General features: G+C 60.9%; 44 protein-coding genes (1 of these 44 running past the window's edge). 9 read left to right on the top strand and 35 right to left on the bottom strand.

Going from position 1 to position 47,151, the window contains the following annotated elements:
* Positions 1–168: 168 nt before the first annotated feature.
* The 5 genes from hemG to ACSBQV_RS20310 form a co-directional block, all read right to left on the bottom strand.
* Positions 169–702: a menaquinone-dependent protoporphyrinogen IX dehydrogenase gene (gene hemG, locus ACSBQV_RS20330; RefSeq protein ID WP_033652659.1), complete on the bottom strand. Its 534-nt coding sequence runs from the start codon at positions 700–702 to the stop codon at positions 169–171.
* 21 nt (positions 703–723) lie between these two features.
* A complete protein-coding gene (trkH, locus tag ACSBQV_RS20325) occupies positions 724–2,175 on the bottom strand; it encodes a Trk system potassium transporter TrkH (RefSeq protein ID WP_004934492.1) in 1,452 nt (483 codons plus the stop codon).
* A gap of 34 nt (positions 2,176–2,209) precedes the next feature.
* Complete coding sequence (locus tag ACSBQV_RS20320; protein ID WP_033644956.1) at positions 2,210–2,824, bottom strand: IMPACT family protein; 615 nt, start codon at positions 2,822–2,824, stop codon at positions 2,210–2,212.
* Entirely contained in the window at positions 2,824–4,155 is a 1,332-nt protein-coding gene (pepQ, locus tag ACSBQV_RS20315) for a Xaa-Pro dipeptidase (RefSeq protein WP_033644957.1), read from the bottom strand. The genes ACSBQV_RS20320 and pepQ overlap by 1 nt, the downstream gene beginning before the upstream one ends.
* A 112-nt stretch (positions 4,156–4,267) precedes the next feature.
* Positions 4,268–5,464 carry an MFS transporter gene (locus ACSBQV_RS20310; protein ID WP_168177236.1) on the bottom strand — a complete coding sequence of 399 codons (1,197 nt, stop codon included), beginning with the start codon at positions 5,462–5,464 and terminating at the stop codon, positions 4,268–4,270.
* A gap of 233 nt (positions 5,465–5,697) precedes the next feature.
* On the opposite strand from ACSBQV_RS20310, the gene fadB reads away from it, so the two are divergent.
* Positions 5,698–7,887 (top strand): fatty acid oxidation complex subunit alpha FadB, encoded by a 2,190-nt coding sequence (gene fadB, locus ACSBQV_RS20305; protein WP_033644960.1) that lies wholly within the window; start codon positions 5,698–5,700, stop codon positions 7,885–7,887.
* A 10-nt stretch (positions 7,888–7,897) separates the two neighbouring features.
* A complete protein-coding gene (gene fadA / locus ACSBQV_RS20300; RefSeq protein ID WP_099782443.1) occupies positions 7,898–9,061 on the top strand; it encodes an acetyl-CoA C-acyltransferase FadA in 1,164 nt (387 codons plus the stop codon).
* A gap of 172 nt (positions 9,062–9,233) precedes the next feature.
* Here the strand turns inward: fadA and fre are convergent, their stop codons facing one another.
* From fre to pepE, 3 genes are all read right to left on the bottom strand, one after another.
* On the bottom strand, positions 9,234–9,935 hold the full coding sequence (gene fre, locus ACSBQV_RS20295; RefSeq protein ID WP_069100519.1) for an NAD(P)H-flavin reductase: 702 nt from the start codon (positions 9,933–9,935) through the stop codon (positions 9,234–9,236).
* A 50-nt stretch (positions 9,936–9,985) separates the two neighbouring features.
* A complete protein-coding gene (gene ubiD / locus ACSBQV_RS20290; protein ID WP_099782444.1) occupies positions 9,986–11,506 on the bottom strand; it encodes a 4-hydroxy-3-polyprenylbenzoate decarboxylase in 1,521 nt (506 codons plus the stop codon).
* 62 nt (positions 11,507–11,568) lie between these two features.
* Positions 11,569–12,294 (bottom strand): dipeptidase PepE, encoded by a 726-nt coding sequence (gene pepE / locus ACSBQV_RS20285; RefSeq protein ID WP_099782445.1) that lies wholly within the window; start codon positions 12,292–12,294, stop codon positions 11,569–11,571.
* Positions 12,295–12,539: 245 nt separating this feature from the next.
* On the opposite strand from pepE, the gene rfaH reads away from it, so the two are divergent.
* On the top strand, positions 12,540–13,028 hold the full coding sequence (rfaH, locus tag ACSBQV_RS20280) for a transcription/translation regulatory transformer protein RfaH (protein ID WP_033644965.1): 489 nt from the start codon (positions 12,540–12,542) through the stop codon (positions 13,026–13,028).
* Positions 13,029–13,070: 42 nt separating this feature from the next.
* Here rfaH and hemB read toward each other — a convergent pair whose 3' ends face one another.
* The 12 genes from hemB to udp all read right to left on the bottom strand — a co-directional run bounded on the left by hemB (position 13,071) and on the right by udp (position 23,840).
* Positions 13,071–14,093 (bottom strand): porphobilinogen synthase, encoded by a 1,023-nt coding sequence (gene hemB / locus ACSBQV_RS20275; RefSeq protein WP_042783470.1) that lies wholly within the window; start codon positions 14,091–14,093, stop codon positions 13,071–13,073.
* Between the two features lie 14 nt (positions 14,094–14,107).
* Positions 14,108–14,890: a 3'-5' ssDNA/RNA exonuclease TatD gene (tatD, locus tag ACSBQV_RS20270; protein WP_099782446.1), complete on the bottom strand. Its 783-nt coding sequence runs from the start codon at positions 14,888–14,890 to the stop codon at positions 14,108–14,110.
* 53 nt (positions 14,891–14,943) lie between these two features.
* Positions 14,944–15,714, bottom strand: a complete 771-nt coding sequence (gene tatC, locus ACSBQV_RS20265) for a Sec-independent protein translocase subunit TatC (protein ID WP_033644968.1) — start codon at positions 15,712–15,714, stop codon at positions 14,944–14,946.
* A 3-nt stretch (positions 15,715–15,717) separates the two neighbouring features.
* Positions 15,718–16,275: a Sec-independent protein translocase protein TatB gene (tatB, locus tag ACSBQV_RS20260; RefSeq protein ID WP_033644970.1), complete on the bottom strand. Its 558-nt coding sequence runs from the start codon at positions 16,273–16,275 to the stop codon at positions 15,718–15,720.
* Between the two features lie 3 nt (positions 16,276–16,278).
* Entirely contained in the window at positions 16,279–16,542 is a 264-nt protein-coding gene (gene tatA, locus ACSBQV_RS20255; protein WP_004934452.1) for a Sec-independent protein translocase subunit TatA, read from the bottom strand.
* A gap of 80 nt (positions 16,543–16,622) precedes the next feature.
* Positions 16,623–18,254, bottom strand: coding sequence for a ubiquinone biosynthesis regulatory protein kinase UbiB (gene ubiB, locus ACSBQV_RS20250; RefSeq protein ID WP_033644971.1), 1,632 nt, complete (start codon positions 18,252–18,254; stop codon positions 16,623–16,625).
* Positions 18,251–18,856, bottom strand: a complete 606-nt coding sequence (gene ubiJ / locus ACSBQV_RS20245) for a ubiquinone biosynthesis protein UbiJ (RefSeq protein ID WP_434991497.1) — start codon at positions 18,854–18,856, stop codon at positions 18,251–18,253. The genes ubiB and ubiJ overlap by 4 nt, the downstream gene beginning before the upstream one ends.
* A 13-nt stretch (positions 18,857–18,869) precedes the next feature.
* A complete protein-coding gene (ubiE, locus tag ACSBQV_RS20240) occupies positions 18,870–19,625 on the bottom strand; it encodes a bifunctional demethylmenaquinone methyltransferase/2-methoxy-6-polyprenyl-1,4-benzoquinol methylase UbiE (protein WP_004934443.1) in 756 nt (251 codons plus the stop codon).
* Positions 19,626–19,703: 78 nt separating this feature from the next.
* On the bottom strand, positions 19,704–21,251 hold the full coding sequence (gene rmuC / locus ACSBQV_RS20235) for a DNA recombination protein RmuC (RefSeq protein ID WP_033652654.1): 1,548 nt from the start codon (positions 21,249–21,251) through the stop codon (positions 19,704–19,706).
* Positions 21,252–21,391: 140 nt separating this feature from the next.
* Complete coding sequence (locus tag ACSBQV_RS20230) at positions 21,392–21,922, bottom strand: DedA family protein (RefSeq protein ID WP_004934438.1); 531 nt, start codon at positions 21,920–21,922, stop codon at positions 21,392–21,394.
* Positions 21,923–22,001: 79 nt separating this feature from the next.
* A complete protein-coding gene (locus ACSBQV_RS20225; protein ID WP_047573105.1) occupies positions 22,002–22,784 on the bottom strand; it encodes a tyrosine-protein phosphatase in 783 nt (260 codons plus the stop codon).
* A gap of 294 nt (positions 22,785–23,078) precedes the next feature.
* Positions 23,079–23,840, bottom strand: a complete 762-nt coding sequence (gene udp, locus ACSBQV_RS20220) for a uridine phosphorylase (RefSeq protein WP_004934432.1) — start codon at positions 23,838–23,840, stop codon at positions 23,079–23,081.
* Between the two features lie 487 nt (positions 23,841–24,327).
* Here udp and ACSBQV_RS20215 point away from each other — a divergent pair, with 487 nt between their 5' ends.
* Positions 24,328–25,155, top strand: a complete 828-nt coding sequence (locus tag ACSBQV_RS20215) for a dienelactone hydrolase family protein (protein WP_033652652.1) — start codon at positions 24,328–24,330, stop codon at positions 25,153–25,155.
* An 84-nt stretch (positions 25,156–25,239) separates the two neighbouring features.
* Here the strand turns inward: ACSBQV_RS20215 and metE are convergent, their stop codons facing one another.
* Positions 25,240–27,528 carry a 5-methyltetrahydropteroyltriglutamate--homocysteine S-methyltransferase gene (gene metE, locus ACSBQV_RS20210; RefSeq protein ID WP_083223815.1) on the bottom strand — a complete coding sequence of 763 codons (2,289 nt, stop codon included), beginning with the start codon at positions 27,526–27,528 and terminating at the stop codon, positions 25,240–25,242.
* A 90-nt stretch (positions 27,529–27,618) separates the two neighbouring features.
* On the opposite strand from metE, the gene metR reads away from it, so the two are divergent.
* Positions 27,619–28,563: an HTH-type transcriptional regulator MetR gene (gene metR, locus ACSBQV_RS20205; protein ID WP_016929455.1), complete on the top strand. Its 945-nt coding sequence runs from the start codon at positions 27,619–27,621 to the stop codon at positions 28,561–28,563.
* 15 nt (positions 28,564–28,578) lie between these two features.
* On the opposite strand, the gene ACSBQV_RS20200 is transcribed toward metR, so the two are convergent.
* The gene (locus ACSBQV_RS20200; RefSeq protein ID WP_033652651.1) at positions 28,579–29,439 is read right to left on the bottom strand and encodes a carboxylate/amino acid/amine transporter; all 861 of its coding nucleotides are present in this window, start codon (positions 29,437–29,439) and stop codon (positions 28,579–28,581) included.
* Positions 29,440–29,590: 151 nt separating this feature from the next.
* Between ACSBQV_RS20200 and ACSBQV_RS20195 the strand changes: the two genes are divergently transcribed.
* Positions 29,591–29,920 (top strand): hypothetical protein, encoded by a 330-nt coding sequence (locus ACSBQV_RS20195; RefSeq protein ID WP_033652650.1) that lies wholly within the window; start codon positions 29,591–29,593, stop codon positions 29,918–29,920.
* Here ACSBQV_RS20195 and ACSBQV_RS20190 read toward each other — a convergent pair.
* The 12 genes from ACSBQV_RS20190 to ACSBQV_RS20135 all read right to left on the bottom strand — a co-directional run bounded on the left by ACSBQV_RS20190 (position 29,901) and on the right by ACSBQV_RS20135 (position 42,187).
* Positions 29,901–30,857 carry an AEC family transporter gene (locus tag ACSBQV_RS20190; protein WP_047573112.1) on the bottom strand — a complete coding sequence of 319 codons (957 nt, stop codon included), beginning with the start codon at positions 30,855–30,857 and terminating at the stop codon, positions 29,901–29,903. The genes ACSBQV_RS20195 and ACSBQV_RS20190 overlap by 20 nt on opposite strands.
* A 60-nt stretch (positions 30,858–30,917) precedes the next feature.
* Positions 30,918–31,655, bottom strand: coding sequence for a glycerophosphodiester phosphodiesterase (gene ugpQ / locus ACSBQV_RS20185; protein WP_033644980.1), 738 nt, complete (start codon positions 31,653–31,655; stop codon positions 30,918–30,920).
* Entirely contained in the window at positions 31,655–32,725 is a 1,071-nt protein-coding gene (locus ACSBQV_RS20180) for a sn-glycerol-3-phosphate import ATP-binding protein UgpC (protein ID WP_021504802.1), read from the bottom strand. The genes ugpQ and ACSBQV_RS20180 overlap by 1 nt, the downstream gene beginning before the upstream one ends.
* Before the next feature lie 5 nt (positions 32,726–32,730).
* Positions 32,731–33,576, bottom strand: a complete 846-nt coding sequence (gene ugpE, locus ACSBQV_RS20175) for a sn-glycerol-3-phosphate ABC transporter permease UgpE (protein WP_033638989.1) — start codon at positions 33,574–33,576, stop codon at positions 32,731–32,733.
* Positions 33,573–34,460 carry a sn-glycerol-3-phosphate ABC transporter permease UgpA gene (ugpA, locus tag ACSBQV_RS20170; protein WP_015376293.1) on the bottom strand — a complete coding sequence of 296 codons (888 nt, stop codon included), beginning with the start codon at positions 34,458–34,460 and terminating at the stop codon, positions 33,573–33,575. Before ugpA ends, ugpE begins: the two co-directional genes overlap by 4 nt.
* 78 nt (positions 34,461–34,538) lie before the next feature.
* The gene (gene ugpB / locus ACSBQV_RS20165) at positions 34,539–35,858 is read right to left on the bottom strand and encodes a sn-glycerol-3-phosphate ABC transporter substrate-binding protein UgpB (RefSeq protein WP_099782448.1); all 1,320 of its coding nucleotides are present in this window, start codon (positions 35,856–35,858) and stop codon (positions 34,539–34,541) included.
* Positions 35,859–36,045: 187 nt separating this feature from the next.
* Positions 36,046–37,233, bottom strand: a complete 1,188-nt coding sequence (locus ACSBQV_RS20160) for a PLP-dependent aminotransferase family protein (protein ID WP_033652643.1) — start codon at positions 37,231–37,233, stop codon at positions 36,046–36,048.
* Positions 37,234–37,277: 44 nt separating this feature from the next.
* The gene (gene livF / locus ACSBQV_RS20155) at positions 37,278–37,979 is read right to left on the bottom strand and encodes a high-affinity branched-chain amino acid ABC transporter ATP-binding protein LivF (RefSeq protein WP_015376292.1); all 702 of its coding nucleotides are present in this window, start codon (positions 37,977–37,979) and stop codon (positions 37,278–37,280) included.
* 4 nt (positions 37,980–37,983) lie between these two features.
* Positions 37,984–38,751, bottom strand: coding sequence for a high-affinity branched-chain amino acid ABC transporter ATP-binding protein LivG (gene livG / locus ACSBQV_RS20150; RefSeq protein WP_033652642.1), 768 nt, complete (start codon positions 38,749–38,751; stop codon positions 37,984–37,986).
* The gene (locus ACSBQV_RS20145; RefSeq protein ID WP_060441197.1) at positions 38,748–40,031 is read right to left on the bottom strand and encodes a high-affinity branched-chain amino acid ABC transporter permease LivM; all 1,284 of its coding nucleotides are present in this window, start codon (positions 40,029–40,031) and stop codon (positions 38,748–38,750) included. The genes livG and ACSBQV_RS20145 overlap by 4 nt, the downstream gene beginning before the upstream one ends.
* Complete coding sequence (gene livH / locus ACSBQV_RS20140; RefSeq protein ID WP_015376290.1) at positions 40,028–40,954, bottom strand: high-affinity branched-chain amino acid ABC transporter permease LivH; 927 nt, start codon at positions 40,952–40,954, stop codon at positions 40,028–40,030. The genes ACSBQV_RS20145 and livH overlap by 4 nt, the downstream gene beginning before the upstream one ends.
* 117 nt (positions 40,955–41,071) lie before the next feature.
* Positions 41,072–42,187, bottom strand: coding sequence for a branched-chain amino acid ABC transporter substrate-binding protein (locus ACSBQV_RS20135; RefSeq protein ID WP_004934358.1), 1,116 nt, complete (start codon positions 42,185–42,187; stop codon positions 41,072–41,074).
* A 405-nt stretch (positions 42,188–42,592) separates the two neighbouring features.
* On the opposite strand from ACSBQV_RS20135, the gene panM reads away from it, so the two are divergent.
* From panM to ACSBQV_RS20120, 3 genes are read left to right on the top strand one after another with little or no spacing between them, the layout of a single operon-like run.
* On the top strand, positions 42,593–42,985 hold the full coding sequence (panM, locus tag ACSBQV_RS20130; protein WP_004934355.1) for an aspartate 1-decarboxylase autocleavage activator PanM: 393 nt from the start codon (positions 42,593–42,595) through the stop codon (positions 42,983–42,985).
* Positions 42,982–44,199, top strand: coding sequence for a DUF3142 domain-containing protein (locus ACSBQV_RS20125; protein WP_099782450.1), 1,218 nt, complete (start codon positions 42,982–42,984; stop codon positions 44,197–44,199). The genes panM and ACSBQV_RS20125 overlap by 4 nt, the downstream gene beginning before the upstream one ends.
* 43 nt (positions 44,200–44,242) lie before the next feature.
* Positions 44,243–46,255, top strand: coding sequence for a hypothetical protein (locus ACSBQV_RS20120; RefSeq protein WP_434991503.1), 2,013 nt, complete (start codon positions 44,243–44,245; stop codon positions 46,253–46,255).
* Between the two features lie 62 nt (positions 46,256–46,317).
* Here ACSBQV_RS20120 and rpoH read toward each other — a convergent pair whose 3' ends face one another.
* Positions 46,318–47,151 carry the 3' portion of an RNA polymerase sigma factor RpoH gene (gene rpoH, locus ACSBQV_RS20115; protein ID WP_004934345.1) on the bottom strand. The gene runs 24 nt beyond the window's last position, so the window shows 834 of its 858 coding nt (coding positions 25–858); the start codon falls outside the window, past its right edge; it ends in the stop codon at positions 46,318–46,320.

Below are 47,151 nucleotides of genomic sequence, written 5' to 3'. Positions count from 1 at the left end.
AAGCGTTTATTTCGCTTTCTTCTCGCTGACCCGGCGGCTTGTCAGTCGTTGTTCCCGGTCAGTGGAGGCGCATTATAGGGAGTTCTCGGCAGGCCGCAACCCCTAAATGCAAAAAACTTTTCAAGCGCGGATTTTTTCGGCAAAACGCTGGCCAAACCCGCATTTTTGTCACTTTTCGTACTGAATCTGGCTAAATTCCTGGGCGAAACGATCGACTTGCTGCCAATCTGTGTACTCAACTTCCTTACTGGTATCCGTTTCTCCACCGGTCATACGCATAATAAATTGAATCATGATGCGATCGAACCAGCGATAACGTGGATAACGCAATGCCCCGGCAAACACCGCACACTGTTTTGGCTGCCACGGCGACGCCAACAGGAACTTGCGGGTATAGGCGTTGGTTTGCGGCGAACGCTTTTCCGGTTTGCGCGCGGTCAGATTGACGGCAAAGAATGCGCTCGGCATCCGATTCAACTGCTCGGCATGACGTTTAACGAATTTATCCAGCACCGGGTTAAAGTGCCCGTAGCGAATAGAAGCGCCGATCATCACCTGCTGATACTGGCTAAGGTCGATCTGTTCCGCCTGCAACAGATCGATAACCTCACAGCGCAGCGTATCCTGCAATTTGCTTGCTATATAAGAAGCGATAGCACGTGTTTGCCCGTCACGGCTCGAATAAAGTATCAATGCCTTCATGGCGTACTCCTTATAACAGGCTCACTCACGCCAGAAGGTTGGCGTGAACAGCACCAGCAATGTAAACACTTCCAGGCGCCCGAACAGCATCGTCACCACCAGGATCCACTTGGCCGCCGCTGGCATCGTGGTGAAGTTGTCCGCCACCACGCCCAGACCAGGACCAAGGTTATTCAGCGTTGCCGTCACTGCGGCAAACGCGGAGAAATCATCAACGCCGGTCGCAATGATCGCCAGCATGCTGACGATAAACACCAGCGCATAGGCGGAGAAGAATCCCCACACTGCTTCCAGAATACGTTCCGGCAGTGCGCGATTGCCCAATTTGATGGTATAGACCGCGTTGGGGTGCACCAGCCTTTTCAACTCGCGCGAGCCCTGCAGGTACAACAGCAGAATACGGATCACCTTCAGGCCGCCGCCGGTCGAACCGGCGCAACCGCCGATGAATGCCGAACACAGCAACAGCATCGGCAGGAACAGCGGCCACTTGGCGATGCTGTCGGTCGTAAAACCGGCCGTGGTCGCCATCGATACCACCTGGAAGAACGCCTGATTGAGCGTTTCCATACCGCTCTTATAGACGCCATGTCCCCAGAGCACCAACGTGCACACCACCACCAGCGTCAGTTGAACGAAGATAAACATGCGGAATTCAGGATCGCGCCCATAGACCTTCAGACTGCGGCCGCTTAGCAAAGCGAAGTGCAGACCGTAGTTACAGCCGGAAATCAGCAGGAACACGGCAATGATGGTGTTGATGGTCGGGCTGGCGTAATAACCGATACTGGCATCGTGGGTAGAAAACCCGCCAATGGCGATGGTCGAGAAACTGTGGCCGATGGCGTCGAACACCGACATCCCGGCCCCCCAGAGCGCCAGCGCACAGGCGACGGTCAGCAACACATAGATTAGCCACAGGGTTTTGGCGGTTTCGGCAATACGCGGACGCATCTTGTTATCTTTCAGCGGCCCGGGCATTTCCGCCCGATACAGCTGCATGCCCCCGACGCCGAGTATCGGCAGTATCGCCACCGCCAACACGATGATCCCCATCCCGCCCATCCATTGCAGCATTTGGCGATAGAACAGGATGGCCTTAGGCAACGAGTCCAGCCCCACCAGCGTCGTTGCGCCGGTAGTCGTCAATCCCGAGAAGGATTCAAAGAAGGCGTCGGTCAGCGACAAATTAGGACGTTCCGAAAACAGGAACGGCAATGCCCCCACGCTGCCCAGCACGGTCCAGAACAGCACGACGATCAGGAAACCTTCACGCGGCTTCAGCTCGTGTTTCTGCTTACGGTTCGGCCACCACAGCATCAGCCCGATGGTCAACGCCACGAAGAACGTTTGGCTGAACGCTCGCCCCGCCCCATCGCGATAAATCAATGCCACCAGGCCGGGAATAAACATCGTCCCGGAGAACAGGATGACCAGCAGACCAACGATACGGGTTATGGCGCGAAAATGCATTTCAGCACGATCCTTAGCAATTCAATTGGGAGGATTATTGCGAAATGGGGGTTAATTGCAAATTACCGCGACTGAGATCACGCAATTTATTCCCAAACAGCTCAACCTCAGTCGCCGGCAGCGCCAAATGCAGCACGACGGCGGCGCCGTATTCACCCTGCAGGATCCGACCTGCGATTTGCTGCAACAAGTTCTCCACCAGCGCCAACTGCGCATAGTCGCACTGCAAGATATATTCGGCTTCGGGCACCTTTTGCGCCAGCGCCAGCTGCTTCAATGCCTGTTGAACACCGTTGCCATAAGCTTTCACCAGCCCGCCGGTGCCCAGCTTGACACCGCCGTAGTACCGAACGACTACGGCGGTCACTTCACCGATACCGCTGCCCATCAGCTGCGCGAGGATAGGTTTGCCGGCGGTGCCCGACGGTTCTCCATCGTCGGAGAACCCCAGCTGCTGCGAATCATCGGGGCTACCGGCGACGAAAGCCCAACAGTGGTGCCGCGCCGCCGGGTGCTCATCCCGCACCTGCTGAATAAACGCCTTTGCCGCCTCCACCCCGCCGGTCGGCGCCAGCAGGGTGATGAAACGGCTCTTCTTTATCTCTTCGGTAAAGCAGGTTGCTTCCGCCGGTATCGGGTACGGCCGCATCAAGCCAGGTTCAGATCGCGCGTCATGTTCTCGATGCGCTTTTCATGGATCACGATGTTGTCTTCGATGCGAATACCGCCATACGGTTTCAGCGCATCGATACGATCCCAGGCGAAGTGCTGCTTGAACTCGCCGCTGCGCCACGGCGCCAACAGAGACTCGATGAAGTACAGACCCGGTTCGATGGTCAACACCATGCCCGGCTGCAACACGCGGGTGCAACGCAGGAATGGGTACTTGGACGGCGCCGCCAGATGGGTGCCTTGCTCATCCTGCATAAAACCGGCGGCGTCGTGCACCTGCAGGCCCAACGGATGGCCCAACCCGTGCGGCAGGAACGGCGTGGTGATACCCGTTTCGACCATCGCCTCTTCGCTGAGGCCATTCACCAGTTTGTGATTCTTGAGCAGCTTGGCGATGCGCTGATGCATCTGCACATGATAGTCGGTGTAACGCACACCGGTTTTAATGGTGTCGATCAGCGCCAGCTGTTCACTATTGAGATCTTTCACCAGATGAGCGAACTCGCTGCCGCTTTGCGCCGCATAGGTACGCGTCAGATCGGCGGCGTAGCCGTTATATTCCGCCCCGGCGTCGATCAGAAAACTCAGGGACTCGGCCGGCGGCTGATGATCCAGCTTGGTGTAGTGCAGCACCGAAGCGTGCTCGTTCAACGCCACGATGTTGTCGTAAGGCACATCGGTATCGCGGTGGCCGGTAGCCGTCAGGTAGGCCAGATTGATGTCGAACTCGCTCATGCCGGAGAGGAAGGCCTCATGCGCGGCACGATGGCCGGTTACCGCCGTCTTCTGCGCTTCGCGCATGCAGGCCAGCTCATAGCCGGTTTTAATCGAACGGTGGAAATCCAGGTAGTTCAGCACCGCTTTCGGGTTGATGTTTTCCGAAGGGATGCCGAGATCGCGGGCGCGCTGTTGGGCATAACCGATATAGCCGACGCGCTCACGCTGCGGCGGCAGCTGCTGCGCGATCGCATCGGCGTTGGCCAGCGGCATCAATTCGAGGGACTTGGTCCAGAAACTGTTCGGCAGCGGCTCTACGCTGTGCCAGTAGTCAACCGGGGAGTAGAACCACAGCTTCGGCTTGTTGACGCCATCTATCCACAACCAGCAGTTCGGCACCGACGTCACCGGCACCCAGGCTTTGAAATGCGCGTTCACTTTGAACGGGTAGCTATGGTCGTCCAAAAATACCTTTTGCAGTTCCCCGGAGTGAATCAGCAGCGCATCCAACTTGTTGCGCTCCAGCACTTCACGCGCGCGTTTTTGCAGTTCTGCCAGGTGGTCGTTATACAAAGAAGCCAGCGTTTCCATCACAGTACCCTTATGCCTTAGCACGAAAGAAGCCATCTTAACACAGCGCTCCGACGCACCAACCTCATCGCGTTGGGCATGCGGAGCAGCTCGCAATTCCCTGCAAATGCCGTTACATCCGCAGCTTAACCATTAACCAGCCGCCCAAACCGAGCAGCGCTATCGCCAGCGCCCACAGGCCATGGTGTTCCAACAACACCGCGCCGGCCGCGGCGACGCCCGCCAGACACTGCTGCAGAAAGCCACACAGCGCCATCGCATAAGCGCCGTACTCTTTGGCATCGCTGACCGCCATCGCCATGCTGTTGGGAAACAGCACCGCCTGGCCAAAAATGGTCAGGCAATACAGCGCGATGAACAGCGCCATGCCGGGAAGGCCGGCCAGGACGCCGCTCCACCACAGCAGCAGGATCGCCGCCGTCGCCAGCGCCACGATGCCGCTGCCGGCCTGCATCAGTTTTTTCCCGCCGAGACGCGCCACCGTACGGTTCACCGTCAGCGCTCCGCTGAAGTAGGCGACGCCGATCACCAGCCCCAGGGCGCCGAACGCCGTGACGTTGAGACCAAACTCCTGCTGCATGACGAACGGACTCACTTCCTGCAGTGTCACCGTGGTGGCAAACCCCAGCCCGCCGACGCAGGCCGGCCAAAAGAACCCAGGCCGCCGCAGGATGGCAAAGTAGGTTGCCGCCATCGCCGGGCGCACGCCCCCTGCCCGTCCCGCCTCCAGCGGCAGCGTCGCCATCAGCGCCAGAATGATCAAACCGGTGGCACCCATCAGGACGAAGCCCATCTGCCAGTGCGCATATTGGCTCAGCAGGCCACCGATAAACTGACCGCCGCCCAGCGCGGTGATAAAGGCGATGGAGAGCACCGACAGACGCCGCGCCAGTTCGTCCCCGCTCCAGTTATCCCGCACGATGATGCGCGCGATGATCGCCGCACCGCCGGCACCCACGCCCTGCAGCGCACGCAGCGTCAGCAATTGGGCGCCGTTGCTGCACAGCGCCAACAGCCCGCTGCAGCCAATGAAAAGAAATAAAGACAGCGTCAGGGGCGCGCGGCGGCCAAAGCGATCGGCAGCCGCGCCCCAGAACAGCACCGGCAAGGCGGCGCCGATGACGAAGATTGAAATGGACAACTCGGTAGCGCGCCGGCTCATCGCCAGCTCCCGCATCACCGTCGGCAGCGAAGGCAAGTACACGGTCGTCGCCATTTGCGCCATAAACACCAACAGACACGCCAGCGTCATGGTTCTGGCGGGAATGCTCCATAAGCCGCTGCGTTTAACACAAGCCGCCTTAGTCATGTGTAACCTCGTCTGAATGTTCATTCGCTGCGAGCAAGTGTATGAGGGCCGACAAGCTCCGGCAAATGCCGATAGCACATAAAATATAACTTCGTTTCAAATCAAAAAACTAACTTGGCGACATGTGATCAGACCAGCAAAAATGCAATCTCTCATTTGCATATTGTTAACATAAAAACCACACTCCTCTTCATCTGGTCATACCAGATCATACGCTGATTCAGGAGATAGACATGCTCTACCAAGGCGAAACATTACAACTGCACTGGCTCGATAACGGCATCGCCGAGCTGGTGTTCAACGCACCGGGCTCGGTCAACAAGCTGGACACCCGCACCGTCGCCAGCCTGGGCGAGGCGCTCACCGTGCTGGAAAACCAGCCAGAGCTCAAGGGGCTGCTGCTGCGCTCCACCAAAGCCGCATTTATCGTCGGCGCCGATATCACCGAATTCCTTTCTCTGTTCGCCGCGCCGGCTGAAAAGCTGCAAGAGTGGCTGGTATTCGCCAACAACGTCTTTAACCGGCTGGAAGATTTGCCGGTGCCGACCATTTCTGCCATTAACGGCTATGCGCTCGGCGGCGGTTGCGAATGCATTTTGGCGACCGATTTCCGCGTCGCCTCACCGGACGCGCGCATCGGCCTGCCTGAAACCAAATTGGGCATCATGCCGGGCTTCGGCGGCTCCGTCCGCCTGCCGCGCCTGCTGGGTAACGACAGCGCGCTGGAAATCATCGCCGCCGGCAAAGACGTCAGCGCCAAAGACGCGTTGAAAGTCGGCCTGGTCGATGCGGTAGTGGCGCCGGAAAAACTGGCCGAAGCCGCGCTCAACATGCTGCAACAGGCGATCGACGGCAAGCTGAACTGGCGCGCCGCGCGTCAACCGAAGCTGGAGCCGCTGAAGCTCAGCCCGATCGAGGCGGCAATGAGCTTCACCACCGCCAAAGGCATGGTGCTGCAGACCGCCGGCAAACATTACCCGGCGCCGATGACCGCGGTGAAAACCATTGAAGCCGCCGCCAAGCTGGGCCGCGATGAAGCGCTGAAACTGGAAACCGCCAGCTTCGTGCCGTTGGCGCGCTCCAACGAAGCGCGTGCGCTGGTCGGCATCTTCCTTAACGATCAGTTCGTGAAAGGTCAGGCGAAAAAGCTGGCCAAGAATGTGGACGCGCCGAAACAGGCGGCGGTGTTGGGCGCCGGCATCATGGGCGGCGGCATCGCTTACCAATCGGCGTTGAAAGGCGTGCCGGTGATCATGAAGGACATCAGCGACAAATCGCTGACGTTGGGCATGAACGAAGCGGCCAAGCTGCTCAATAAGCAGTTGGAACGCGGCAAGCTGGATGGCCTGAAAATGGCGCAGGTGCTGTCGACCATTCAGCCGACGCTGGACTACGCCGGCATCGAGCGCGCGCAGGTGATCGTCGAAGCGGTCGTGGAGAACCCGAAGGTCAAAGCCGCCGTGCTGTCGGAAGTGGAAAACCTGATCGGCGAAGACACCGTTCTGGCGTCGAACACCTCGACCATTCCGATTAATCATCTGGCAAAATCGTTGAAGCGTCCGCAAAACTTCTGCGGCATGCACTTCTTTAACCCGGTACACCGTATGCCGCTGGTCGAAATCATCCGCGGCGAACAAACCAGCGACGAGACCATTGCCAAAGTGGTGGCCTACGCCAGCCGCATGGGCAAAACGCCGATCGTGGTGAACGACTGCCCGGGCTTCTTCGTCAACCGCGTGCTGTTCCCATACTTCGCCGGCTTCAGCCTGCTGCTGCGCGACGGCGCCGACTTCCGTCAGATCGATAAAGTGATGGAAAAACAGTTCGGTTGGCCGATGGGCCCGGCCTACCTGCTCGACGTGGTGGGCATCGACACCGCACACCACGCGCAAGCGGTAATGGCGGCCGGCTTCCCGGAGCGCATGAGCAAAGACTATCGCGACGCCATTGACGTGATGTTCGACAACCAGCGCTTCGGTCAGAAAAACCAGCTGGGCTTCTACCGCTACAGCCAGGACAACAAAGGTAAGCCGCGCAAGGACAACGACGAGCAGACCGATGCGCTGCTGGCCGAAGTGAGCCAACCGCGCCAGACCATCAGCGACGAAGAGATCGTTGCGCGCATGATGATCCCGATGATCAACGAAGTGGTGCGTTGCCTGGAAGAGAAGATCGTCGCCAGCCCGGCCGAAGCCGATATGGCGTTGGTCTACGGCATCGGTTTCCCTCCGTTCCACGGCGGCGCGTTCCGCTACCTGGATACGCTCGGCACCGCCAACTACGTTGAGCTGGCCCAGCGTTACGCACACCTCGGCGCCCTGTATCAGGTGCCGGCCGGTCTGCGCGCCAAGGCCGAACGCAATGAAAGCTACTACCCGGTGGCGACACCGCTGTCCGACGTCGCAACCCGCCAACCGGCATGAGGTCATAAAGATGGAAAACGTAGTTATTGTTGATGCCGTACGCACGCCGATGGGCCGCTCCAAGGGCGGCGCCTTCCGCCAGGTGCGCGCCGAAGATCTCTCCGCTCATCTGATGCGTGAAGTGCTGAACCGCAACCCGGCGCTGAACGCCGACGAGATCGATGACATTTACTGGGGCTGCGTGCAGCAGACGCTGGAACAAGGCTTCAACATCGCCCGCAACGCCGCGCTGCTGGCCGAGATCCCGCACCGTGTGCCGGCGGTGACCGTCAACCGCCTGTGCGGCTCTTCGATGCAGGCGCTGCACGACGCGGCGCGCGCCATCATGGTTGGCGACGCGCACATCAGCCTGATCGGCGGCGTGGAACACATGGGCCATGTGCCGATGAACCACGGCGTGGATTTCCATCCGGGCCTGAGCCGCAGCGTAGCCAAGGCCGCCGGGATGATGGGGCTGACCGCTGAAATGCTGGCCAAGATGCACAACATCAGCCGCCAGATGCAGGATGAGTTCGCCGCGCGCTCCCACCAACGCGCACATGCGGCGACGCTGGCGGGTTACTTCAAAAACGAGATCATTCCGACCAACGGCCACGACGCCGATGGCGTGCTGACCCGTTACGATTTTGATGAAGTCATCCGCCCGGAAACCACCGTCGAAAGCCTGTCGGCCCTGCGTCCGGCGTTCGATCCGGTCAACGGCACCGTCACCGCCGGCAGTTCTTCCGCCCTGTCGGACGGCGCTTCCGCCATGCTGCTGATGAGCGAATCACGCGCCAAAGCGCTCGGTTTGAAAGCCCGCGCCCGCATCCGCTCGATGGCGGTCGTCGGCTGCGATCCTTCCATCATGGGCTACGGCCCGGTGCCGGCCAGCAAGCTGGCGCTGAAACGCGCCGGCCTGAGCGTGCAGGACATCGATCTGTTCGAGCTGAACGAAGCGTTCGCCGCCCAGTCGCTGCCGTGCATCAAGGATCTGGGACTGATGGACAGCATCGACGACAAGATTAACCTGAACGGCGGCGCCATCGCGCTCGGCCACCCGCTGGGCTGTTCCGGCTCCCGCATCTCGACCACCTTGTTGAACAACATGGAACGTCGCGACGCGCAGTTCGGCCTGGCAACCATGTGCATCGGCCTGGGCCAGGGTATCGCCACCGTGTTTGAACGCGTTTAGCTGTGTCTATCTTGGGATGACCGCGTCACCACTTCAAATCGCGGCATCCCGCCAAGTTTAGTTGCCGTTCTTCCCGCCTGTCAGGGGCGGGTTTTTTATGCCTGAAATTTGCCGACGCCCAAATAAAAACGGGGCGACCCTCGGCCACCCCGTTCACTGCGCATCGCCTCTGTCAGATAAACGAAAACGCGTCGCCAAACATATGCGCTTCCTGCGCGCCGCGCTCGGCGCAGAAACGCTCGCGGGCGATTTTCGCCATCTCGAAACGCCCGGCGATGTAGATGTCATGCTCCGCCAACGTGCCGAAATCCTGCAACACCGCGCTGAGCACGGTGCCGCTGCGGCCACGCCATTCCGCCTCCGGCTGCTCGACCACCGGGATCACCTTCAGGTTCGGGTGTTGCACCGACAGCGCTTCCAGCTCGCTCAGATCGTACAGGTGCTTCAGCTCACGCCCGCCCCAGTAGATGGAAATATCGCGATCGGGCTGCTGCTCCAACGCGGTCAACAGGATTGAGCGCGCATAGGAGAAGCCGGTGCCGCCGGCGATCAGCACCAGCGGACGGCAGCCCTCTTCCCGCAGCCAGGCGTCGCCATGCGGCATATCGACGGTGATCGCCTGCTCTTTCAGGATGCGATCCATCACCGCCATGGCGTACAGATTCAGCTCCGAAGCACCGATATGCAGCTCGATGTAATCTTGCTGCGTCGGGGTTGATGCCAGCGAGAACGGACGTTTGTCGCGCTCGTCCATCACCACCATCAGATATTGCCCTGCCTTGAAAGAAAACGGCTGCTCGGGCACCAGACGTACCCGATAAACCGTATCGGTAATGGCCTCTACCGAGGTCACTTTACAGCTCAATATTGTCATGCGTTCCCTCTGTCGGGTCATCAATGCAAAGCTGAGAACAGGGCCTGACGCTATAACGTCGGTTCCCTGTCACTGAAAATTGCGAGCTCATCCCAGATTTCGTCGACGCGCGCACGTACCTTTTCATCCATCTGAATCGGACGGCCCCATTCGCGATCGGTTTCACCCGGCCATTTGTTGGTGGCGTCCAGCCCCATCTTCGAACCCAGTCCGGAAACCGGCGAGGCGAAGTCCAGATAGTCGATCGGCGTATTCTCCACCAGAACCGTATCCCTTGCCGGATCCATTCGTGTGGTGATCGCCCAAATCACGTCATTCCAGTCGCGCGCATTGACGTCATCGTCACAGACGATAACAAATTTGGTGTACATAAACTGCCGCAGGAACGACCAGACGCCCATCATCACGCGTTTCGCGTGGCCGGCGTACTGTTTTTTCATGGTCACCACCGCCAGGCGATACGAGCACCCTTCCGGCGGCAGATAAAAATCAACGATTTCCGGGAACTGTTTTTGCAGGATCGGCACGAACACTTCATTCAGCGCCACGCCCAGGATCGCCGGCTCATCCGGCGGCCGACCGGTGTAGGTCGAGTGGTAAATCGCGTTGCGACGCTGGGTGATGTGCGTGACGGTGAATACCGGGAACTGGTCGACTTCATTGTAATAACCGGTGTGGTCACCGTAGGGGCCTTCCGGCGCCATTTCACCCGGCTCGATATAGCCTTCCAGCACGATTTCGGCACTGGCGGGCACTTCCAGATCGTTGGAAAGGCACTTGACCACTTCGGTTTTATTGCCGCGCAGCAGCCCGGCAAAGGCATATTCAGACAGAGTATCCGGCACCGGCGTCACCGCGCCGAGGATAGTGGCGGGATCGGCGCCCAGCGCCACCGCAACCGGGAAACGCTCGCCGGGGTACGCCTGGCACCACTCCTGGTAATCCAGCGCGCCGCCGCGGTGCGACAGCCAACGCATGATCACTTTATTCTTGCCCAGCACCTGCTGACGATAGATACCGAGGTTTTGCCGTTCCTTATGCGGACCGCGGGTCACCGTCAGCCCCCAGGTGATCAGCGGCGCGGCGTCTTCCGGCCAGCAGTGCATCACCGGAATGCGGCCCAGATCGACATCATCGCCCTGCCATACCTGCTCCTGACAAGGCGCGGATCCCAGCACCTTGGTCGGCATGTTCAGCACCTGCTTGAACTTCGGTATTTTGTCGAACAGATCGCGGAAACCTTTCGGCGGCTCCGGCTCTTTGAGGAAAGCCAGCAGTTTGCCGACTTCGCGCAGCGCGCTGATGTCTTCCTGCCCCATGCCCATCGCCACGCGATTGGCGGTGCCGAACAGATTGCACAGCACCGGCATGTCGTACCCTTTCGGGTTTTCAAACAGCAGTGCCGGGCCGCCCGCCCGCAGGGTGCGATCGGCAATTTCCGTCATTTCCAGGTAAGGATCGATCGGCTGGCTGATGCGTTTTAGTTCCCCTCTCTTCTCCAGCAACGAGAGGAAATCGCGTAAGTCACGGTATTTCATGCTGATCATTATAGCGGCCAGTGGGGAGGGCATTATAAGCCCTCTTCAAGGTTGTTGCTGCAATTTTGTTAACGCCGCCCGCTGTCGGGTGGCTCTCAGCCGCAGTTGAACGGCACCAGCGCAGCCAGTGCGTGCGTATCCTGATATTCGCGCGTCTCTTCGCCGTGGCGGAACACCTTAAAGCCCTGCCCGTTGGCGCTGAAATAACGCAGCGCATTGCCTTCAACGTGCAACAGACTGCCTTCACGCAACGCCACTACCGATTCGCTCGGGTTGATCGCGCAGAACTCCGCGAGACGCTCGTCACGGGTTTCGCCCATGTGGCCGCTGATGTGCGCATCGATGTAATGCGGGTTAATCTGCACCGGGAACAACCCCAGCGCCGGCAATACCACGCTGCAGCGCACCGGCATGTCATTGGTGGTGCGAATGCTCGGCGTCGCCACGTTGCAACCTGCGCTCCAGCCGACGTAAGGCACTTCACGCTCGCGCACCGCACGCTGGATAGGCACGATCAGGCTTTGTTCGTGCAACATCTGGTTCAGCAACCAGGTGTTGCCGCCGCTGACCAAAATGCATTCGGCCTGCGCAATCGCCGCCGCCGGTGAAGCGGCGTGGTGAATGCTGGTGACTTCAATGCCCAATGTTTGCGCCAGCTCCTGCGCGCGCCGATCGTAGTCGTAACGGATCAGCGCGTAAGGGATAAAGACGGCAGATTTGATGCCGCGGCGCGCAATCATCGCCAGCAGTTGGCTTTTGGCGTACCCCAGCAGCTCGGCTTCGCCAGACAGCTTGCCGTTGCTCAACAGAAACAGCTCCATTTTTCTCCCCTCGGTCAAAAACGATGAATAGCGTCACAGCCGGCGGCGCAACGCCTTGCCATACTGTGACGGTAACAAATTTTTAGCCCTCTGTTATACCAGCGCCGTATCGATAAGTGTGTGACCCCTCGCTAATAGCCGTGGATTCAGAAAGATAGGCGATGTTACATGCTGAAACTTGCATCACTATGTATCCGGAATAGCTTTTGATATGCTTACCGGCTGGCAGAAAGGCATGTGAAATTATGGAATCCTGGTATCTACTTTATTGCAAACGCGGTCAGCTGTTGCGAGCGCAGGAACATCTGGAGCGGCAGCAGGTAAACTGCCTCAGCCCGATCATCACGCTGGAAAAAATCGTGCGTGGCAAGCGCATCGCGGTCAGCGAACCCCTGTTTCCCAATTATCTGTTTGTGGAATTCGACCCGGAGCGCATTCACACCACCACCATCAGCGCCACCCGCGGCGTCAGCCACTTCGTGCGTTTCGGCGCGCTGCCGAGCGTCATCCCGAGCAAGGTGATCGATGAGCTGCGCACGCACACCAGCGAGACCTACGTCGATCCGGAAACCCCGCAGCCGGGCGATACCGTTCTGATCGTCGACGGCGTATTCGAAGGGCTGCAGGCGATCTACACCGAGCCGGACGGCGAGGCCCGCTCGATGCTGTTGCTCAACCTGATCAACAAACAGGTCAGTCAAAGCATCGACAATCGGCAATTCCAGAAAATGTAATGCAAAAAGGCGCCCTCAGGCGCCTTTTTTACGGTATCGCGCTTAGCGGCGCAGCGCTTCTTCATGCAGCCATTGGGCGACACGTTTGGCGAAGTAGGTCAGCACGCCGTCGGCGCCGGCGCGTTTAAAGCACATCAACGACTCCATCACCGCAGGCTGCTCCTGCAGCCAGCCGTTCTGAATCGCCGCCATGTGCATGGCGTACTCGCCGGACACCTGATAAGCGAAAGTCGGCACGCCGAAGGTATCCTTCACCCGGCGCACCACATCCAGGTAAGGCATGCCCGGTTTCACCATCACCATGTCCGCGCCTTCCTGCAGATCCTGCGCAATCTCTTGCAGCGCTTCATCGCTGTTGGCCGGATCCATCTGATAGGTCTTTTTGTTGCCGCCTTTCAGGTTGCCGCTGGAACCCAGCGCATCGCGGAACGGACCGTAATAGCAGGAAGCGTACTTGGCGGAGTAGGCCATGATCTGGGTGTTCACCAGGCCCTGCAGTTCCAGACGATCGCGGATCGCCCCGATACGGCCGTCCATCATGTCGCTCGGCGCCACGATTTCCGCGCCCGCTTCGGCATGAGACAGCGCCTGACGCACCAGAATGTCTTTGGTCACGTCGTTAATCACGTAGCCCTGCTCATCGATCACCCCGTCCTGACCGTGGGTCGTGTAGGGATCGAGCGCTACGTCGGTCAGAATGCCCAACTCAGGCACCGCGTCTTTCAGCGCGCGCACCGTGCGCTGCACCAGCCCTTCCGGGTTGTAGGCTTCTTCCGCATGCAGCGACTTCAAGCCCGGTTCAATCACCGGGAACAGGGAGATCACCGGCACGCCGAGTTTGGCGATGGTTTCCGCTTCCTTGACCAGCAGATCGATCGTCATGCGCGATACGCCCGGCATCGAGGCCACTTCTTCCTGGCGGTTGCTGCCTTCCATGACGAACACCGGATAAATCAGGTCATTGACCGTCAGTTGGTTTTCGGCGACCAGACGGCGGCTGAAGTCATGACGGCGCACGCGGCGCATACGGCGACCAGGAAAGGTGCCCGGAAATGCATAGCTCATAGTTTTCTCCTAGCTCAAACCAGCCGGAATAGCCGGCGGGCGTTCTCATCGGTTTTTTGCCCCAGCCATTGCGGCTCTTCCTGCCGCCAGACGGCGACCTGATGCACGAGGTGGGGCAGGAAACAGGGTTCGTTGCGGCGAGATGCGGGTTTAGGCTGTAAATCCCGGGGCAACAGATAAGGGGCGTCAGTTTCCAGCAGCAGACGCTCGGCCGGGATCTGCGGCAGCAGGGCGCGCAATTCCAGACCGCGCCGCTCGTCGCATACCCAACCGGTAATCCCGATCGACAGGCCCAGCGACAGGCAGCTTGCTAATTCTTCGGCGGTGCCGGTGAAGCAGTGCACCACGGCCGCGGGCAGTTTATCCAACCACGGCGTCAGTAGCTCGGCAAAACGTGCGTGTGCGTCGCGACAATGAAGAAACACCGGCAGCGCCAACTCCGCCGCCAGCGCCAGTTGCGCGCTGAACGCCGCCTCCTGCTGCTCCGGCGTCGAGAAGTTGCGGTTGAAATCCAGACCGCATTCACCGATCGCCACCACTTCTGGGCCGGCGGCCAGGGCATAAATCTGCTCGGCGCTGCGTTCATCCCAGCTGCCGGCGTTATGCGGATGCACACCGGCGGTGGACCAGCAATAGCCCGCATGCTGCTGCGCCAGTATGGCGGCCTCGCGGCTCTCAGGCAGATCGGTGCCGGTAATCAACATCCCGGTAACGCCCGCCGCGCGGGCGCGCTCCACCACGGTCTCGCGGTCTTTGGCGAATTGGCTGCTGGTGAGGTTAACGCCGATATCAAACATGGTTTTTTCCAAAGCAAAAGCCGCCCTATGGGCGGCTTCGCAATCAATGTGGATCAGGGCGCTGGGGGTTCGTCACCCTCGTCGTCGTCTTCCGCCTGCGGACGGCGTTTGCCGGTATAGAAGCGAGCGAAGAATACCCCCACTTCAAACAGCAGATACATCGGTATCGCCAGCAGGGTTTGCGAGAACACGTCCGGCGGCGTCAACAACATGCCGACCACAAACGCGCCGACCAACACATACGGCCGTTTCTTCTTCAGGTCTTCCGGCGAAGTGACGCCGCTCCAGCACAGCAGAATGATGGCGACCGGCACTTCGAAGGCGACGCCAAACGCCATAAACAGCGCCATAACGAAATCGAGGTAGTTTTTAATGTCGGTCGCAATGGTCACCCCCATCGGCGCGGTCTTGGCGAAGAAGCCGAAGGCCAGCGGGAACACGATGAAGTAGGCGAAAGCCATGCCGAGGTAAAACAACAGGCTGCTGGACACCAGCAACGGCATCATCAGGCGGCGTTCATGCTTGTACAGCGCAGGCGCGATGAACGCCCATACCTGATACAGGATCATCGGCGCGGAGACGAACACCGAAACGATCATGGTCAGCTTGATCGGGGTGAAAAACGGTGACGCCACGTCGGTGGCGATCATGCTCGCGCCGGCCGGCAACTGCTTGAGCAGCGGCGCAGAAACCAGCTGGTAGATGTCGTTGGCGAAAAACACCAGCACCACGAACACCGCCAGTACGCAAATAATCGAGTTCAACAGCCGCTTGCGCAGCTCTATCAGATGACTGATAAGGGGTTGGGTATCTTCAACAGCCATGTATTAACGATCGCCACTAGGTTGGTGAGACGCTGGGGTTTTATCCGCAACAGGTTCGACAGGAGCAGGCGCGGTTTCCACCGGCGCTTTAGCCGGTTGCGCCGCCACTGGCGCAGCCACGACGGCTTCAGGTTCCACTGCCGGTTTTGGCACGGCGGCGGGCGCGCTGGCGCTGGTTGCCGCTTCCGCCGGCGTCACGCCGTCGTGCAAGGCTTCCGGATCGATGGCCTGCGGGTTATGGATGGTGTTCGCCAGCTCTTCTTTCTCGCCCCGGTAGGTGCGTTTCAAGGATTCCGCCGCGTCTTTCAGCTCATCCATCGACGCCTTCAACTCCGGCGTCAGGTTCTGCAGGCCGGCCTGTTCGGCTTTCTTCAGGCTGTCCTGCAGCTCCTGCAGTTTCAGCTCCTGAGACAGTTCGTGCTGCACCGAGGCCGCCAGCGAGCGCAGCGCGCGGATCCAGCCCGATACCGTTCTGACCGCAACCGGCAAGCGTTCCGGCCCCAGAACAACCAGGCCGATCACCAGCACCAGCAGCAGCTCACTAAACCCAATGTCAAACACGGTTTATACCTGCTCTTTGTTCTTCGACTCTTCCGGTTTCACTTCCGGCTGCTTATCGGTAATAGGCTTGGCCGAGAAATCAGCGTCATCCAGGCTGCTTTTTTCAGCCGTGTTGGGGGTCGACGGCGTATCGTCGCCGATCGCTTTTTTGAAGCCCTTGATCGAGGCGCCGAGATCGGAACCCAGCGTGCGCAGTTTTTTGGTGCCGAACAGCAGCACCACGATCACTGCGATGATCAACAATTGCGTAATACTAATACCGCCCATTTTAATTACCTCTAATTTTAAGGGGTCTTTTAAAGCCAGCCCGCATTATAGAGCCGACTTTACCAGAGTAACGAATTAAATCAGGTGGTTCGCTTCCAGCCAATCACCCAGCATACGATGCCGGCGGCCATCATCCAGGCGGGGAACACCTCGATTTGCCCCAGCAGCAACAGCGTGCCGCTTACCAACAGTGTAGCGCCAACGCCGAACAAATAACGTGACTGCCCCTGACGAACCCGCTGAGCCTGCATCTGGTTGGTCAGCTTATCAACGCTTTGTTGCAACAGTTTATGCTGCTGCAGGCTGTCGTAAAACAGCTCGGGCAGTTCGGGCAGTTTCTCCGCCCAGAACGGCGCTTTCTCTTTCAGCGCGCGCACCACGGCGGGAATGCCGACCTGATCGCGCAGCCAACTCTCGAGGAACGGCTTGGCGGTGGTCCACAGATCCAACTGCGGGTAAAGCTGACGCCCCAGCCCTTCAACATACAGCAAGGTCTTCTGCAATAACACCAGCTGCGGCTGCACTTCCATATTGAAGCGGCGCGCGGTGTTGAACAGGTTCAGCAGCACGTTGCCGAAGGAGATCTCCGCCAGCGGCTTCTCGAAAATCGGTTCGCACACGGTACGGATGGCGAATTCGAAGTCTTCCACGTTAGTGTCGCGCGGCACCCAGCCGGAGTCGACGTGCAGTTCCGCCACCTTGCGGTAATCGCGGTTGAAGAAGGCGATGAAGTTTTCCGCCAGATAGCGTTTGTCATCCTTGTTCAACGAACCGACGATGCCGCAGTCGATGCCGATGTAGCAAGGATCTTCCGGATGTTCGTAGCTGACGAAAATATTACCGGGATGCATGTCCGCATGGAAGAAGCTGTCGCGGAATACCTGGGTAAAGAACACCTGAACGCCGCGTTCCGCCAACAGTTTCATGTTGGTGCCCTGCTGCTCCAGCGTGGCGATGTCCGAGACCGGAATGCCGTAGATACGCTCCATCACCAACACGCTTTCGCGGCAGTAGTCGGAGTAGACCTCCGGCACGTACAGCATCGGGCTGCCGTCGAAATTGCGACGCAGCTGAATGGCGTTGGCCGCTTCGCGCAGCAGGTTCAATTCGTCCAGCAGAGTTTTCTCGTACTCGCGCACCACTTCGCGCGGACGCAGGCGGCGGCCGTCCGGCAACAGCTTCGGCACCCAGCCTGCCAGCCGGTACATCAAGCGCACGTCGGCTTTGATAATCGGCCCGATATCCGGCCGGATCACCTTCAGCACCACTTCCTGGCCGGTGGTTTTCAGCCGCGCGGTATGCACCTGCGCGATCGAAGCGGACGCCAGCGGCTGCTGCTCGAAGTCGTCGAACCAGGTTTCCAGCGGGCCGCCCATCGCCAGCTCGATATGCTTGCGCGCCAGCGCACCGTCGAAAGGCGCCACCCGATCCTGCAGCAGCGTCAGCTGATCGGCAATGTGCGGCGGGAACAGATCGCGGCGGGTCGACATCATCTGGCCGAACTTGATCCAGACCGGCCCCAATTCCTGCAGCGCCAGCCGCAGACGTTCGCCCAGCGGTTTGTCCTTGTGCCGATTAGGCATCCAGAACAGCAGCCGGCGGCCGAAGCGCAGCGGCAGCGTCAAACGCATTGTCGGGATCAACTCGTCCAGCCCATAGCTGAGAAAAACGCGGACGATAAAATACAAACGACGCAGTTCGCCTGGGGTCATCGCTTGCCCTCCAACTTATCCATGCGGGCAATCAGCGCTTCCGCGCTGCGGGCGAGCGCATCCACTTCTTCATTGAACCACACCACTTCCAGCGGCCCCGGCGCCAGACGCCACTCTTCCGTCAGCGCCTCAGCCATGTCTTGCTGCCGACGCATCAATCCGGCCTTGAGTAACGAAGCGCCTTTGCCCAGCGCCTGCGTAATGCCTTGAGCGGCGATATCGCCGATATAGGGCGCCAGCCATTCCGCCGGATCCCACTCCGCCAGATCGAGCAGGCCAACCAGCTGTTGCACCACCTGAATATCCCCTTCCACCGTCAATTCGCCGCTGCGCATCAGCACCGGCAACTGCTGGCGATCGCGCAGCTTCAGTAAGGAGGGAATGCTGCGCACCGTGCAATCGGCGCTGTCTTCAGACTGCCCCAGCACATCCACGCGCAGTTCGCTGAACACCAGCACCAGCGGTGAAGCCAACTCTTCCAGTTCGATGCGCAGCACCTTGCCCGCCAGGCGTTGGCGAGCGGCTTTCATGCTGCGATCGCGAAACAGCAGGTTATTCAGCGAGGTTTCCAGCGCACCGGTCAGCAGAGGGATAAACAGCATCGGCATCTCCCTCTCAGAACTTGAAGCCGCGATGCAGGGCGACAATCCCACCGGTCAGGTTGAAATAGGTGACGTTTTCAAAACCGGCGTTGCCCATCATGCCCTTCAGGGTTTCCTGATCGGGGTGCATACGGATCGATTCCGCCAGATAGCGATAGCTGTCCGGATCTTTCACTACCAGCTCGCCGATCTTCGGCAGCACGTGGAAAGAGTATGCGTCGTAAGCTTTGCTCAGCGGCGCCAGCAGCGGTTTGGAGAACTCCAGCACCAACAGGCGGCCGCCCGGCTTCAGCACGCGGAACATCGAACGCAGCGCTTTGTCTTTGTCGGTGACGTTACGCAGGCCAAAGGAGATGGTGATGCAATCGAAGTAATTGTCCGGGAACGGCAGCGCTTCGGCGTTGGCCTGCACGTAATTGATGTTGCCGACGATGCCGCGGTCGCGCAGCTTCTCGCGCCCCATCTTCAGCATCGAATCGTTGATGTCCGCCAGCACCACCTGCCCCTGCTCGCCAACCATGCGGGAGAACTTGGCGGCCAGGTCGCCGGTGCCACCGGCCAGATCCAGCACGCGCTGCCCGCGGCGCACGCCACTGCAGTCAATGGTGAAACGCTTCCAGATACGGTGGATGCCGAACGACATCAGGTCGTTCATCACGTCATACTTTGCCGCTACCGAATGAAAAACGTCCGCCACCATGGCCTGTTTTTCGTCTCTAGCGACGGTGCGAAAACCGAAATCGGTGGTTTCCTGCGATTGATCTGCCATTGTCCTGCCTGCTATTCAGTCAATTTTGTGTGGATGAGTGTACCAGAAGCCCGAGGAATACCCCACCTCGCCACGGCCTCAGCCGTGCGAAACGAAGCCCGGTTCCCCGGTGGTATCATCATCGTCGTTCGTCTGCGGCAGCGCGGCGACCTCGTCGTCGTTCGCCTCTTCCGCTTCATCGTGTTGCGCGCCGGCTTGCTGCGCCAGCAGCGGGTTTATCGGCCGCTTGACCTCAACCCCCAGCGCACGGAAACCTTCAATTTGGCCGATAAGATTACCACGGCCTTCGCTCAGTTTGTTCATCGCCTGACGATAACTGCCCTGCGCCTTGTCCAGGCTCTGCCCCAGTGCGGACATATCGTCCACGAACAGCCGCATCTTGTCATACAGTTTCGCCGCGCGCTCGGCGATGCGCTGGGCATTCTGGCTCTGATGCTCATAGCGCCACAGGTTGGTGATGGTACGCAGCGCCACCAGCAACGTGGTCGGGCTGACCAGCATGATGTTGTGCTTGAGCGCTTCGCTGATCAGCTCCGGCTCGCGATCGATAGCCAGCAGGAAGGCCGGCTCGACCGGAATGAACATCAGCACATAGTCCAGCGAACGCAGCCCCGGCAGCTGCTGGTAGTCCTTACGGCCCAGCATGCGAATGTGGCCACGCAGCGAAGCGATATGTTCGCTCAGCGCCGCTTCGCGCTCCGCCTCGTCTTCACCGTTGAAATAGCGCTCGTAGGCGATCAGCGACATCTTGGCGTCGATCACGACATCCTTGCCCTGCGGCAGGCGCACGATCACATCGGGCTGCATGCGACTCTGATGATCTACCCGCACGTTGACCTGCGTTTCATACTCGTGCCCTTCGCGCAGGCCGGAGGCCTCCAGCACCCGGCTCAGCACCACTTCACCCCAGTTGCCCTGGGTCTTGTTGTCGCCTTTCAGCGCCTTGGTGAGGTTGATGGCCTCGCGCGCCATTTGCGCATTCAACTGCTGCAGATTGCGTATCTCGTGCGTCAGCGTGTGGCGCTCACGCGCCTCCTGGCCAAAGCTGTCCTGCACCTGTCGGCGGAAACCGTCCAGCTGTTCGCGCAGCGGCAACAGTAACCGATCCAAACTTTGCTTATTTTGCTCGTCCACCTTGCGGCCGCTGTGTTCAAAAATGCGGTTGGCGAGGTTTTCAAACTGGGTGGTGAGGCGCTGTTCGCTGTTGATCAGCAGACGCTGCTTCTCCTCCGCCGCCATGCGCGTCTCTTCCAGACGGATGGTGACTTCGCGCAACTCGGCCTCCTGCGCGCTGTTCACCTCGCGCTGGGCGCGCAGCTCTTGGTTGAGCAGCTCGCATTCGTTGCGCCAATGGTTGAGCTGTTGCAGTTTTTCATGTCCGGCCGCCAGCTGGCTGTGCAGGTTGCGCAGCTCCAGCTCGTTCTGGCGCGACTGCTGTTCGTGGCGCTGCAGGGCCTCCTGCCGCACGGCCGTCTCCTGCTGCGCCTGCTGCAACGCTTGCTCCAGCAACCGCAGTTCGGTTTCATGTTGCGCGTTCGTCTGCTGCACTCGCAGACTGGCGATCAGCCACCCTAACAGCATGCCGATCGCGACGCCGCCAATCCCATAAATCAGACTGGTATCCACCCTGCCTCCTGTTGCACCTTGCCGTTCCGGCGTTTCGCACGCCCATTGCCCGTCACGTTAAGGGGAGGCTGTATGGATGTCCAGCCTGATTTTGCCCGCCGCGCACAATATTGCGCGGCGCTGCGCAATTTAGCGAGAAATCAGCCCAGCCACTGGCTGAGCCACTTGATGCCGAACGCCCCCGGCGCCAGAATGCCGAACGCCCAGATCATCGCCGACGTGACGTTGGCCAACTGGAAGTAGCGCTGCGGCATGCCGCAAATGCCCCCCACCAGCGGCACCACGGCGCGCAGCGGGCCGAAGAAGCGGCCAATGAAAATGCCCAGCACGCCCCAGCGCTCAAAGAAGGCGTGGCCGCGCGCCAGCAGCTGCGGATTGCGCGACAGCGGCCACATATGGGCCACCCGATCCTGATAGTGGTAGCCGATCCAGTACGAGAGCCAGTCGCCGAAAAACGCCCCGGCGGCGGCGGCGGCCCAAATCGGCCAAAAGGCGATGCCGCTTTCGCCGATCAGCGCGCCCAGCGCCAGCAGGATCACCGTGGCCGGCAGCAGCAGCGACAAAAACGCCAGCGACTCGCCGAACGCCAGGAAGAAGATGATGGGAATGGCCCAGCCTTCGTGCTGACGCACGACGTCGCTGACCCAGTTGATAACGTCATTGAGGCTCAATGCGGGGCTCCTGATACGCGATGGTTCGCCGCCTAGGATAAGCCGGGGCGAGTTAAACCCCGGCTAAACACGCGGCAATTTACTCGAGGTAGAACGCCCGCAGCGCTTCGCGCTGGGCCGCGCCCAGGCCGTATTCCGCTTCCAGCCAGCGGTCGGTGGAGCCGTATTGTTGGCGGATGCAGCCCAGCGCCGTCATCAGGAACTCCTCGCGCGCGCTGAGCACGTAGGCGAATTGCTCCAGCGCCGCCGCATTCAACTTGATAGACAGCTGATCCAGCATCTGCTCGCGGAAAGCGGCCAGCGTGGTTTCGGTCAGCAGATAGTCTTCCAGCACCGTCGCTTCGTCGGCCCCCAGCGCGAACAGCACCAGCGCCGAACCGACCCCGGTGCGATCCTTGCCGACCGCGCAGTGTTGCACGATTGCGCCGCCGCCGGGGTTGCTCAACAGCTGCGCCAACCGCTGATAGGCCGCATTGCCGAACGGCAGGCGGCGATACAGCTCCAGCATGAACGCCCGGGCGTCGAAAGCGGCCAGCGTTTCGTTGGTGAGCTTTTCCAGGTTGGCGTTGACTTCGCTGCTCAGCGGGTTGGCCGGCACGTGGTGATAGTCGGCGCCATTCCACAGAATATCCGGTTTGGCCTGCACTTCGTCGGCATCGCGGTAGTCCAGCACCGAACGCACCGGCACCCCAGCGAGGAAAGTGCAGTCGTTTTCTGTCAGCCGCTCGAGAGAACCGGAGCGGAACAGCAGGCCGCGTTTGATGCGGCGCCCGTCGGCCACGCCGTTGCCGCCGAAGTCACGGAAGTTAATGCCGCCGTCGAGCGGCGCAAGCGAAGGATGAAGCAGGATCTGGGCGGTCATAAACGTCCTCGTTGTTTTTGTTCTGACAACGCGCGGCAGCCATCGGCGCAGCGCTGAGGAGTATCACCGTAACAGATTAGCCGCGAATGGAAAAACGGACCGCGTCGGCGGCCCGTTCAGTCCGTTGACAAAGGAGGAAAAAACGCGGTTTTTCCTCCTTTGTGGTTATCCGCCGAAAATCAATAAATTGATTTTCCCTGTTTGTTATCCGCTGCTTTCTGCAAACCGGGCAATGGCATGAGGTTTGTCATCAATCTCAACGGACCGCGTCGGCGGCCCGTTGAGGGAAGGCGATTACAGCAGACGGCGGGCGGCGTCCACCACGATCTGCACCGCTTTGCTTTCGGTGTTTTTCATGGTCTCGGCGTTCGGGATCTCTTGCTGGGTGCGGTTAACGATCACCCCGGCCACCATGCCGGCGCGCAGGCCCTGGCTGGCGCACATGGTCAGCAGCGTGGCGGATTCCATTTCATAGTTCATCACGCCCATCGCCTGCCATTCTTCCATCGAGCCTTTGAAACGGCTGACCACGCGGCCAGAGTAGGTATCGTAACGTTCCTGGCCCGGATAGAAGGTATCGGAAGAAGCCGTCACGCCAATGTGGGTGGTGGCGCCGCTGGCTTTGGCCGCTTCCACCAGCGCGGTGGTGCAGGCGAAGTCCGCAACCGCCGGGAACTCCATCGGCGCAAAGTGCAGGCTGGCGCCGTCGAGGCGTACCGCTGCCGTAGTCACCAGCACGTCGCCGACGTTGATGTTCGCCTGAATGGCGCCGGTGGTGCCGATGCGCAGGAAGGTGCGGATGCCCAACTGCGCCAGCTCTTCCACCGCGATAGAGGTAGACGGGCCGCCGATGCCGGTGGAGCAGACGATCACCGCCTTGCCGTCCAGCTCTGCGCGCCAGGTGGTGAATTCACGATGGGAGGCCAGATGCACCGGATTTTCCATCAGCTTGGCAATTTTCTCTACGCGCTGCGGATCGCCCGGCACGATGGCAAGCTGGGCCCCTTGTAAATCGTTCTTGGTGAGGCCGAGATGAAAAACATCAGACTGAGACATACGAGACTCCTCATGGATCATGTTTATTGGGAGGAACAAAAAAGCACTCTACTGAAAATCGCCGCTTAATTTCGTGACGATAGTCACTATGAAAAGAGAAACAAATTACATGCTACATATTTTTTGTGATTTTTATCACAAAAAAGGACTATAAGGCATCCAGAACGTACCGCTAAACCTCAGTCTAGCCGACAAACCTTGCCGCTCCCTGCCCGTTGATTGCCGGCTGAAACTATTTAGCTCATCAATTCGAAATACCCCCATCTTATCGGTTGCTTAGGGACAAAAAAGCCCTCTAACGCACCTTATGGCACTTACGCGGGCCAAAACGCGTAATAACATGATAAAAAGCGCTTAAAAATGCCGTAAAGCCAGATAATTAGCCGTTTTTTATCGACTTGTCCGAAAGTGCGCCACGCAGCGCCAATAATGGGTAATCTTTCCTATAGTTAATCTCAGCGCTTTTTTCTATTGCACGGAGACCGCAATGAAAACCGAACATGTGATGACATTAGAACAGGCTCAGGGAGGATTCGCCCCGGCCGCCGCGCCGGTAGCCGCCTCCGCGATTATCACCGATGAACAGGGCATTCACGCCGGGCAAACGACTATTCCTTCCCAGGGAGACGCGCTGCCGGCCTACGTCGCCAAACCCGCCGACCACAACGGCCCCTTCCCCATCGTGCTGGTGGTGCAGGAAATCTTCGGCGTCCATGAACATATTCAGGATCTGTGCCGCCGCCTGGCCAAACAGGGCTATCTGGCGATTGCCCCCGAGCTCTATTTCCGCCAGGGCGACGCCAACGACTACACCGATATCGGCGAGCTGTTCCAGCAGCTGGTGACCAAGGTGCCGGATCGTCAGGTGCTGTCGGATCTGGATCACGCCGCGCACTGGGCTATCCGCCACGGCGGCGACGCCGGCAAGCTGGCGATCACCGGTTTTTGCTGGGGCGGCCGCATTACCTGGCTGTACGCGGCGCACAACCCGCAGTTAAAAGCGGCCGTCGCCTGGTACGGCAAACTGGTGGGTGAAAAAACGCTGAATTCGCCGAAGCATCCGGTCGATGTCGCCACGCACTTGTCAACGCCGGTGCTGGGGCTGTATGGCGGGCAGGACAGCGGCATTCCGCTGGATACGGTGGAAAACATGCGTCAGGCGATCCGCGCCGCCAACGCCGATGCCGAAATCGTGGTGTATCCTGGCGTCGGGCACGCATTCAACGCCGACTATCGCCCCAGCTACAACGCCGAAGCGGCGGAAGACGGCTGGCAGCGCATGCTGGCGTGGTTCGCCCAGCACGGCGTCAAGTAATCCTCCTCGCATAAAAAAGGGCGCCGAAGCGCCCAATCATCACACCAGTAAATCTATCTGCGGCGGTTTACCCGCCGCACGGCATCACGCGTGCTCGCGCAGGCGCTGCGCCGCCAATACCATGTTGGCCAGCGACTGCCGGGTTTCCGGCCAACCGCGAGTTTTCAGGCCGCAATCGGGGTTGACCCACAGGCGTTCCGCCGGGATGTTCTGCGCCGCTTTACGCAGCAGCGCTTCGATCCATTCCACGCTCGGCACGTTCGGCGAGTGGATATCGTAGACGCCCGGCCCGATTTCGTTCGGGTATTCGAACTCTTTGAAGGCTTCCAGCAGATCCATATCGGAACGCGAGGTCTCGATGGTGATCACGTCGGCGTCCAGCGCGGCGATGGAGTCCATGATGTCGTTGAACTCGCAGTAACACATGTGGGTGTGGATCTGGGTGTCATCCTGCGCCACGGCGGCGTTCAATTTGAAGGCGTCTACCGCCCAGTTCAGGTAGGCGGCCCAGTCGGATTGTCGCAGCGGCAACCCCTCGCGCAGCGCAGGTTCGTCGATCTGAATGATGCCGATGCCGGCTTTTTCCAAATCCTCCACCTCGTCGCGAAGCGCCAGCGCAATCTGCTTGGCGATCACTTCGCGGGTCACGTCTTCACGCGGGAACGACCAGCACAGGATGGTCACCGGCCCGGTCAACATGCCTTTCACCGGCTTGTCGGTCAACGACTGGGCGAATTTGGCCCATTCGACGGTAATGGCTTCCGGGCGGCTGACGTCACCGATGATCACCGGCGGCTTCACGCAGCGGGAACCGTAGCTCTGCACCCAACCATTCTGGGTAAACACGAAGCCGTCGAGGTTCTCACCGAAATATTCCACCATGTCGTTGCGCTCGGCTTCACCGTGCACCAGTACGTCCAACCCGAGGCGCTCCTGCTCGACGATCGCCTGTTTGATGTGCTCACCGATGCTGGTGCGGTAGTTGCTGCCGTCCAAACGGCCCTGTTTGAAGTCCAGACGCAGGCCGCGGATTTCGGTGGTCTGTGGGAACGAACCGATGGTCGTCGTCGGCCAGGCCGGCAGCTTGAAACGCTCGCGCTGCGCCCTGGCGCGCTCGGCGTACGCGCTGCGGCGTTCGCAGTCCTGCGCGGTGATCGCGGCCAGACGGCGCTCAACCTGTGGGTTATGCACGCGGTTCGACTGGCGACGGGCGCGGATCGGCGCGCTGTAGGCGTCCAGCTCGGCCTGTTTCGTCGCGTCAGGCGCGTTCAGCGCCGAGCTCAACAGCGCCAGCTCGGCGCATTTTTGCAGGGCGAAGGCGAACCAGCTTTTCACTTCTTCGTCCAGACGGCTTTCCACGCTCAGATCGATCGGGCTGTGCAGCAGTGAACAGGAGGTGCCGATCCATAGCGGGCGCTGTCCCACCAGCGGCTGCAGACGTTCGAACCAGCGGCTCAGATCGGCGCGCCAAACGTTGCGGCCGTTGATCACGCCCAGCGACAGCAGCCAGTCTTGCGGCAATGCGGCGCTCAGCGCGGCGATATCGTCATGGCCGGCGACCAGATCGACGTGCAGCCCCTGCACCGGCAGCGTGCGAATGGTGTCGAGGTTGTGGCCGACGCTGTCGAAATACGTGGTCAACAGCAACTTAACCTGCCCCTGCAACGCGTCATACGCCGGTTTGAAGGCGTCCAGCCAGGCTTGCGGCAGCTCCAGCACCAGCGCAGGTTCGTCGATTTGCACCCACTCGACGCCGCGCTTCGCCAGCTCCGCCAGCACCTGCTGGTAAACCGGCAGAATCTCTTTCAGCAGCGACAGGCGGTCGAACGGCTCGCCCTTCACTTTGCCCAGCCACAGATAAGTCACCGGACCAAGCAGCACCGGCTTGATGTGATGCCCAAGCGCCAGCGCTTCGTCCACTTCGTCCAGCAGTTGGGTCCAGCCCAGCTTGAACTGCTGGCCTTGCTGGAATTCGGGCACCATGTAGTGATAGTTGGTGTTAAACCATTTGGTCATTTCTGCCGCGGCCGCCGGCTCGCCGGTCGGTGCGCGGCCACGGCCGATGCGGAACAGCGTGTCCAGATCAATAGAGCCATCCGCATTCTGATGGCGCGCCGGCACGTTGCCCAGCAGCAGGCTGGTGGTCAAGACATGATCGTACCAGGCGAAATCGCCGACCGGCACCAAATCCACCCCGGCCTGCCGTTGCTGCTGCCAATGACGAGCGCGCAGCTCGCGGCCAACCGCCAACAGCTCTTCCTGCGTTGAGTTGCCGGCCCAGTAGCTTTCCTGAGCTTTTTTCAGCTCACGTCGTAGCCCAACGCGAGGAAAACCCAGTGTGTGATTCAAGATTGCCATCGTCATATTCCCCATTTAGCCGTCCAGATGTTTACACATCCATAATCAGCAGGTACTGTATTAACCACAAGCGCAATTTATTCACTGTCAATGTGAAGGACTCTCATGATCGAACTGAAACATTTACGGACGCTGCAGGCCCTGCGCAACAGCGGCTCGTTGGCGGGGGCGGCGGCCCAACTTCATCAGACGCAGTCTGCCCTGTCGCACCAGTTCAGCGATCTTGAGCAACGTCTGGGCTTCAAGCTGTTCGTGCGCAAGAGCCAGCCCCTGCGCTTCACCGCCCAGGGCGAGATCCTGCTGCAGCTGGCGGAACAGGTGCTGCCGCAGATCCAGCAGGCGCTGCAGGCCTGCCACGAGCCGCATCAAACCACGCTGCGCATCGCCATCGAATGCCACAGCTGCATTCAGTGGCTGACGCCGGCGCTGGACAACTTCCGCCAGCGTTTCCCGCAGGTGGTGATGGACTTCACCTCCGGCGTCACTTTCGACCCGCAGCCGGCCCTGCAACAGGGCGAGCTGGATCTGGTGATGACGTCGGATATCCTGCCGCGCAGCGGCCTGCACTATTCGCCGATGTTCGATTTTGAGGTGCGTCTGGTGCTGGCGCCGGATCATCCGCTGGCCGGCAAGCCGCACATCGAGCCGGAAGACTTGAGCGATGAAACGCTGTTGATTTACCCGGTGCAGCGCCAGCGGCTGGATATCTGGCGGCATTTCCTGCAGCCGGCGGGCGTCAACCCGGCGTTGAAGAACGTCGATAACACGCTGCTGCTGATCCAGATGGTCTCGGCGCGGATGGGGATTGCGGCGCTGCCGCATTGGGTGGTGGAAAGTTTCGAACGGCAGGGGCTGGTGGTGACCAAAACCCTGGGTGACGGCCTGTGGAGCCGCCTGTACGCCGCCGTGCGCGACGGTGAACAGCGCCAGGCGGTGACCGAAGCCTTTATCCGCTCGGCCCGCCAGCACGCCTGCGATCATCTGCCGTTCGTGCGCGACGCCGCACGCCCCGGCGCGACCGGCGCCAAAGCGTTGGCGGCCGGCGTGTAAACTGCCGGCCCCCGTTTAGCCGAGCTGTTTCGGCGCCACCCAGCGGCGGTGCACCCACAGCGAAGCGACGATCACCGCCCCGCCGAGGATAAAGCTCGGCCAGTGCGGCTGCTGCTGCCAAATGGCCAGGTTGACCAACAAGCCGGCCGGCACATGCATGTTGTTCATGATGCCGAGCGTGCCGGCATCGACCTGCGTCGCGCCATAGTTCCACATGAAGTAGCCCAGCCCCGACGCCACCACGCCCAGCCAGATCAGCACGCCCCACTGCAGGTTGGTGGTTGGCAGCTGCTGCGGGTTGCCCCACAGGAACCAGGCCACCACCGCCACTGCCGCCGCCCCCAGGTAGAACCAGGAAAAGGCGGTGTGCTGCGGCAAGGGGTGCACTTCCATCAGGCGCTTATAGCCGACCATGCCGATGGCGAAGCTGATGTTCGCCGCCTGCACCAGCAACAGCCCCCACCAGAAGTGTTCGCTCAGTTGGTGATAGCGAATGATCGCCGCGCCCAGCACCGCCAGCAGCGCGCTGAAGGCGTAGCCCCAGCGCAGGCGACGGCCGCTCAGCAAGTCGTAGATCAGCGTGATGTACAATGGCGTCAGCACGGTGAACAACAGGAACTCCGGCACCGTCAGATAGAGATAAGCGCGGAAGCTGATGAGGTACATGATGCCCAGCTGGAAGGCGCCCACCAGCATATACAGCAGGATCACCTTGAGTTTGATGTTGCGCCAGCGCAGGAACGGCAGGAACACCAGCGCCGCCAGCCCGATGCGCATCAGCACCGAGAACCAGCTGTCGACATGGCCCGCCAAATATTCGCCGATCAGGCTGAAAGAGAACGCCCACAGAATGGTGGTGATAACCAAGAGCAGCACGATGGGTTCATCCTAACAATTCATAAACCGCGATTGTAACGGAAGATGGACGCATAAGGGGATGAAAGGCGGTTTACATCTGAACAAAATACAAACTACCGGCAAAATTTCACCGCTGAGTTAGGCTTAATAAAAAGGCGAGGTAACCATCATGAAAACTTCTCACATTCTGTTCGCTCTGCTGTTGCTGCCTGGGTTGGCGGCGGCGGCCAACGGCGTAACCGACCTGCGCTCACAGCAGCAGTTACTCAACCAAAACAGCCAGCAGGCGCAACAACAGCGCTTGTTGAACAACCGGCAGATGGATCAACGCCGCCTCCAGCAGCAGCGACAGTTCGACAATCAACGGCAACAGCTGTTGCAAACCGCGCCGAACGGCGGGCAACTGCTGCCTAACGGCAACCAGCCGCGCGATCCGTTCAATCGCACCGCGCCGGCGGTGCCGCAGGCGCCGATGCCGGCTACGCCCGCACGCCCATAACGGTGAGGATCAGCGGCGTGGTGATCGCCGCCAGCACGGTGGACATCACCAGGCTGGTGGCGGCCGGGCCGGTGAGCGTATTGAACTGGCGCGACATCAGGTAGACGTTCACCCCCACCGCCATTGAGCCCAACAGCACCACCACGCGGGTCTCCATCGGCGGCAGATCCATCATCCAGGCCAGCAGCCAAATCACCAACGGCTGCACCAGCAACTTCAGCACGCAGATGGCGCTGCTCAGCTGCCAGCCTTCGCTGATGCGATACTCCGCCAGGCCCATGCCGAGCACCACCAGCGACAGCGGTGCCGCCACCTGGCCGAGCATGCTGACCGGCCGATCGACGAAGGCCGGCAGCGGCAGGCCGGTCAGGCTGAACAGGGTGCCGGACAGGATGCCGACGATCAACGGGTTGGTCAGCACGCTGCGGGCGGTTTTGGCAAAGCCGCTCAGCGTCGGCGAGCCGTTGCGCGCCCATTCGATCGACACCGTCACCAGCGTCCACAGGATCAGGCCGTTGAACACCAGCACCAGCGCCACCGACGGGATCGCCGCCTGCCCCAGCATCACGCTGGCGATCGGTAAACCGAGCATCACGTTATTGGAGAAAATACCGCCCAGCGCAAACACCGAACCAGCGACCCCATCCAGCCGGAAGAGGTGCCGGGCGACCAGGCGGCCGAGCACGAACACCAGCAGGCAACTGCCGAAGAACGCGATCAGCAGCCGGGCGTCGACCGCCGGGCGCTGCGAGAAATCGCACATCATGCGAAACAGCATGGCGGGCAAAGCGAGGGAAAACACGAAGCGCGTCAGGCCATCGGTGATGCTGGAAGGCCATTTCCCCCAGCGAATCAGCCCATAACCCAACGCGATCAGGACGAACAGCGGTAAAGACAGCACGATCTGGTGCCACAGTGACATCATAAAGCCTGGCATCGCATTCCTTCCGGTGGCGCGGCGGCAAGGCTTGTCGTCGCGGGATTCATCGGCGCCGGATTAAAAATCCGGGCCAATCAAATCTATCCGGTCGGTGCAAATGCAGTCAACGCCCCAGTCGAGCAGCAGACGCGCGCGATCCGGTTGGTTGACGGTATACACCAGAATGCGTAGACCGGCGTCTTTCAACGCTTTCACCCGCTCGGCGGTCAGCGCTTTGTGGTCGATATGCAGCGAGACGCAGTCCAGACGCTCCGTCAGCTCGCGCCAGTTGTCGTCCCAGGCCTCCAGCAGCAGGCCACGCGGCAAATCCGGCACGGTGCGCTGCGCCGCCGCCAACGCTTCCACCGAGAAGGAGGAGAGCAGCGGGTCGGTCTGCCCTTGCCACAGCAACCGCGCCGCCAGCGCCACCACCCGCCCGGTTTCATCGTCGCTGCCGGTGGTCGGTTTGATCTCGATATTGGCCATCAGGCCGTGTTCCCGGCAGCGTTCCGCCACCTCCGACAGCAGCGGCAGCCGCTCGCCCTTGAAGGCCGAGCTGTACCAGTTGCCGGCGTCCAGCTGCACCAGTTTGTCCCACGGCAGCTCGCCCGCCACGCCCCAACCGTTGCTGGTGCGATCCAGCGTGTCGTCGTGCAGCAGGAAAATTTGCCCGTCCTGCGCCAGCTTGGCGTCGAACTCGATCATCTTGTGGCCGTGGCGCGCGCCGACGTCGATCGCCGCCAGGGTGTTTTCCGGCGCCAGAGAACCGCCGCCGCGGTGGGCGACAATATGAGGGTAAGGCCAGGGTCTCGTCATCAATCCATCCGTAATCCGCTGTGGGTGTCAAAGAAGTGCAGCGCCTGAGCAGGCAGCTGCAAATATAGCGTACTGCCCGCCGTCGGCAAGGTTTCATGCGACAGCCGCGCGATCACCCCGTGACCGCCCCACTGGCCGTGCGCCAGATTGTCGGCCCCCAGCAGTTCCAGCGTCTGCAGCTGCAGCGGCACGCCCTGGCCTTGCGCCACCAGCTGAATATGCTCCGGCCGAATGCCCAGCGTCAACGGCCGCCCCGCCCACTGCGGCTTGGCCGCCGGCAACGGCAGCGCCATGCCGTCCGCCAGCAGCAGCTGGCCGCCGTCGGCGCTCAGGGTGCCGGGCAACAGGTTCATCGCCGGCGAGCCGATAAAGCCGGCGACGAACAACGAAGCCGGCCGTTGGTACACTTCGCTCGGGGTGCCGATCTGCTCCGCCACGCCCTTGTTCATTACGATCACCCGCTGCGCCAGCGTCATCGCCTCCACCTGGTCGTGAGTCACGTACAGGCTGGTGGTTTTCAGGCGTCGGTGCAGCTGTTGCAGCTCCAGGCGCATCTGCACCCGCAGCTTGGCGTCCAGGTTGGACAGCGGTTCATCGAACAGGAACACCGCCGGTTCGCGCACGATGGCGCGCCCCATCGCCACGCGCTGGCGCTGGCCGCCGGAAAGTTCGCGCGGTTTGCGCTTGAGCAGCGGCTCCAGCTCCAGGATGCGCGCCGCTTCCTCCACCCGCTGGCGGATATGCTCCTTGCCGAAACCGCGGATCTTGAGGCCGTAAGCCATGTTGTCGTACACGCTCATGTGCGGATAGAGCGCGTAGTTCTGGAACACCATCGCGATGCCGCGATCCTTGGGCTCCAGATCGGTCACGCGCCGGGTATCGATATAGATATCGCCGCTGGTAGTGCGCTCCAGCCCGGCCACCATCCGCAGCAGCGTAGATTTGCCGCAGCCGGACGGGCCGACCATCACGATGAATTCACCGTCCGCCACGTCGAGGTCGATCTGTTTGATCACCGGCGTTTTACCGTCGTAAGACTTGGTGACCGCCTGTAGTTTTAATCCTGCCATCGTCGTTATTTCTCGCTATCAACCAGACCGCGCACAAACCAGCGCTGCATCAGAAGCACCACCGCCAGCGGTGGCAATAAAGTCAGAATCATCGCCGCCATCACCTGGTTCCACTGGGTCGGCGCGCCGGAAGTGGAGATCATGCTCTTGATGCCCGCCACCGCGGTGCCCATCGAAGCGTCGCTGGTGATCAGGATCGGCCACAGATATTGGTTCCAGCCGTAGATAAAGGTGATGACGAACAGCGCCGCCAGATTGGTTTTCGACAGCGGCAACACGATGTCCCAGAAGAAACGCATCGGCCCGGCGCCGTCGATGCGCGCCGCCTCCAGCAGCTCATCCGGCAACGTCATGAAGAACTGGCGCAGCAGGAAGGTGGCGGTGGCCGAGGCCATCAGCGGCAGCGTCAGGCCGGTATAGCTGTCCAGCAGGTTGAGGTTGGAGATCACCTCCACCGTCGGGAAAATGCGCACTTCCACCGGCAGCATCAGGGTGAGGAAAATCAGCCAGAAAAACAGGCTGCGCAGCGGGAAACGGAAATACACGATGGCGTAAGCCGACAGTACCGACACCGCGATTTTGCCGCAGGTGATCGCCAGCGCCATGATCACGCTGTTGAGCAACAGCAGCGAGAACGGCACCTTGAGGTTGCCCACGCCGCCCTGCCAGATATTGCGGATGTTCTCCCACAGGTGACCGCCGGGCACCAGCGTCATCGGCACCTGAAACACCTGTTTGTCGTCCAGCGTGGCGGCGACAAAGGCCACGTACAGCGGGAACAGCACCACCAGCACGCCGATAATCAGCATCACATGGCTGAAGACATCCAGCCCGCGTCGATTCTCAATCATTGGTAGCGCACCTTACGTTCAACGAAGCGGAACTGGATCACCGTCAGGCCGATCACCAGCAGCATCAGGATCACCGACTGCGCGGCGGAACTGGAGAGATCCAACCCTGCGAAGCCTTCGCGGTAGATCTTGTAGATCAACGTGGTGGTGGACTGCACCGGCCCGCCGCCGGTGGCGGCGTCGATCACCGGGAAAGTATCGAAGAAGGCGTACACCAGATTAACCACCAGCAGGAAGAAGCTCACCGGCGCGATCAGCGGCAGCACCAGATGGAAGAAACGCCGCACCGGGCCGGCGCCGTCGATGGCCGCCGCTTCCACCAGCGAACGCGGGATCGACTGCAGCGCCGCGAGGAAAAACAGGAAGTTATAGCTTATCTGCTGCCATACCGAGGCCAGCACCACCAGGAACATCGCCTGGCCGCTGTTTTGCGCATGGTTCCAGTTATAGCCCAGACCGTTGAGGAAATGGGTGATCAACCCCAGGCCGGGGTTGAACAGAAAGATCCACAGCACCGCCGCCACCGCCGGCGCCACCGCGTAGGGCAGGATCATCAGCGTGCGATAGAGGCGGCTGCCGCGCAGCACGTAGTCCACCAGCGCAGCGAAGAACAGCGAAACCGCCAGCCCGATGCCCGCCACCAGGAAGCTGAAGATCAGCGTGGTGTAGAACGAGTCGAGGTAGTAAGGATCCTGAAACAGCTGTTTAAAGTTATCCAGCCCGACAAACTGGCTGGACAGGCCGAACGGATCGAGGCTCTGCACCGAATACCACAGCGCCTCGCCGGCGGGCCATAAAAAGAAGACGGCGGTAATCAGCAGCTGCGGCAGCACCAGCGCATAGGGCAACCAGCTGCAGCCGAAACCGGGACGGGAAGATGACATAGCAGTTAAACCATTAATCGGGTACGGAAGGATCGGCGTGAAGACGCGAGCCCGATCAGACGGGCCCGCGACGCGGGGTTACTTGGTCGATGCTTCGAAGCGGCGCAGCAGCACGTCACCGCGCTGCACGGCGGCGTCCAACGCCTGCTGAGGCGTTTTCTTGCCGGTCCACACGCCTTCCAGCTCCTCATCCACCACGCTGCGGATCTGCGGCATGTTGCCCAGGCGCAGGCCCTTGGTGAACGGCAACGGCGGCTTGTTCAGCATCTGGCGAGTGGCGACGTCGGCACCCGGGTTCTTGTCGTAGAAGCCCTGCTGCTTGGTCAGATCGTAAGCCGCGGTGGTGATCGGCAGATAGCCGGTCTTCTGGTGCCATTCGGCGGCGATTTCCGGCTGCGCCAGGTACTGCAGGAATTCGGCCACGCCCTTGTAGGTGGCGGCGTCTTTGCCGTTCATCACCCACAGGCTGGCCCCGCCGATGATGGCGTTTTGCGGCGCATTTTTCGCGTCGGCGTCGTACGGCATCATGCCGACGCCGTAGTTGAATTTGGCGTAGTGCTTGATGTCCGCCAACGAACCGGATGAGGCGGTGGTGATGGCGCAGTCGCCGTTATAAAACTTCTCGGTGGATTCGTCTTTGCGGCCGAAATAGGTGAAGTCGCCCTTCTTGTTCATCGCTTCGAGCAGCGCAATATGTTTGACCTGCAGCGGTTGGTTGAACTCCAGCTTGGCGCTGGTGCCGCCAAAGCCGTTGTTTTCACTGGCGAACGGCACGCCGTGCCAGGCGCTGAAGTTCTCCAGTTGGATCCAGCCCTGCCAGCCGCTGGCGTAACCGCACTTCATGCCGGCTTCGCGCAGTTTGGCGGTATCCGCCGCCAGTTCCTGCCAGGTTTTCGGCGGTTGATCCGGGTTCAGGCCGGCCTTTTTGAAGGCGTCTTTGTTGTAGTACAGCACCGGCGTGGAGCTGTTGAACGGCTGCGACAGCAGATGGCCGCTCTTGTTGTCGGTGTAATAGCCGGCCACCGTCGGCACGAACACCGACTCGTCGAAGTTGATGCCGGCCTCTTTAAACACTTCATAGACCGGTTTGATGGCTTTGCTGGCCATCATGGTGGCGGTGCCCACCTCGTAAACCTGCAGGATCGCCGGCGCCTTGCCGGAGCGGTAAGCGGCGATGCCCGCCGCCAGGCTCTGTTCGTAGTTGCCTTTATAAACCGGCACAATCTTGACGTCGCTGTGCGACTGGTTGAAGCGATCCGCCAGAGAGTCCACTTCTTTACCCAGTTCGCCTTCCATCGAATGCCAGAACGGGATTTCTGTCGCCGCCAGCGCCTGTGCGCTGACCGCCAGGGCCAATGCGACGCACAGCGTGGTTTTGCGAATAGCGTAGGTGAGCATGCCTAACTCCTGAAAAAGCTGGTGTAAAAGCGCGTGAGCGAAAAGAATCAGTTTTTTGTTCGGAAGCTAACATGCCATGCGCGGATGACAGAAAAATAACCGTTAGATGACAGCCACATGACGGCAAGGTGAAGTGAAGATGGCGGTTTGATGTCGGCGGCGGGCATAGGCTCCGCCGCCGCGAGGATTACAGCGAACGGCGCAGGCGCGCGACCGCTTCTTGCATCTGCTGCTCGGTGGCGGTGGCGAACGACAGGCGGAAGGTCGAACGATCCGGGTTGTCGGAGAAGAAGTATTCCCCCGGCACGAACACCACGCCCTGCTGCAGCGTGGTGTTCAGCCATTCGGTGGCGTTGAACGGCTGGCGGAAACGCGCCCACAGGAACATGCCGCCCTTCGGTTTATCGAAGGTGATGTAGTCGCCCAGCTCCTGCTCCACCAAACCGGCCAGGATCTCGCCCTTGTGTTTATAGGCGGCGCGGATCTTGTCGATCTGCGCCGGCAGGCGATCCAGGCCAAGGTAGCATTCGACGATGCTCTGCGACAGGGCGCTGGCGTGCAGATCCGCCGCCTGTTTGATGATCGCCACTTTATGCAGCAGGAACGGCGGCAGGATCGCCCAGCCCAGGCGCAGGCCCGGCGCCAGGATCTTGGAAAAGGTCGAGGTATAGATGATGTGGTCGGTGTTGCCCAGCACCTGCTGCGACACCTGATGCAGCGTCGGGTGGCGCTCTTCGGTGAAACGCAGCTCGCCGTACGGATCGTCTTCGATGATCAGGAAGTTATGTTCGGCGGCCAGCTTCACCAGCAGTTCGCGGCGCGCGGCGCTGAGGGTGATGCCGCTGGGGTTGCCGAAGTTCGGCACCACGTACACGCCCTTGATGCGCTGGGTTTTCAGCAGCTCGGCCAGCTCTTCCACCACCATGCCGTCGCTGTCGGACGAGACCGACATGATGTTGGCCTCCGCCAGTTCCAGCGTTTGCAGCGCCGCCAGGTAGGTCGGGCGCTCCACCACGAACACGTCGCCCGGGTTGACGATGGCGCGCATCACCAAATCCAGGGCCTGCTGAGAGCCGGCGGTGACCATCACCTCTTCTGCGCGCGCGGTGACGCCGCGCTCGGCGCACAGCGCGCAAATGCGCTCACGCAGCAGCGGGCTGCCCTCGGTCAGGCCATACTGGAATGCGCTTTTCGGCTGTTCGGTGATCGCCTGCTGGGTGGCGATGCTCAATCCTTCGAAATCGAACAGCGCATCAGAGGGGATGCCGCCCGCCAGCGAAATGACGTGTTCCATCTTGCTGTGCTTAAGCAATTCACGGATGGCCGAACTTTTTACGTTAACGATGCGCTGCGCGAGTAACCCTTCTGTCTTCATTTCTTCTTCTCGTACCTGATTATTTTAATTCGTAGGGGGGCGGATTAACCGCCCAGATACGCCGACCTCACTGCTTCGTTGGCTAACAATGCAGCCCCCGTATCTTCCAACACCACGCGGCCGTTTTCCAGCACATAACCGCGGTCCGCCAATTTCAGCGCCTGATTGGCGTTTTGCTCCACCAGGAAGATGGTCATGCCCTCTTCCCGCAGCTGCTGAATGATGTCGAAAATCTGCTGGATGATGATGGGCGCCAGCCCAAGCGAAGGTTCGTCGAGCAGCAGCAGCTTCGGCTGGCTCATCAGCGCGCGGCCGATGGCCAACATCTGCTGCTCGCCGCCGGACATGGTGCCGGCACGCTGGCTTCGGCGCTCCAGCAGGCGCGGGAACAGCGTGAACACCCGTTCGATGCGCTGCTGATATTGGTGACGATCGGCGAAGAAGCCGCCCATCGCCAGGTTTTCTTCCACCGTCATGCGCGAGAAGACGCGCCGCCCTTCCGGCACGATCGCCACCGCTTCGCGCATGATGCGCGAGGTTTGCCACTGGGTGATGTCCTGCCCCTGGAAGACGATGCTGCCTTCGCTGGCGCGCGGTTCGCCGCACAGGGTGCCGAGCAGCGTGGTTTTACCGGCGCCGTTGGCGCCGATTAACGTCACGATTTCGCCCTGACTAATCGTGAGACTGACCTGATGCAGCGCCTGAATTTTGCCGTAATGGGCGGATACCTGATTGAATGACAACATATTATTATTCGCCCAAATAAGCCCGGATCACGTCCGGGTTGTTGCGGATCTCCGCCGGTGTGCCCTGCGCCAGCGGCGTGCCCTGATTCACCACGTAAATGCGATCGGAGATGCCCATCACCAGCTTCATGTCGTGCTCGATCAGCAACACCGAGACCTTATGCCGATCGCGCAGCTCGACGATCAGATGATCCAGCTCGTCGGTCTCTTTCGGGTTCAGACCGGCGGCCGGTTCGTCCAGCATCAGCAGCTCCGGCCGGGTCACCATGCAGCGGGCGATCTCCAGCCGACGCTGCTGCCCGTAGGCCAGGTTGCCCGCCGAACGGTTGGCCATCTCCAGCAGGCCGACGCGCTCCAGCCACTCCGCTGCGCGCGCCAGCGCCTCGGCTTCGGCACGGCGGAAGGCCGGGGTTTTCAGCAGCCCGGCGAACACGCCGCTTTTCAGGTGCTGATGCTGCGCCACCAACAGGTTTTCAATCACCGTCATTTCACGGAACAGCCGCACATGCTGGAAGGTGCGCACTACGCCCATACGGGCGATGGCCTGCCCCGCCAGCCCTTCCAGATGGCGATCGCGCAATTTGATGGTGCCGCCGCTCGGGCGGTAGAAACCGGTCAGGCAGTTAAACACCGTGGTTTTACCGGCGCCGTTGGGGCCGATCAGCGAGACAATTTCGCCTTCATTGAGCGTCAACGCGACATTGTTGACCGCCAGCAGCCCGCCAAAACGCATCGACAGGCCTTCCACCTGCAGTAAAGGTTGAACGCTCATGCCTGTTCCCCCTTGCCCGCGTGAATGTCCGCCGCCTGCAGCTTCAGCTGCGGCCGTTTCATCGGCAACAGCCCCTGCGGCCGCCAAATCATCATCAGCACCATCAGCGCCCCCAGCAGCAGCATGCTGTATTCATTCAGATCGCGCATCAGCTCGCGCGACACCACCAGCAGGATCGCCGCCAGAATGACCGCGAACTGCGAGCCCATGCCCCCCAGTACGACGATCGCCAACACGAAGGCCGACTCGACGAAGGTGAAGGATTCCGGGCTGACGAACCCCTGGCGCGCGGCGAACAGCGTGCCGGCAAACCCGGCGAACGCGGCGCTGATGGTAAAGGCGGTCAGCTTGATGCGCGTCGGGCTGAGGCCCAACGAGCGGCAGGCGATCTCGTCTTCGCGCAGCGCTTCCCAGGCGCGCCCGAGCGGCATGCGCAGCAGGCGGTTGATGACGAACAGCGTCAGCACCACCAGCAGCAGCGCCACCAGGTACAGGAATACGATGCGATCGCTCGGATCGTATTTCAGGCCGAAGAAGTTATGGAAGGTATCCCAGCCGCCGTCGCGCACGCTGCGGTTAAACTCCAGGCCGAAGAAGGTCGGTTTCGGGATCTGGCTGATGCCGTTCGGCCCGCCGGTGATTTCGGTATTGTTCAGCAGCAGGATGCGCACGATCTCACCGAAGCCGAGCGTCACGATCGCCAGATAGTCGCCGCGCAGCCGCAGCACCGGGAAACCGAGCAGGAAGCCGAAGGCGGCGGTGACGATGCCCGCCAGCGGCAGGCTCTCCCAAAAGCCGAGGCCGTAATAATGATTCAGCAGCGCATAGGTGTAGGCGCCGATGGCGTAGAAACCGCCGTAGCCGAGCACCAGCAGACCGGACAGGCCCACCACCACGTTGAGGCCGAGGCCCAGCATCACGTAGATCAGCGTCAGGGTGGCGATATCCACCGTGCCGCGCGACACCAGGAACGGCCAGGCGACCGCCGCGACGATGAGCAAAGCCGCCAGCAGCTTTTGCCGCGGCGTGGTGCCGTCGAAGCTAGGCAGCACGAACGCCGGGCCGGAGACCTTTTTCAGGCCCTGCTGCAGCAGCGGGCGCAACAGCTGGAAGAAAAAGACGATGACGCAGCCGATGCCGATCCACATCCAGCGCACTTCCGCCGCGCCGTGCACCACCAGTTTGGTGCCGTCCAGGCTGAGCTGCATGCCCATCAGGAACGACGCCATCACGAACAGCACCGCCGTGGCGATCAGCGCATTGAGCAGATTGAGTTTCATACTTTCTCAACCTCCGGGCGCCCAAGGATGCCGGTCGGCATGATCAGCAGCACCACGATCAGCAGCGCGAACGACACCACGTCTTTGTATTCGGTGCTCAGGTAGGCGGAGGTCAGCGCTTCCGCCACGCCCAGCACCAGGCCGCCGATCATCGCGCCCGGAATGCTGCCGATGCCGCCCAGAACCGCGGCGGTGAAGGCTTTCATACCGGCCATAAAGCCGATGTAAGGGTTGATGACGCCGTAGAACTGGCCGAGCAACACCCCGGCCACCGCCGCCATCACCGCACCGATGACGAAGGTCAGCGAGATCACCCGGTCCGTGTTGATGCCCAGCAGGCTGGCCATCTTCAGATCTTCCGCACAGGCGCGGCAGGCACGGCCCATGCGCGAATAGCGGATAAACAGCGTCAGCGCCAGCATCGCCAGGAAGGTCACGAGCCAGATGGTCAGCTGCATGGTGCTGATGGTGGCGGCGAAGCCGTTGCTTTCCCCCAGCACCCACTGGCCGGTGACCAGGCTGGGCAGCGCCAGATCGCGTGAGCCCTGCGTCAGGCTGACGTAGTTTTGCAGGAATATCGACATGCCGATGGCCGAGATCAGCGCAATCAGGCGCTTGGAGTTGCGCACCGGCTTGTAGGCCACCCGCTCGATGCTCCAGCCGTAGGCGCTGGCGATGACGATCGAGACCAGGAACGCGGCGCCGATCAGCAGCCAACCGACGTCGATGCCGAGCATCATCAGGGCGGCGATAACGATAAAGGAGACATAGCTGCCGATCATGTACACCTCGCCGTGGGCGAAGTTGATCATGCCGATGATGCCGTAAACCATGGTGTAACCGATGGCGATCAATGCATAGGTGCTGCCCAACGTTAAGCCGTTGAACATCTGCTGCAGAAAATAGAGGAGCTGCTCTGACATACTCTGAACCCTTGGCTGCGAAACCCGCCGGCGGAGAACCGGCGGGTAAAGGGAGACGGGGCCGACAAGCCGACCCGCCGGGCGCAGCAAACTGCGCCCCACCCTAATCATTATGGCTTATTTGATCGGTGTGGACGTGCCGTTGGCATGCCACTCGAACACGCCGAACTCGAAGCCTTTCAGGTCGCCCTTGTCATCCCAGGTCAGCGGCCCCATCACGGTGTCCACCGGCTTGCCGGTTTTCAGATCCTTGACGATGTCCGCCGGCTCCTGGCTGCCGCTGCGCTCCATGCCGGTGGTCAGCGACTGCAGCGCGGCATAGGTGGTCCAGACGAACGGGCCGGTCGGATCCAGCTTCTTGGCTTTCAACGCATCGACGATCGGCTGGTTGGCAGGCACCTGATCGTAGCGTTTCGGCAGCGTCACCAGCATGCCTTCCGAAGCGGCGCCGGCGATGTTGGACAGCGAGGAGTTGCCCACGCCTTCCGGCCCCATGAAGCGGGTGGTCAACCCGGCCTGTTTGGCCTGACGCAGGATCTGGCCCATTTCCGGGTAGTAACCGCCGAAGTACACGAAGTCGATATTCTCTTTCTTCAGGCGCGCCACCAGGGTGGAGAAGTCTTTGTCGCCGGCGGTGATGCCTTCGAACATCGCCACTTCGGTGCCCTGTTTTTTCAGGCTGTCGCGCACCGAGCGCGCCAGGCCTTCGCCGTATTGTTGCTTGTCGTGCACCACGGCGATGCGCTTCGGCTTGATGTCGCTGAGGATGTATTTGGCGGCGGTCGGGCCCTGATCCGAATCCAGGCCGGTGGTGCGCAGGATCATCTTGTAGCCGCGGGTGGTCAGATCGGCGTTGGTGGCCGCCGGGGTAATCATGATCACGCCTTCGTCTTCATAGATATCGGACGCCGGCTGGGTGGATGAGGAGCACAGGTGGCCGATCACGTAGCGAATGCCGTCGTTGATCACCTTGTTGGCGACCGCAACCGCCTGTTTCGGGTCGCAGGCGTCGTCGTATTCCACGCCGACCAGCTTGTCGCCCTTGATGCCGCCCTTGGCGTTAATGTCGGCAATCGCCTGGCGCGCGCCGGTAAACTCCATGTCGCCATACTGCGCGACCGGGCCGGACATTGCCCCGACGATCGCCACCTTGATGTCTTTCGCCATGGCCGCCTGGCTCATGGCCATCGCAATACAACCCGCCAGCAGTGCCTTACCTGTTGTTAATTTCATCCGCAAATCCCCATCTGTCGTTGTGAACGTACCTGTTGTTTTTGCCTGCGCCCGATCGTTATTGACCGCTTTTGTTATAAGTAATAATGATTTAGGCGTTTTATTGGCATTATTTTCTAATAAGACTTTATTTTTCATACCATTAAACAGGAATTTTCTGCTGCAAATCAACTTCATCCGACAGAAACAAGCGGTGTAAACAGGATAAAATTCGAATTAAATCTGTGCTGTTTACCTTGAGGCGTAGCGCGTTGTGCTGGTTAACAATCCGTTTACTAACTATTTACTCGGAAAATGCCCCGTGCAAAAAACATATTGCACAGTAATCGTACAGAAAAACTTACACAACGCTCTGCACAAGATCTATTACACTGTCGACATCATTTAGCTGCGCGGAAATTCTGCATGAAACTGACCATCGAGCGCCTGACCGCGCTGTCCCCGCAAGACCTTATCGACCTCGGTAAAATTTGGCCGCACCAGCAGCCGGAACAGTGGCAGAGCTGGCTGAGCGGCGGCAAGGCGCTGTTCGCCGCCCGCTTCAACGAGCGTCTGCTGGGCGCGGTGAAAATTGCGCTGCAGGACGACCGCGCCGAACTGCAGGATCTGCTGGTACGCGAAGTGACGCGCCGCCGCGGCGTCGGTCTTTACCTGGTGCAAGATGCACAGCGTCAGCTGCCGCAGGTCGCCCATTGGCAGCTGTCGACCGCCGGTCTGGCGCCGCGCGAACGTGGGGAAGTCGATAACTTCATGCGCGCCTGCGGCTTCGCGCCGCAGGGCGATCTCTGGCAAAAATGAAACGCCGGCTGGCGGCGCTGGTCTTGATTGCGCTGGGGTTGGCGGCCTGGTTCGCCGGGCGTCAGCAGGCGCTGCGCCAGTCCTCAGGCTGGGATCAGCAGGTTTACGTTTGGCAGCGGGTTTGGACGCCGCAACACGCCGATGCGCTGGCGCACAGCCGCGATCTGTTCGGCGCGCTGCGGGTGCTGGCGCTGCAGGTGCATCCACGCGAAGGCTGGCGGGAAATCCCGGCCGATCTCAGCCTGATGAAGCAGGACGGCCGCCCGCTCTGGCTGGTAGCGCGCCTCGACGGCCAGCTGCCGCAGCTGGACCAGGCGGCCATTATCCAGCGTCTGCTGGCGCTCGCTCAACGCTGGCAGGCGGCCGGGCTGCCCGTCACCGGCGTCGAGATCGATCATGACGCAGCCACGGCTCGCCTGCCGGATTACCAGCATTTTCTGCAGCGGCTGCGCCAACGGCTGCCCGCCGCTTTGCAACTCGGCATCACCGCCCTGCCGGCCTGGATCGGCTCGCCCAACTTGCCCGGCGTACTGCAACAGGCCGACAGTTCCGTTCTGCAAGTGCATGCGGTGCTCTCACCGCAGCAGGGGCTGTTTGACGGCCCGCTGGCGCTGCGCTGGGTGCGGCAGTACGCCGCCGTCACACCGAAGCCGTTTCGCGTCGCGCTGCCGGCCTATGGCATGGCGCTGCTGGGGTTTGATGCGCAGGGCGCGCAGGTAGAGAGCGAATCCTCGCTGCGCGTGGCCGGCAACAGCCGCGAACTCGCGGTCGCGCCGCAGCAGATCGCCGATTTTCTGCAGACGCTGGCGCAGCAAACGCCGCCCCGGCTGCGCGGCGTGATTTGGTTCCGACTGCCGCTGGCGGACGATCGGCGCGCCTGGTCGCTCGCCACGCTGCGAGCGGTGATCGAACGGCGGCCGCTGAATGTCGACTGGCAGGTAAAATTTAGGCCTCAGCCACAGCAAAACGGGCTGTATGATCTGATAATTCACAACAACGGGCCGGTGGACGCCCCGCTGCCGCAAGAGGTGGTCATCCGCGCCGACGACTGCCTGGCGGCGGACGCGGTCGGCAACTACCGGCTGGAATCCGCACCGCAACGGCAACGCTTTATTCGCATCAGCAGCGACCAGCTGCGCGCCGGGCAATCCCGGCCGCTGGGTTGGCTGCGCTGCCAACAACTGACGCCAGGAGGCACCCTTGTCACACCTTGATTCGCGCGCGGCACGGAACACCCGCCGCCTTCTTCCGCTGGCCATGCTGCTCGGCGCCGCACTGCCGCTGGGCGGCTATGCCTGCGGCCCGGATTTTCCTAACCGGCTGCTGATCGATCGCAACGGCACCCTGCTGTATATGCCGGAGGGCAATTTCGCCTTCGAAGCCGGCCGGCTGGTGCCGACGGATAAACAGTTGCCGCACTGGCAAGCCCCGCCGCCGCCGATGCCGCCGAAACCGATGCCGCAATCGCCGGAAACGATAGCGATAGGCAAAATGCGCGCCGCCAAAACGGTGGAAGAGGCTGACGCCGTCAATACGCAGGGGTTGTCCAACGCCGCGCGTCTCTATCAACTGGGCGCCGTGGCTTTCGCCAGCCACGATCCGCGCGCCGCAGACTATTTTCAGCAGGTGCTGAAGCTACCGGCCGCCGAGCAGGGCGACTGGGGACTGCGGGCGCAGTATTCGCTTGGCCGCGTACTGATGGCTGACCACGGGACGCCGGTGAACGAATCCGGTGAAGCGGCCCCCGCCGCCGAGCACCCGCCAAAAGCCGCGCTTGAACAGGCGCTGACGGCATTCCAGCAGGTGATCGACCGGGTGAAAAGCGGCGCCGCCGATCCCGATCAGTTGGCGTTGAGCAGCCTTGGGCAGCAGGCGCGCATCCACCTGTGGCTGGGTGACGTCGCCCCCGCCGCCCATCTGTACGCGCAACAGGCGGCGCAGGGCGATCCGAGCGGCGGGCAGTCGCTGCAGTACGTCTCCAGCTTCCTGGTCAACCCCGACCATTTGGACACGCTGAAACGGATTATCGGCGATCCGTTGATCCAGCAGCTGGTGACCATTGAGCTGTTCGCCCGCAGCGGCAACCTGCAAATGGCGGATACCGACGGCAACGGCCGCTCCGCGCAAATCATCAACCAGATCCTGACGCTGCTGGACGGCTCAGTGAAAAGCGGCTTCGCCGGCAGCGATCGGCTGGCGGCGCTGGCTTACCGTTCGGGGCAGTACCCGATGGCGGCCAGCCTGCTGAAAAACGCCGGCGACAGCGGCCTGGCGTGGTGGTTGCGCGCCAAAATGGCGCTGCGCGACGGTGACGTGAAAGCCGCCACCGCCGCCTACGCCAAGGCGGCAAGCGCGTTCCCCGCCGACGAAAGCTGGGGTGAACAGCGCAACGCCGACTTCGTCGCGGAAACCATCGTGCCCGAGTGCCGGGTGGCCGGCGAACAGGCCATCCTGGCGCTGAACCGAGGCGACTATCTGCAGGCGATGGACCTGCTGTATCGCGGCAAAGCGCTCTACTGGGCCGACGTGGCCGACGTGGCGGAACGGGTGCTGACCGTCGATGAGTTGAAAGGCTTTGTCGATAAGCACGCCCCGGCACCGACGACGCCGCTCAAGCCGGTTAATCCGGACGATTACGGCGGCCAGCAGATCACGCCGGAGGTGCAGCTGCGCGAACTGCTGGCGCGGCGGCTGATGCGCGTCGGGCGAGCGCCGGAGGCGCTGGCCTACTTCGATATCCCCAACTACCGGCAAGCCGCGCAGCAGTTCGCCGACGAGCTGAAGGCCGCCAAGGACAAATCCGCTGCGCCGCTGGCGCGTGCACAGGCTTACTATCGCGCCGCCAACCTGCTGCGCGCCCAAGGGCTGGAGTTTACCGGCTATGAGATGACGCCGGATTACGCCATCTATGGCGCCGGCTATTCCTATCTGGGGGATGCGTTCGATACCCGCGAGCTGAAGCATAAAAGCTGGATCGACAGCGCCGAAGCGGCGCGCGCCAAGGCGGCGCTACCGGAGGAAGACAACCGTTTCCTGCACTATCGCTGGCAGGCAGTGGGGTTGGCGCAACAGGCGGCCGATCTGCTGCCGCCAAAAAGCCAGGCCTATGCCGCCGTGCTGTGTAACGCCGCCAGCTGGGTTATCAAACGCGATGCCAAAACCGGCCGGGCGATTTATCAGCGCTACATCAACACCGGCACCCGCTACCCGTGGGCGGCGAAATTCGGCTACGACTGCCCGGCGCCGGACTTCGCCACCGTGGCGCCATAACGCCGAATATCAGGCACTAAAAAGCCCGGCAAGCCGGGCTTTTTTTCGAATCTCGCATCGACTCAGGCTTCGATCGCCATTTTCAGTTTCTTCATGGCGTTCTTTTCCAGCTGACGCACCCGCTCGGCGGAAACGCCGTACTGATCGGCCAGCTCCTGCAACGTCGACTTGTTGTCGTCATCCAGCCAGCGGGCGCGGATGATATGCTGGCTGCGCTCGTCCAGACCTTCCAGCGCATAGGCCAGTTTGTCTGCGGCGTTGCTTTCCCAGTTATCTTCCTCGATGCCTTCGGCGAAGTCGGAACTCTTGTCCTGCAGGTACAGCACCGGCGCCATCGACTGGCCATCGCGGGCCTCGTCGTCCGGAGTCGGATCAAAAGTCATGTCCTGCGCCGCCATGCGAGACTCCATCTCGCGCACGTCTTTGCTGGTGACACCCAGCTCGCGGGCCACCAGCTCCACTTCGTCCTGGTTGAACCAGCCCAAACGCTGTTTGGTTTTGCGCAGGTTAAAGAACAGCTTGCGCTGCGCTTTGGTGGTCGCCACTTTCACAATGCGCCAGTTGCGCAATACGTACTCGTGGATTTCCGCCTTAATCCAATGCACCGCAAAGGAAACCAGACGCACGCCGACTTCCGGGTTGAAGCGGCGAACGGCTTTCATCAGGCCGATGTTGCCTTCCTGAATCAGATCCGCCTGCGGCAGACCATAGCCTGAATAGTTGCGGGCAATATGAGCGACAAAGCGCAGGTGAGACAGGATGAGCTGCTTAGCGGCATCCAGATCGCCCTGATAATGCAGCCGTTCAGCCAGCTCCCGCTCTTCCTCTGCCGTCAGCATCGGATAGGCGTTGGCTGCCCGGATATAGGCTTCCAAGCTACCTTGGGGTACTAAGGC

The sequence above is a fragment of the Serratia sp. B501 genome (genome assembly GCF_051172315.1).
GTDB lineage: Bacteria > Pseudomonadota > Gammaproteobacteria > Enterobacterales > Enterobacteriaceae > Serratia > Serratia ureilytica.
The sequence above is the reverse complement of the archived record's forward strand: the minus strand, read 5'-3'. Positions and strand labels throughout refer to the sequence as shown.

Coding starts and splice junctions, on each gene's coding strand:
- fre (WP_069100519.1), bottom strand. CDS start 9,935: ATGACAATATTGAGCTGTAAAGTGACCTCGGTAGAGGCCATTACCGAT.
- panM (WP_004934355.1), top strand. CDS start 42,593: ATGAAACTGACCATCGAGCGCCTGACCGCGCTGTCCCCGCAAGACCTT.
- metE (WP_083223815.1), bottom strand. CDS start 27,528: ATGGGGAATATGACGATGGCAATCTTGAATCACACACTGGGTTTTCCT.
- trkH (WP_004934492.1), bottom strand. CDS start 2,175: ATGCATTTTCGCGCCATAACCCGTATCGTTGGTCTGCTGGTCATCCTG.
- ubiD (WP_099782444.1), bottom strand. CDS start 11,506: ATGCCCTCCCCACTGGCCGCTATAATGATCAGCATGAAATACCGTGAC.
- metR (WP_016929455.1), top strand. CDS start 27,619: ATGATCGAACTGAAACATTTACGGACGCTGCAGGCCCTGCGCAACAGC.
- tatA (WP_004934452.1), bottom strand. CDS start 16,542: ATGGGCGGTATTAGTATTACGCAATTGTTGATCATCGCAGTGATCGTG.
- ugpE (WP_033638989.1), bottom strand. CDS start 33,576: ATGATTGAGAATCGACGCGGGCTGGATGTCTTCAGCCATGTGATGCTG.
- tatC (WP_033644968.1), bottom strand. CDS start 15,714: ATGGCTGTTGAAGATACCCAACCCCTTATCAGTCATCTGATAGAGCTG.
- ACSBQV_RS20135 (WP_004934358.1), bottom strand. CDS start 42,187: ATGAAATTAACAACAGGTAAGGCACTGCTGGCGGGTTGTATTGCGATG.
- ACSBQV_RS20160 (WP_033652643.1), bottom strand. CDS start 37,233: ATGAAGACAGAAGGGTTACTCGCGCAGCGCATCGTTAACGTAAAAAGT.
- fadB (WP_033644960.1), top strand. CDS start 5,698: ATGCTCTACCAAGGCGAAACATTACAACTGCACTGGCTCGATAACGGC.
- livG (WP_033652642.1), bottom strand. CDS start 38,751: ATGAGCGTTCAACCTTTACTGCAGGTGGAAGGCCTGTCGATGCGTTTT.
- udp (WP_004934432.1), bottom strand. CDS start 23,840: ATGTCTCAGTCTGATGTTTTTCATCTCGGCCTCACCAAGAACGATTTA.
- livF (WP_015376292.1), bottom strand. CDS start 37,979: ATGTTGTCATTCAATCAGGTATCCGCCCATTACGGCAAAATTCAGGCG.
- ACSBQV_RS20125 (WP_099782450.1), top strand. CDS start 42,982: ATGAAACGCCGGCTGGCGGCGCTGGTCTTGATTGCGCTGGGGTTGGCG.
- tatD (WP_099782446.1), bottom strand. CDS start 14,890: ATGTTTGATATCGGCGTTAACCTCACCAGCAGCCAATTCGCCAAAGAC.
- ACSBQV_RS20190 (WP_047573112.1), bottom strand. CDS start 30,857: ATGCCAGGCTTTATGATGTCACTGTGGCACCAGATCGTGCTGTCTTTA.
- ubiJ (WP_434991497.1), bottom strand. CDS start 18,856: ATGCTGTTTATCCCTCTGCTGACCGGTGCGCTGGAAACCTCGCTGAAT.
- ugpQ (WP_033644980.1), bottom strand. CDS start 31,655: ATGACGAGACCCTGGCCTTACCCTCATATTGTCGCCCACCGCGGCGGC.
- ACSBQV_RS20195 (WP_033652650.1), top strand. CDS start 29,591: ATGAAAACTTCTCACATTCTGTTCGCTCTGCTGTTGCTGCCTGGGTTG.
- hemB (WP_042783470.1), bottom strand. CDS start 14,093: ATGAGCTATGCATTTCCGGGCACCTTTCCTGGTCGCCGTATGCGCCGC.
- fadA (WP_099782443.1), top strand. CDS start 7,898: ATGGAAAACGTAGTTATTGTTGATGCCGTACGCACGCCGATGGGCCGC.
- rfaH (WP_033644965.1), top strand. CDS start 12,540: ATGGAATCCTGGTATCTACTTTATTGCAAACGCGGTCAGCTGTTGCGA.
- ACSBQV_RS20320 (WP_033644956.1), bottom strand. CDS start 2,824: ATGCGGCCGTACCCGATACCGGCGGAAGCAACCTGCTTTACCGAAGAG.
- ubiB (WP_033644971.1), bottom strand. CDS start 18,254: ATGACCCCAGGCGAACTGCGTCGTTTGTATTTTATCGTCCGCGTTTTT.
- ACSBQV_RS20310 (WP_168177236.1), bottom strand. CDS start 5,464: ATGACTAAGGCGGCTTGTGTTAAACGCAGCGGCTTATGGAGCATTCCC.
- livH (WP_015376290.1), bottom strand. CDS start 40,954: ATGTCAGAGCAGCTCCTCTATTTTCTGCAGCAGATGTTCAACGGCTTA.
- ugpA (WP_015376293.1), bottom strand. CDS start 34,460: ATGTCATCTTCCCGTCCCGGTTTCGGCTGCAGCTGGTTGCCCTATGCG.
- ACSBQV_RS20120 (WP_434991503.1), top strand. CDS start 44,243: ATGCTGCTCGGCGCCGCACTGCCGCTGGGCGGCTATGCCTGCGGCCCG.
- ubiE (WP_004934443.1), bottom strand. CDS start 19,625: ATGGCAGATCAATCGCAGGAAACCACCGATTTCGGTTTTCGCACCGTC.
- ACSBQV_RS20145 (WP_060441197.1), bottom strand. CDS start 40,031: ATGAAACTCAATCTGCTCAATGCGCTGATCGCCACGGCGGTGCTGTTC.
- ACSBQV_RS20215 (WP_033652652.1), top strand. CDS start 24,328: ATGAAAACCGAACATGTGATGACATTAGAACAGGCTCAGGGAGGATTC.
- pepE (WP_099782445.1), bottom strand. CDS start 12,294: ATGGAGCTGTTTCTGTTGAGCAACGGCAAGCTGTCTGGCGAAGCCGAG.
- hemG (WP_033652659.1), bottom strand. CDS start 702: ATGAAGGCATTGATACTTTATTCGAGCCGTGACGGGCAAACACGTGCT.
- ACSBQV_RS20180 (WP_021504802.1), bottom strand. CDS start 32,725: ATGGCAGGATTAAAACTACAGGCGGTCACCAAGTCTTACGACGGTAAA.
- ACSBQV_RS20225 (WP_047573105.1), bottom strand. CDS start 22,784: ATGACCGCCCAGATCCTGCTTCATCCTTCGCTTGCGCCGCTCGACGGC.
- ugpB (WP_099782448.1), bottom strand. CDS start 35,858: ATGCTCACCTACGCTATTCGCAAAACCACGCTGTGCGTCGCATTGGCC.
- pepQ (WP_033644957.1), bottom strand. CDS start 4,155: ATGGAAACGCTGGCTTCTTTGTATAACGACCACCTGGCAGAACTGCAA.